The following is a 56,105-nucleotide window of genomic DNA, read 5'->3' on the forward strand; positions in this document are numbered from 1 at the left end:
CTGTGAGGGATAAGCTTTCGCTTTGTCGCTCAGTCCTACCAGCCAGAGCAGCTCTTCCACGCGCGCCTGACGCAGTGCTTTTGGCGTGCCGGCTATCTCCAGCGGCACGGCGACGTTATCTGCCACCGTACGCGCGTGAAGCAGGTTGAAGTGCTGAAAAATCATGCCGGTGCGTAACCGATGTTCGCGCAGTCCGGCTTTGTCGAGCTGCGTAATCTCACTGCCATTAATGATGATGCGGCCCGTGGTGGGCCGCTCCAGCAGATTCAGACAGCGGATCAGGGTGCTTTTCCCCGCGCCACTGCGCCCGAGGATGCCATAAATGGCTCCTTTTGGCACGCTCAGCGACACGTTATTCAGTGCCGGTCGGCCCGTTCCGGCGTAAATCTTACTCAGCCCTTCAACCTCAATCATGACTGTGGCGCAACCGGGATAACGGAGCCGTTGTAGGTTTTACGAATAAATTCGGCCACCTGCGGCGAGGTCAGATCTTTTGCCAGCGCTTTAATACGTGGGTCACTGGCAAGCGCCGGGGTGGTGACCAGGATATTGGCATACGGGTTATGGTCGGCACTCTCCAGACCCAGCGCATCTTTTGCCGGTGAGAGGCCCGCCTCCAGGGCATAGTTACCGTTGATAACCGCCAGCGCTACATCGTCCAGTGAGCGGGGGATCTGCGGTGATTCGACTTCCAGAATCTTCAGGTGTTTCGGGTTCTCAACGATATTTTTCGCAGTGGCCAGCGTACTTGCCGGATCGGTGAATTTCGCATCCAGTTTTATCAGGCCCTGGCTTTGCAACAGGAAGAGCGCGCGGCTCAGGTTGGTGACGTTGTTGGGCACCGCGACGGTTGCGCCATCCGGCACGGATTTAAAATCTTTGTACTGGCGCGAGTAAATACCCAGCGGTTCGATATGCACCGTGGCGGCGACGGCAAAGGTTTTACCCAACGCCTTTTCCTGACTCTTCAGATAGGGCACATGCTGGAAGTAGTTGGCATCCACGTCGCCGCTCGCCAGCAGCTCGTTGGCATTTGCTCCGCTGGTCAGTTCAACAATGTTGATATCCAGCGTCGGGTCAATTTTTTTAACGTAATTTAAGATCTCGGCGTGTGGCACCGGATCGGCGGCGATACGCAGTGCTTCTGCCTGAGCGCTACTCCAGGCGAGAGAAAGAGACAACGACACCCCTGCCAGTTTAAATGCGGCATATTTCATGATGCTCATCCTTATATTGTTATGAGTTATACGATCAGTTGTTCACTGCGTTCGCGCAGCACATCGCGGTAATAGCGCTCGGCAACATCCGGGTGGGAACGCAAGCGGCCCTTCAGGTAGTTCCAGCCAACGTCCCGTAACAGTGGGTTTTGAGGATCGCTTTCCGGCCCCCGGGCTTCACGTGCCAGCGATTCAGGCAGTGCGTATACCGGGACAACGGCGTCCAGTTGCGCGCCCAGAAAGAACGCAATGGAGAGGCGCTCCTGCCCGGCCGGCGGCGACGTCACACGATGCACAGTGGCCCGCAGATAGCCGTTGGTCGCCAGTTCCAGCAGTTCACCAATGTTGACTACGAAGCTGCCGGGCAGTGGGATGGCCTCAATCCAGTTATTGGGGGAAACTTCGACCTCTAACCCTTTTTGCTCGTCCTGCAACAGGAAGCTCAAAAAGCCGGAATCTTTGTGGGCACCAACGCCCTGGCTGCTTCGGGTCCCCTCCTGACCGGGATAGCGAATCAACTTGATGTGTTCGTTGGGTTTCTCGCCATAGAGCGCATCAAAGGCATTGGCAGGGAGCTGTAATGCTTCGGCAAAGGCGCGCAGTAACACAACGGCCATGTCGGTCATCGATTTTTGCCAGGCAAGCAGGGTGCTTTTTAACGCCGGTTGCTCCGCAGGCCAAAGATTCGGCCCCTGTAACCGACCCCAGCGGGGGGCGCTCTCGCTTAACGCCAGTGCGGGACGCTCTGCGCCAATATCAAACTGTTCGCGCCAGTCCGGTTTACCGCGGGTCAGCTCTGAGGCGGCACGGTTGTATCCGCGAAAATGGGGGGAGTTGATCATCGCTACCTGCTGTTTTTGCTCCTCGTTTAGGGCAAAAAAGCGGCGGGCTTCCTGTTGAACGGTGTACTGAAGCGCGTCATTCACACCGTGGTGTGTGAGATAGAAGAAACCAATATCGCGCGCGGCGGTGCGCAATTGCACAAGGAAAGCATCGCGTTCAGCGGGATTGAAGTACCGCGCCAGGCTGAGGATAGGTAAGGTGGTGGCGTTCATTATGTTCTCCGGATAAGGGGTCGCAGGTGTTAATGCTTTTCAGGGGACGGGGTCTGGCACAACAGCAGCGCATCATGATGCTTTCCTCACATGTGGTTTAACGCCAGCTTGCCCTAAGCCCAGCCATTCAACCAATAACGTTCTTTTCTAATTTATGTCGGCGTGGGGTTCGTTGCTTTTGCGAAAAACAGATAAGGCGTGGCAGTTGCGGTGGCCGGATAAATTCGTTATGATTTTTGTTATGTTATAACAAAACATGTGAGAGTAAGATGAAACCCGATATTCACCCGTACTACCGTACCGTGGTGTTTCATGACACCAGCGCGGATCAGTACGTTAAAGTAGGCTCGACCATTAAGACCGATCGTGAGATTGAACTGGAGGGCAAGACCTATCCTTACGTCACGCTGGATGTGTCATCAGCGTCGCATCCGTATTACACGGGCAAGCAGAAGGTGGTGGGAACCGAAGGCAGCGCAGCCCGTTTCCAGCAGCGTTATGGCCGTTTTCTTGGCACCAGGCGGGACTAAACTATGCAGGTACTGAACTCTTTACGCAGTGCAAAACAACGCCACCCTGACTGTCAGATAGTCAGACGCAAGGGGCGTATTTATGTGATCTGCAAATCTAACCCGCGCTTTAAAGCGGTTCAGGGTCGAAAAAAAAGAGGTTAACGACGATACGCTTCGAGAGTGTGTCGTTGCCTGCCGTCGGCCGAGAAGTTGTCGGCGGCAAGCCATTTTCTGAACGCCTGGTCTAACTGCGGCCATTCACCGTCAATAACTGAAAACCAGTCGGTATCCCGGTTGCGGCCCTTCGCAACCAGAGCCTGACGAAAACGCCCTTCATACTGAAAACCTAACCGCAGTGCAGCACGCCTTGAGGGTTCGTTAAGGCTGTTGCATTTCCACTCATAGCGGCGATAGCCCAGCGTTTCCATAACGTAATGCATTAACAGCCACTGTGCTTCCGTCGCAGCGACCGTTCGCGTAAGCAGGGGCGAGAAATGCACGCTTCCTACCTCCACCACGCCATTAGCGGCATCAATGCGCATCAGTGAGAGAGAGCCGACCGGAGACTGCCTTCGCGTATCAATCACGGCAAAATGAAGAGGATCCTGTAATTCGCACACGCTGGCGACCCATGCACTGAAGGATGCCAGATCCTGATCCGGTTCACGCAAAAGCCAGGTCCAGCTGCGCGTATCGCCAGCAAGGCTGTGCGCTGCGAAAAGGGCAGGTGCATGACCGACCTGAAGGGGCTCCAGACGGCAATATTGTCCCTCAAGCGTGACGCGCTGCGGAAAAGGGCGTGGCTGCCAGTCGGGCAGGGCATCCCCCACCGGTTGTCCGTACTGATTGCGTTGATTCATTGTCTCTCCCCTATGTCATCAACCCAGCGTAAAGCGTTGCGGGTTGGATAAAAAGAGCCACAATGAACAATTTTTACGGTGCCATTTTGGGATGCTGTCCCTTCGTCGGTCTTTGCGTTTATGCCCGAATGCGCTGCGGTGAGACACCCAGGTTCTTACTGAGCGGCATCTTGTCTGGAAAGCGTGAAAACATCGTAAAACGAGAGTTCGCCTTTGCGGGCAATCATTTTCTGCAGTTGGGTTTTGCTCTCAACATCCACGCCCGGGGAACTGAGGATGGCGCTGATTAACTCCTGAGGAACAAAACGGGTGTTATACCATTCGCCGTTATAGCAAACGCGAAAGTCCAGAACATCGATATCGTCGTAACGATAACGTGGGGAGACATCGAAGAAGAAGAAGGCGTTGAGCAGGCCAAACAGCACCACCAGCAGCCAGACTGAGTCTTCAAGCGTTTCTGATAGCAGCATAACCGCGAGTGTCGCAAAAAAAGCGAGGTACATGCCGACAAAAAGCCCGGGGTGTTTGCGTATAAAGCTGATGCTAAACCGTGGACGATTGTCACGCTTTTCGCGCTGGTTAATATCGTCAATGGTTTCGCTGAGCAGCCGCTGGATCTCTGTCATCTGGCGCCTTGTATGATCTGATATGCTGGGGAATGCGATATTTTAAGTTGCCATAATGTGTGAAAAAAGTAACAGTTGTGCGGCAAAAAATGATAACAGTTACGCCTTTTGCTCTGGCAAGGTTTTGATCACACGAGCCGGATTGCCGCCCACCACGGTATTGGCAGCAACATCTTTCACGACAACCGCACCGGAGGCAATGACGGCGTTATCGCCGATCGTGACGCCGGGATTGATCACCGCGCGCCCGCCTATCCAGACGTTATTGCCGATGCGTACGGGCTTACCGAATTCGAAACCGCTATTACGCTCAGTGGCATCCAACGGATGCGTTGCGGTGTAAATATGCACCCCTGGCGCCAGCATGCAGTTATCACCAATATGAATAGGGCATACATCGAGCATCACGCAATCAAAATTAGCGTAAAACGCTTCACCTAAATAAATATTGTAGCCGTAGTCGCAACGAAAGCTGGGTTCAATATATGCTCCGCGACTCTGGCCCAATAATTCTTCAAGTATGGCGTTACGCTCGGCTTTGTCGTGCGGGCTGGAGTGATTATAACGGTGAAGTAAGGCTCTGGCATGCAGTCGATCAGCGCGCAGCGTCTCATCGGCAGGCTGATAGGGAAGGCCCGAAATCATTTTTTGTTTTTCTTCATTCATGAAGATAACGCGCACCTGTTAAAGCCTGTTAAAGCCTGTTAATACGAAAGCCATAATAAATGTTGGCAAAGATTAGCGTACAAATTTCCATACGGAGGAAGGAATTTTGTCATAAAGCTTATTCATGGTGAGTTCCGCCAGGCGGTGGTCGGCTGCTGAATAAAACACCGTTAGTTCATCATCCGGCAGTTCGTATTTATTTTTTTCAATAACGCGTTCCAGGGTGTCAATTGACTGACAGCGTCGTAAACGCATCAAATAATCAACTTTGGTTAATGGCTTTTCGGACATAACTTTACCTTTACTGGTTGTAATATTTAACAGGAATGGCTAACAGGGTGAGCCTTGCTCACATTCACAAAACAGCGAAACAGGCGATTGCCTGATTGACGCCATTTCTGCAAGTCTAGTGTGTTGATACCGTAACTACTGAACAGCATAAACGTATCATCAAGGTATTCGTCTATCTGCTCAATCAGCTTATTATCTTCATTATACTTAATTTTATAATTAAGTGCGAAGGTTGCGATATGCTCGATCAACTCATTTAACTGTAAGTTGATTGCAGACGTAGGATCATTAACCCATCCATGATGACTTTCTTCAAGATTGACGAGACAGTCATGGTACAACGTTTCGCAGAGAAATTTAAGCTGTGCGATATCATGCCTTTTTGGCGAGTATTCGTCCATCACGCATCCCCTTCTGAGTCGATTTTTTTACTAATTTAAACACTGCTCGGGATGGAAACTTCTGATCTGACCAGAAGCATAAGCTGCTTTCTGCATTGATTTAACTATAAGCCAGTCTTAAAGAGATTTCATGGCGCTATTACGAAAAATTACAATTAATCCTTACCTTCTCCAGCGAGGCGCTGGAACCCCATTCATAAAGGCAATTTTACGCACTGACTACGTGGAGAAAGCTGAGCAACATCTCTTAAACTTCATCAGGTTAGCAAAAGCAACACGCTATTTGACTAATATAAACGATCGAAAACGAGAATAACCAGGAACATTCTTACTTAAAGAGATTGTACCAGTTCATTAAGAATAATACCTGGATATATAAAATACAGTTTCAATGCCGTATTAATTCTAAGCCTAATTGATGATTCATAAAATAAACAGTCAGACAATAAGAGCATTTAATGATACGTGTAACGGAGATGAAAAAGGCCGCTTACGCGGCCTTTTCTTTTAAGGTTTTCAGTGTTGCTCAACCTTATGGCTGTGCTCCACATCTTCATTTTTACGGCTAAATCGACGGCGTACCACCACGAAGAAGACCGGAACGAAGAAGATGGCCAGTACCGTTGCGGTGATCATACCACCCATTACGCCAGTACCGACTGCGTTCTGTGCGCCGGAACCAGCACCAGAGCTGATAACCAGCGGCAGAACCCCAAGGATAAACGCCAGCGACGTCATCAGAATAGGACGCAGACGCATACGCACCGCTTCCAGGGTGGCTTCAATAAGCCCTTTGCCTTCTTTATCCATAAGGTCTTTGGCGAATTCCACGATAAGAATCGCGTTCTTCGCCGACAGGCCAATGGTTGTCAGCAGACCTACCTGGAAATAGACGTCGTTCGTCAGTCCGCGGAAGGTTGCTGCCAGCAGCGCACCGATGACACCGAGGGGAACAACCAGCATAACGGAGAACGGAATCGACCAGCTTTCATACAAAGCGGCCAGACACAGGAACACCACGATTAACGAGATGGCATACAGGGCAGGGCCCTGGTTGCCGGACAGACGTTCCTGATAGGACATCCCCGTCCAGTCGTAACCAATACCGGTCGGTAATTTACCGGCCAGCTCTTCCATCATCGACATGGCTTCACCCGTACTCTTACCAGGTGCAGCCTGACCGAGGATTTCCATGGACGGTAAGCCGTTGTAACGTTCCAGACGCGGTGAACCGTATTCCCAATGCGACGTCGAGAATGCAGAGAAAGGCACCATCTGTCCGTCAGAACCACGTACATACCACTTGCCGATGTCGTCTGGCAGCATGCGGTATTTTGCCTCTGACATCAGATAGACTTTTTTCACGCGGCCACGGTCGATAAAGTCGTTCACATAGCTACCGCCCCATGCTGCGCCCAGCGTGGTATTGATATCGCTAAGTGAAACGCCCAGCGCCTGTGCTTTTTCCTGATCGATATTGATCTTGAATTGCGGTGTATCTTCCAGACCGTTCGGACGGACGCCAACAAGCAGATCGGGATGTTTTGCAATCTCACCGAATAACTGATTACGCGCCTGCATCAGTTTGTCGTGACCAAGGTTCGCCTGGTCAATCAACTGGAAGTCAAAACCGGTTGCCGTACCCAGCTCCACAATCGCGGGCAGGTTAAAGGCGAAGACCATTGCGTCCTTGATTTGTGAGAAGTGCGCACTTGCACGTCCTGCGATCGCCGGGACTTTATTTTCTTCACCCGGACGTTCATCCCAGTTTTTCAACGAGACGAAGGCAAGACCGGTGTTCTGACCACGTCCCGAGAAGCCGAAGCCGTTAACGGTAAACACCGAGTTTACGTTAGCTTTTTCGTTGTCGAGGTAGTACTTAGACACTTCATCCAGCACTTTCTGCGTACGTTCCTGGGTCGCGCCAGCCGGAAGCTGTGCCATGGTCAGGAATACGCCCTGGTCTTCATCAGGCAGGAACGAACTTGGCAGACGAACAAACAGCAGCGCCATGCCCACCACGATGATAACGTACAGAATCAGGTAGCGACCGGTACTACGCAGGATGTTACCCACGCTATCGGTGTAGTGGTGCGTACTCTTATCAAATACCCGGTTGAACCAGCCAAAGAATCCTTTCTTGTCTTCGCCATGATTACCTTTAGCCACCGGCTTGAGCATAGTCGCACACAGTGCTGGTGTCAGAATCAATGCCACCAGTACCGAGAGTACCATTGCAGAAACGATGGTGATGGAGAACTGACGGTAAATGGCACCGGTTGACCCTCCGAAGAAAGCCATCGGAATAAATACCGCCGACAGTACCATCGCGATACCCACCAGGGCGCCCTGAATCTGGCCCATGGATTTCCGCGTCGCTTCTTTAGGTGACAGCCCCTCTTCGGACATCACACGCTCAACGTTTTCTACCACCACGATGGCATCATCGACGAGCAGGCCGATCGCCAGCACCATACCAAACATGGTCAGGGTGTTTATCGAATAGCCAAAGATAGAGAGGATGGCGAAGGTCCCAAGCAGAACGACAGGTACCGCGATAGTAGGAATCAGGGTCGCACGGAAGTTTTGCAGGAACAGATACATAACCAGGAATACCAGTACGATCGCTTCAACCAGCGTTTTCACCACTTCGTTAATAGAGATCTTAACGAATGGGGTGGTGTCATACGGATACACCGCTTTCAAACCGTGCGGGAAGAACGGCTCCAGCTTGGCAATGGTCGCACGTACTGCACTAGCGGTATCCAGCGCGTTCGCACCAGTGGCAAGTTTAATACCCAGACCGGAAGCGGGTTGGCCGTTATAGCGAGCGATAACGTCATAGTTCTCGCCGCCAAGCTCAATCTTCGCCACATCACGCAGACGTACCTGTGAACCATCCGGGTTCACTTTCAGCATGATTTTCCCAAACTCTTCTGTCGAGGTCAGACGGGTCTGCGCGATGATTGAGGCGTTCAACTGCTGGCCCTTCACCGGTGGAGTACCGCCCAACTGACCGGCCGCCACCTGGGCGTTCTGCGCTTTAATCGCGGTAATAACATCGACAGGAGTGAGATTGAAATTGTTCAGTTTGGTCGGGTCCATCCAGATACGCATCGCATACTGCGCACCGAACAGCTGTACGTCACCCACGCCGGTAGTACGACTGACCGGGTCCTTGACGGTTGCGCCGACATAATCCGCAATATCTTCCTGAGTCATGGAACCGTCGGTACTGATCATACCGAGAACCATCAGGAAGCTACTGGAGGACTTCTCAACGCTAACACCCTGTTGCTGTACTTCCTGCGGTAACAACGGCATCGCCAGCTGCAGTTTATTCTGCACCTGAACCTGCGCGATATCCGCATCCGTACCGGAATCAAAGGTGATAGTGATTTGTACAGTACCTGAAGAATCACTGGTGGAGGACATGTAGAGCAGGCCATCGATACCGTTCATGTTCTGTTCGATAACCTGGGTCACGGTATCCTGCACCGTTTTGGCATCAGCACCTGGGTAGGACGCGCTGATCTGAATTGCCGGTGGCGCAATGGTGGGATATTGCGCAACAGGCAGCTTCAGGATCGCAAGACCCCCAGCCAGCATGATGATGATTGCGATCACCCACGCAAATATGGGGCGATCAATAAAGAAATTTGGCATGTCTTAACGGCTCCTGTTTAAGTTAAGACTTAGAAGGCTGGGACTGATCGCCTGCCTGAGACTGCTCTTTGTTATCTGCCGTCACTTCCTGAGCTTTTACCTGCGCACCGGGTTTCACTTTTTGCAGCCCGGTAATAATGACGCGGTCGCCAGCTTTAAGACCATCGGTTACCAGCCATTTGTCACCAATGGCCTGGGCTGCGGTAAGCTTACGTATTTCCACTTTATCGCCTTCGCCCACCACCATTGCGGTGGCTTCACCACGCGGTGTACGCGTCACGCCCTGTTGCGGCACCAGCAGCGCGTTAGGGTTGGTTCCCTCTTCAAGTTTCGCGCGTACAAACAGGCCCGGCAGCAGCGTCATCTCTTTGTTAGGGAAAATAGCGCGCAGGGTGATAGAGCCGGTTGTCTGGTCAACGGTAACATCAGAAAACTCAAGCGTGCCGGTCTGCGGATACTTCATGCCATCATTAGTAACCAGTTCCACCTTCGCTTTGCCATTCTCTTGTTTCAGCGTGCCGTTCGCCAGTTCCTGCTTCAGACGCAGGTAGTCATTACTGGATTGGGTTACATCAACATAGATAGGATCGAGCTGCTGAACGGTGGCCAGTGCGTTTGTTTGACCGGATTGCACCAGAGCCCCTTCAGTCACGGAAGATTTACCAATGCGACCACTAATAGGCGACGTCACTTTGGTATAAGCGAGGTTAATGCGCGCGGTTTCCATGGCAGCTTTTGCAGCAACGACCGCAGCAGAGGCCTGTTGTGCATCAGCCCGTGCAGTATCAAAGTCCTGTTGGCTGATGTACTTAGTGCCAACCAGTTTCTGATAGCGGTTCAGGGTCATTTGCGCAATATTCGCAGCGGCCTGCGCCTTCGCTAAATCACCTTTAGCGCTTTCGTAGGAGGCCTGATAGGTAGCCGGATCAATCTGATAAAGTGAGACACCCGCTTGAACATCACTACCTTCAGTGAAGTTGCGCTTTAAAATAATACCACTGACCTGCGGACGGACTTCCGCAACACGAAATGCGCTGGTCCTGCCCGGAAGTTCTGTTGTGACCTGCAGAGATTCAGTTTTGAGCGTCACTACGCCCACTTCTGGCATCTGCCCCGCACCTTGTTGTTGTTCTGCGGGTTTTTCGTCACATCCTGTAAGCGCTAAGCTGCCTGAAAGCATCAGAACGACCGCCAGAGGCGTAAACCCTCTGTTTTTGTTCATAAGTAAACCTCGAGTGTCCGATTTCAAATTGATCAATGGATCACGTATCCCAAACCCATTGCTGCGTTTATATTATCGTCATGCTATAGTACAAACATTCATAAATGTATGTAAATCTGACTCCTGTCAATTCACCAACATATGGCACGAAAAACCAAACAGCAGGCTATGGAGACACGTCAACACATCCTTGATGTGGCAATGCGTCTTTTTTCCCAGCAGGGCGTCTCTTCTACCTCCCTTGCAGATATTGCGCAGGCGGCCGGGGTAACACGTGGTGCAATTTACTGGCACTTTAAAAACAAGTCTGAATTGTTTAGCGAAATCTGGGAATTGTCAGAATCCAGTATTAGCGATCTTGAAACTGAGTATCGGGCAAAATTCCCCGGCGATCCACTCTCAGTTTTAAGGGAAATTTTGGTCTATGTCCTTGAAGCTACCGTTGTTGAAGAACGTCGTCGACTAATGATGGAGATCATCTTTCACAAGTGTGAATTTGTTGGCGAAATGGCCATCGTTCAACAGGCACAGCGTAATTTATGCCTCGAAAGTTACGATCGTATTGAACAAACGCTCAAAGAGTGCATGGAGGCGAAATTATTGCCGACCAACTTATTAACACGACGAGCGGCTATCCTGATGCGGGGCTACATTTCCGGTATCATGGAAAACTGGCTATTTGCCCCCCAATCCTTTGACTTAAAAAAAGAAGCCAGAGATTTTGTGGCCATTCTACTCGAGATGTGCCGCTTTTGCCCGACGCTGCATAATAACTCGGAAAACGGAACAGTTTAAAACCCTTCTGTGCGGAAATTATCGCCCCCTTTCTGGGTGACCAGGTTGTCTATTTATCGCGGCATGTTATCCTTCGGCGTTGGCTAGTTTCGGCCCTCTTCCCTGTATACAGATTAATCACGCAAATGATGCCGCAATTCACTCGCTCATGCCGTCCGCTCTCAGCTTTCGCTGTCATGCTCATTATCTTTGTCTGCTTTGTGGGCAATGCCATTGGGGCGACCGCCGCCAATGATTTACCTTCCCGCAGTGATGTCCAGAGCCAGCTTGACGCACTCAATAAACAAAAAGATCACAGCGCGGTGGATAAGCTGGTCATTGAAGACCTGACCGCTACGCTGGAGACGCTTGATAAAATCGAGCGGGTAAAGCAGGAGACCATCCTGCTTAAACAGAAAGTGACCCAGGCACCGGATAAACTGCGTCAGGCCACGGACGCCCTGAACAGCCTCAGCGATAAAGACAACGATGACGAAACGCGTAAAACGCTGGCAACGCTATCGCTGCGCCAGCTTGAGTCGCGCTTAGCCCAGTTGCTTGATGATTTACAGACGGCGCAGAACGATTTATCCAACTACAACAGCCAGCTGGTTTCTCTGCAAACGCAACCGGAGCGTGTGCAGAACCAGATGTATACGTCCTCACAGCAGTTGCAGCAGATTCGTAATCGCCTAAATGGCACGGCAGCGGGAGAAGGGGCATTACGCCCGACGCAACAGGCGTTGCTGCTGGCTGAACAGGCATTACTGAATGCGCAGATTGAGCATCAACGTAAAAGTCTGGAAGGCAATACCACGCTACAGGATACCTTGCAGAAGCAGCGCGATTATGTCACCGCCAACAGCAATCGCCTTGAGCATCAGCTTCAGTTGCTGCAGGAGGCGGTGAACAATAAGCGACTGACGTTGACAGAAAAAACCGCTCAGGAAGCAGTTACACCCGATGAAACCGCGCGGATTCAGGCCGTGCCTTTGGTGAAACAAGAGTTAGACGTTAACCATCAGTTGAGTCAGAAACTCATCACCGCTACGCAAAATGGTAATACGCTGGTTCAGCAAAACATCAAAGTGAAAAACTGGCTCGACCGTGCGTTACAGTCTGAGCGTACCATTAAAGAGCAAATTTCCGTTCTGAAAGGGAGTTTGCTGCTGTCACGCATTCTTTATCAACAACAGCAAACCCTGCCTTCGGCCGATGAGCTGGAAGACATGACCAATCGCATTGCCGATCTGCGTCTTGAACAATTTGAGGTCAATCAGCAGCGTGATGCGCTGTTCCAGAGCGACACCTTCGTAGCCAAACTGGAAGAGGGGCATCAGAGTGACGTAAACGACGAGGTTCACGATGCGCTGCTGCAGGTGGTGGATATGCGTCGCGAGTTGCTGGATCAATTAAATAAGCAGTTAGGCAACCAGCTGATGATGGCCATTAATCTTCAGGTGAATCAGCAGCAGTTAATGAGCGTGTCCAAAAGTCTGCAAGAGATCCTGACGCAGCAAATCTTCTGGGTAAACAGTAATAAACCAATGGACTGGGACTGGATTAAATCTTTCCCCCAGGCGCTCAAAGATCAGATCAGCAAAATGAAAATCACCGTTAACTGGGAAAAAGCCTGGCCTGCGGTGGCGATTGCTTTCCTGACGGGATTACCGCTGCTGCTGATCGCGGGACTTATCCGCTGGCGTCTGAGCTGGTTGCGTAGTTACCAGGCAAAACTGGCCTTACAGGTCGGACAGTTACGTAACGACAGCCAATTGCATACGCCGAAAGCCATACTGATTGACCTGATTCGGGCGCTCCCGGTGTGCCTGATTATTCTGGCGATCGGGCTGATATTACTGACCATGCAGCTCAACATCAGTGAACTGCTGTGGGCGTTCAGTAAAAAACTGGCAGTGTTCTGGCTGGTCTTCGGGCTGTGCTGGAAAGTCCTGGAAAAAGATGGTGTGGCGGTTAACCACTTTGCAATGCCGGCACAACTGACCAGTCACTGGCGTCGACAGATTGTCCGCATCAGCCTCGCGTTGCTGCCTCTGCATTTCTGGTCCGTCGTCTCTGAGCTGTCCCCCTTACATTTAATGGATGACGTGCTGGGGCAGACCGTTATTTTCCTGAACCTGCTGGTGATCACCGCCCTCGTCTGGCCGATGTTCCGTGAAAGCTGGCGTGATAAAGAGTCGCATAGCATCCGGCTGGTAACGATCACGGTGCTGGCCTTTGTGCCGATCGCATTGATGGTGCTGACCGCGACGGGGTACTTCTACACCACGCTGCGCTTGTCCGGGCGCTGGATTGAAACCGTCTATCTGGTGATTGTCTGGAATCTACTCTACCAGACCGTATTACGTGGGCTGAGCGTGGCTGCCAGACGTATTGCCTACCGTCGTGCGCTGGCACGCCGTCAGAATATGGTCAAAGAGGGTGCCGAAGGGGCTGAACCGCAGGAAGAACCCACTATCGCGCTGGAGCAGGTCAACCAACAGACGCTGCGCATTACCATGCTGGTGATGATCTCTCTGTTTGCGGTCCTGTTTTGGGCAATCTGGTCGGATTTGATCACTGTTTTCGCCTATCTCGATAGCGTTGTACTTTGGCACTACAACGGCACTGAAGCGGGTGCAGCGGTGATGAAAAACGTCACTATGGGCAGCATGTTGTTTGCTCTTGTGGCCTTTGTGGTTGCCTGGGCGTTGATACGAAACCTGCCCGGTCTGCTGGAAGTCCTGGTGCTCTCGCGACTCAATATGCGTCAGGGGGCGTCCTACGCCATCACCACTATCCTCAATTACATCATTATTGGGGCCGGTGCGATGACGGTGTTCGGTTCGCTGGGCGTGTCATGGGACAAACTGCAGTGGCTGGCGGCAGCCTTGTCGGTGGGCCTTGGGTTTGGCTTACAGGAAATATTTGGTAACTTCGTCTCAGGGCTTATCATTCTGTTCGAACGTCCGGTGCGTATTGGCGATACGGTGACAATCGGGACCTTCTCTGGTTCGGTCAGTAAGATCCGCATCCGTGCCACGACAATCACCGATTTTGACCGTAAAGAGGTCATCATTCCGAACAAGGCGTTTGTGACCGAACGTCTGATTAACTGGTCACTGTCCGACACCATCACCCGCGTGGTCATCCGGCTTGGCGTCGCCTATGGCTCAGATCTGGATAAAGTGAAAGCAATCTTATTGCAGGCGGCGATGGAGCATCCGAAAGTGATGCATGATCCAGAGCCGTCGGTCTTCTTCACGACCTTTGGCCCCAGTACGCTGGATCACGAACTGCGCCTGTACGTGCGTGAACTGCGCGATCGTAGCTATACCGTTGATGAGCTGAACCGCACCATTGATAGACTATGTCGTGAAAACAACATCAACATTGCCTTTAACCAGCTTGAGGTGCATTTGCGCAATGAGAAAGGTGAAGAGCACCAGGAAGTGAAGCGTGAGCGCAGAGGGGATGACCCAACGCCTGCCCTAAAATAATGTAAAGCCGACCCGCGCTCTCCTTAAGGAGAGAGCGGGGACGAGGGTGAAAGTCCCTCGATCTTCTTCTCAAAATCCCGTCTTACTATCTCCAGCGCTTTCAGTGCCGTATCGGGCGCAACCTGATGCTCTTCCAGCAGCATAATCAGGTCCACCGCCAGCTTGATTTCATCCGGGGCATTTTCCAGTGACATTTCCTCTCCTCGTTTAGCGTGTCAGATGCGCCAGCACGCGTTCAATTTTATCCAGCGCGTGACGGCAGCGACGGAGCCTTTCTTCAAACGCAATAATCTCTTTATGGAGCTGCTGCTGCTCGGCGAAGGTGGCAACCTGGCTGACTTTTTCTTCGCGCTCACGCTTCATCGCAAGCAGACGCTGCTCAAATTGCTGGTGCTGTAAGCGCTTGCGTTGCCATTTAGCGATACCGGGTTTAGCCGCGTCCCAGGACCGCAGTGACCAGACGGCGCTTTCACGCACCAGGGCGGTGAGTTGCGACGCCAGGTGCTCCGCAAGCCAGGCTACCTGAGGAGCGCGCTCTGCATTCACGGCATGGCGCAGCGCTGCGAGATTGTCGCGTGCTTCGTCAAGATAAGCTCGCATCATCGTGCTGCGGGTGCGAAAAAGTTGCCGATCGAAACGGGGACTCACGGTGGCGTGCGAAGACAAGGGAGCCATCTCCCTGGCGAGCGCGGATAATTTTTGTTCCAGCGCCTGTAACAGCAACATGCTTTTCACTTCCCATTCCCCTGAAAATCCTGCGACTATGCTACAGTAGCCGCTCATCTTGATAACGATTCGCATTATGAAACGAACTATTTTAATCATCATTGGCTGGGTGGCGGTAGTGCTCGGTACCCTGGGGGTGGTGTTGCCCCTGCTGCCAACCACGCCGTTTATCTTGCTGGCGGCCTGGTGTTTCGCGCGATCTTCTCCCCGTTTTCATGACTGGCTGCTTTACCGCTCCTGGTTTGGCGGCTATTTGCGCCACTGGCAACAGTACCGGGCAATGCCACCGGGCGCTAAGCCACGGGCCATCGCCGTTATTCTGGTGACCTTCGCCATTTCATTATGGCTGGTAAAGATGATGTGGGTACGGATCCTGCTTCTGGTCATTCTGAGCTGCCTGCTCATTTTTATGTGGCGTCTGCCCGTGATTGACGCAAAGCAACAAAAACCGTAAAGGGCAGTAATGGCAGTTGCAATTGTCGCGCTCAGCCAGTAAATTCTGGCGTTTTCGAGCACAGGTACGACTGGTTAAATGTTAACCGCAGGTTGCATTTAAATTCCCGGCGAGCCGTGAGTAATACCGTTTCTATCAGGCAAAAATCCATGACAGCGACTGCGCAGCAGCTTGAATTTCTAAAAAACAGCATCAAAAGCATTCAGGACTACCCGAAGCCGGGCATCCTGTTCCGTGATGTCACCAGTTTGCTGGAAGACCCCAGGGCTTACGCCCTCAGCATTCAACTGCTGGTTGAGCGTTTCAAAGACGCCGGGGTCACCAAAGTAGTAGGGACCGAAGCGCGTGGCTTCCTTTTCGGTGCGCCCGTCGCACTGGGTCTGGGCGTCGGTTTCGTACCCGTGCGCAAACCGCGTAAACTGCCACGAGAAACCATCGCGGAAAGCTATGAACTGGAGTACGGCACCGATCAGTTAGAAATCCACGTCGATGCCATCCAGGCTGGTGACAAAGTGCTGGTTGTAGACGATCTGCTGGCAACCGGCGGCACCATCGAAGCCACCGTAAAATTGATTCGTCGCCTCGGCGGTGAAGTGAACGACGCGGCATTCATCATTAATCTGTTCGATCTGGGCGGTGAACAGCGTCTGGAAAAACAGGGTATCACCTGTTACAGCTTAGTGCCTTTCCCGGGGCATTAATCCCCCGTCCCACAACCTCGCCCAATGGGTGAGGTTGTGTTAGCATTCCCCCAATCAATTCACCTTCCAGCGTTTCAGAGCCTGCCAATGAGTTATCAGGTCCTTGCCCGTAAATGGCGACCCCAAACTTTCGCGAGCGTTGTCGGCCAGGAGCATGTGCTCACTGCTCTGGCGAACGGCCTCACCTCGGGACGCATCCATCATGCTTACCTGTTTTCCGGTACGCGTGGTGTTGGTAAAACCTCTATCGCCCGACTACTGGCGAAGGGGCTGAACTGCGAAACGGGAATTACTGCCACACCTTGTGGTGTATGTGACAACTGCCGTGAGATAGAGCAGGGGCGTTTCGTTGATCTGATTGAAATCGATGCCGCGTCTCGCACCAAAGTAGAAGATACCCGCGATCTGCTGGATAACGTGCAATATGCGCCAGCCCGGGGGCGGTTCAAAGTCTATCTTATTGATGAAGTGCACATGCTCTCGCGTCACAGCTTCAATGCACTGCTGAAAACGCTTGAAGAGCCGCCCGCGCACGTGAAGTTTTTGCTGGCGACGACCGATCCGCAAAAGCTGCCGGTTACTATTCTGTCACGCTGCCTGCAGTTTCATCTCAAGGCGCTGGATGTCGATCAGATTCGCCAGCAGCTTGAGCACATTCTTGACGAAGAAAAGATCCCCCATGAAACCCGTGCGCTTCAGCTTATTGCACGTGCAGCAGACGGCAGTCTGCGTGACGCGCTGAGCCTCACCGACCAGGCGATTGCCAGCGGTGATGGCAACCTGAGCGCTCAGGTGGTGAGCACTATGCTCGGCACGCTTAATGATGACCAGGCGCTGGCCCTCATTGAAGCTATTGTTGCTGCCGATGGTGAGCGGGCGATGACACTGGTGAACGACGCCGCGTCGCGGGGCGTCGAGTGGGAAGCCTTGCTGGTGGAAATGCAAATGCTGATGCACCGGATTGCTATGGTGCAGCTCACACCTGCCGCCTTAGGCAGCGACATGGCCGCTATTGAGCAACGGATGCGTGAACTGGCGCGGATTATTCCGCCTACTGATGTTCAGCTCTATTACCAGACGCTGCTGATTGGCCGCAAAGAGTTGCCCTATGCACCGGACAGGCGCATGGGAATGGAGATGACTCTGCTGCGGGCGCTGGCGTTTCATCCACGTGAACCGCTTGCGGTGCCTGATGCACCTCAGCATACTTTTGCCCCGGTCGCCCCGACGGCTGTACTGACCCAGCCGCAGATCGCGCCCCGGTCAGAAGCCGTGGCGCCGCAACCACAGCATGATACCGCACTGCCTGAAACCACGAACCAGGTGCTGGCTGCCCGTCGCCAGCTCCAGCGCGCTCAGGGAGCGGACAAAGCAAAAAAGAGTGAACCGGCAGCCGCATCCCGCGTGCGGCCGGTGAATAACAGTGCCCTGGAAAGACTGGCCTCGATAACCGAACGGGTGCAATCCCGGCCGGCAGCCTCCGCGCAGGCCGACGTACCGGTTAAAAAAGAGGCCTATCGCTGGAAAGCGACGACGGTTGTTGACGAGGTCAAAGAAGCGGTCGCGACACCAAAGGCATTGAAGAAAGCGCTTGAGCATGAAAAAACGCCCGAGCTTGCCAAAAAGCTGGCTGAAGAGTCGATTGAGCGCGACCCCTGGGCGGCGGAGGTGAGCAAACTCACCCTGCCTAAGCTGGTTGAACAGGTAGCCCTGAACGCCTGGAAAGAGCAGGAAGAGAACCGAATTTTACTGCATTTGCGATCGGGTCAGCGTCACCTGAATTCAGCATCGGCGCAAAAGACCCTTGCGGATGCGTTGAGCGGCTTTTACGGCATGCCGGTTGAATTGACTATCATTGAAGATGATAATCCGGCGGTGCGAACTCCGCTGGAGTGGCGACAAGCCATCTATGAAGAAAAACTTGCGCAAGCGCGTGAGGCGATTATTGCGGATAACAATATCCAGACGCTGCGCCGATTTTTTGATGCAGATCTGGATGAAGAGAGTATTCGTCCCCTTTGATTGCAGGTCTGACTTGCGGTCATCCTTAACTACGACTTACTGAGAGAAAAGCCTATGTTTGGTGGAAAAGGCGGTCTGGGCAATCTGATGAAACAGGCCCAGCAGATGCAAGAAAAGATGCAGCAGATGCAGGAAGAGATCGCGAAGCTGGAAGTTACCGGTGAGTCCGGCGCGGGCCTGGTGAAGGTGACCATTAATGGCGCGCATAACTGCCGTCGCGTTGAAATCGATCCAAGCCTCCTCGAAGACGACAAAGAGATGCTCGAAGATCTGGTTGCCGCAGCGTTCAACGATGCTGCCCGTCGCATCGAAGAGACGCAGAAAGAAAAAATGGCCTCTGTATCCTCCGGAATGCAGCTGCCGCCAGGCTTTAAGATGCCGTTCTGATGCAAACCAGTCCGCTGTTAACGCAGCTTATGGAAGCGTTGCGCTGTCTGCCGGGCGTTGGTCCGAAGTCAGCGCAACGCATGGCGTTTACGCTTTTGCAGCGCGATCGCAGCGGCGGAATGCGCCTGGCGCAGGCACTGACCCGCGCCATGTCTGAAATTGGTCATTGTGCCGACTGCCGTACCTTCACCGAGCAGGAGATCTGCAACATTTGCAGTAATCCCCGTCGCCAGGAGAATGGGCAGATTTGCGTGGTAGAGAGCCCGGCAGATATTTATGCCATCGAGCAGACCGGGCAGTTTTCCGGTCGCTACTTCGTTTTGATGGGGCATCTCTCGCCACTGGACGGTATCGGACCGGATGATATTGGTCTGGACAGGCTGGAACAGCGTCTGGAGGCGGAAACGCTGAGCGAAGTGATCCTTGCCACCAACCCGACGGTGGAAGGTGAAGCCACGGCAAACTACATTGCCGAACTGTGTGCGCAATATGAAGTAGAAGCCAGCCGTATCGCGCATGGTGTACCGGTCGGCGGCGAACTGGAAATGGTAGACGGCACCACGCTGTCTCACTCTTTGGCCGGTCGTCACAAGATTAAATTCTGACCAAACGGAGGCTGCGCTGTCGGCCTCCGCTTGAAAATACCTTTCGTTAACCCCATCTCCCCTTCAACGCTTTTTTACTCATATGGCATTGTTGAGGTCGACGTAGATGAAAGGACAAGAAACCCGCGGTTTCCAGTCAGAAGTGAAACAACTTCTGCACCTGATGATCCATTCCCTGTATTCCAATAAAGAAATCTTCCTGCGCGAGTTAATCTCTAACGCGTCGGATGCGGCGGATAAACTGCGTTTTCGCGCGCTCTCCAAACCGGAGCTGTACGAAGGGGATGGCGAACTGCGCGTTCGCGTCTCTTTCAATAAAGAGAACCGCACGCTGACCATCGCGGATAACGGCATCGGCATGAATCGCGATGAAGTGATCGAAAACCTGGGCACCATTGCGAAGTCGGGAACCAAATCTTTCCTGGAGTCTATGGGATCTGACCAGGCGAAAGACAGCCAGTTGATTGGTCAGTTTGGTGTGGGCTTCTACTCCGCGTTTATCGTTGCAGACAAGGTCTCCGTTCGCACGCGTGCTGCGGGTGAAAGCGCAGAAAACGGCGTGTTCTGGGAATCCCAGGGCGAAGGTGAGTACACCGTTGCCGATATCACCAAAGAAGAGCGTGGTACAGAAATCACCCTGCACCTGCGTGAAGGCGAAGATGATTTCCTCGACGACTGGCGTGTGCGCTCCGTTATCAGCAAATACTCTGACCACATCGCACTGCCGGTTGAAATTGAAAAACAGGAAGAAGTTGACGGCGAGACCGTGGTTTCCTGGGAAAAGATCAACAAAGCGCAGGCGCTGTGGACCCGCAGCAAGTCTGAGATTAAAGACGAAGAGTACAACGAGTTTTACAAACACATTGCTCACGACTTTACCGACCCGTTGGCTTGGAGCCATAACCGCGTGGAAGGGAAGCAGGAGTACACCAGCCTGCTGTTTATCCCGTCACAGGCACCGTGGGACATGTGGAACCGTGACCATAAGCATGGACTGAAACTGTATGTGCAGCGCGTGTTTATTATGGATGACGCTGAGCAGTTTATGCCGAACTACCTGCGTTTCGTCCGTGGTCTTATCGATTCCAACGATCTGCCGCTGAACGTCTCCCGTGAAATCCTGCAGGACAGCAGCGTCACCCGTAACCTGCGTAATGCGCTGACCAAACGTGCGCTGCAGATGCTGGAAAAACTGGCAAAAGATGACGCGGAAAAATATCAGGGCTTCTGGAAACAGTTTGGTCTGGTGTTAAAAGAAGGCCCGGCGGAAGATAATGCCAACCAGCAGACTATCGCTAAACTGCTGCGCTTTGCTTCCACTCATATTGACTCTTCAGAACAGACCGTGTCGCTGGATGACTATGTCGCGCGCATGAAAGAGGGTCAGGAGAAGATTTACTACATTACCGCCGACAGCTATGCCGCTGCCAAGAGCAGCCCGCATCTGGAACTATTGCGTAAAAAAGGCATTGAAGTTCTGCTGCTCTCCGACCGTATCGACGAGTGGATGATGAGCTATCTGACAGAGTTTGACGGTAAATCTTTCCAGTCCGTCTCCAAAGCGGATGAGTCTCTGGATAAGCTGGCCGATGAAGTAGATGAAAGCGTGAAGGAGGCGGAGAAAGCCCTTGAGCCTTTCGTTGAGCGCGTGAAAACCCTGCTCGGCGAGCGTGTTAAAGAGGTGCGCCTGACGCATCGCCTGACCGATACGCCAGCGATTGTTACCACCGACAATGACGAAATGAGCACCCAGATGGCAAAACTGTTTGCCGCAGCGGGCCAGGCCGTCCCGGAAGTGAAGTATATTTTTGAACTGAACCCGGATCATCCGCTGGTAAAACGCGCGGCGGATACCACGGATGAAGGGCAGTTCAGCGAGTGGGTTGAACTGCTGATGGATCAAGCGTTGTTTGCAGAGCGCGGCACGCTGGAAGACCCGAACCAGTTTATCCGCCGCATGAACCAGCTCCTGCTGGCGTAATATCCTGCTTACCCAGACCTTCTTCCGGCGGGAGAGGGTCCGGGTGCCAGTTTTCCCGCTCTGCCCGTGAAATTGGGCGGAGCGGGCATCAAATCTCATTAATTCCACAATAACTGCGCCACTAACCGTTTCAGCCCTTTCGCCTTCCTTGAGCCATCGCCGTTCTGGTGGTATCGTTTAGCGCTTTTTTGAAAATTTGAACCGACATTTGAGGGGATTTCCGCAATGCGTATTATTCTGCTTGGCGCTCCGGGCGCGGGTAAAGGAACTCAGGCACAGTTCATTATGGAGAAATACGGTATTCCGCAAATCTCCACGGGCGACATGCTCCGTGCTGCTGTGAAATCTGGCAGTGAGCTGGGCAAGCAAGCGAAAGACATCATGGACGCCGGCAAGCTGGTGACGGATGAACTGGTTATCGCGCTGGTCAAAGAGCGCATTACTCAGGAAGATTGCCGCAACGGTTTCCTGCTTGACGGCTTCCCACGTACTATCCCTCAGGCTGATGCCATGAAAGAAGCGGGCATCAAGGTTGATTACGTACTGGAGTTCGACGTACCTGACGAGCTGATCGTTGACCGTATTATCGGTCGTCGCGTACACGCGGCGTCTGGTCGTGTATACCACATCAAATTCAATCCACCGAAAGTGGAAGGTAAAGACGATGTGACCGGCGAAGAGCTGACCACCCGTAAAGATGACCAGGAAGAGACCGTGCGTAAACGTCTGGTCGAGTACCATCAGATGACGGCACCGCTGATTGGTTATTATCAGAACGAAGCGAAATCTGGCAACACCCGTTACGCTAAAGTTGACGGCACCAAAGCCGTGAGCGACGTTCGCGCCGAACTGGAAAAGATCCTCGGCTAAGTTCTCTCCTCCCCGGCGCCCGCCGGGGATGCTTTATCAATCGCTGCAATTGGTTTCGTTTCCGCGCTTTTCAGTTACAATCATTAACCAGTTCAATGGTTAAGAGGCGCGAATGAGTCAGGCGAAAACAGGTATTCTGCTGGCCAATCTTGGTACCCCAGAAGCACCCACTCCCGATGCGGTAAAACGCTATCTCCGGCAATTTTTAAGCGACCGTCGTGTCGTCGATACCTCTCGTCTGCTGTGGTGGCCGCTGCTGCGCGGTGTGATTTTGCCCATTCGCTCCCCGCGTGTTGCCAAACTCTACCAGTCCGTCTGGATGGAAGAGGGCTCACCACTCATGGTCTTCAGCCGCAGGCAGCAGCAGGCGCTGGCCGCGCGTCTTGCGCAGGTGCCCGTAGCGCTTGGAATGAGCTATGGTAAGCCGTCGCTGGAAAGTGCCGTTGATGAGTTGCTGGCGCAGGATGTTGAACACATTATCGTTCTGCCGCTCTACCCGCAGTTTTCCTGCTCAACCGTGGGGGCCGTGTGGGATGAACTGGGGCGGATTCTGGGCAGGAAGCGTTCCATTCCGGGGATCTCCTTCATCCGTGATTATGCCGACGATCAGGCCTATATTACGGCGCTGGCTAACAGCGTACGTGCTTCTTTTGCCCGCCACGGTGAACCGGACCTGCTACTGCTCTCATACCACGGTATTCCTCAGCGTTACGCCGATGAAGGGGACGATTACCCCCAGCGCTGCCGTGATACGACCCGGGAACTGGTTTCTGCCCTGGCCCTGCCGCCGGAAAAAGTGATGATGACCTTCCAGTCGCGTTTTGGCCGCGAACCCTGGCTGACACCTTACACTGACGAAACCATGAAAATGTTAGGTGAGAAAGGGGTGAAGCATATCCAGGTCATGAGTCCGGGTTTTGCAGCGGATTGCCTGGAGACACTGGAAGAAATTGCGGTGCAGAACCGGGAGTTCTTCCTTGAGGCGGGCGGTGAAAAATACGAGTACATTCCCGCGCTTAATGACTCGCCGGATCATATCGAAATGATGGTCAGTCTTACGGAGAAATATCGCTGATCGCCTGCCGGACCGGGAATGTGCTACCATTCCCGGCCCACTTCTCACCCCGTAATGAAGACCATGAAATTTCCCGGTAAGCGTAAATCCAAACACTACTTTCCCGTTAATGCCCGCGATCCGCTGCTGCAACAAATCCAGCCTGAAAATGAGACCAGCGCCACCTGGGTGGTGGGTATCGACCAGACGCTGGTAGATATTGAAGCAAAAGTGGATGATGCCTTTATTGCCCGATACGGGCTGAGTGCCGGCCATTCTTTGGTGATAAGCGATGACGTGGCGGAAGCGCTGTATCAGGAGCTGGTGCGCGACAACCTGATTACGCACCAGTTTGCGGGCGGCACTATCGGCAACACCATGCACAACTACTCCGTGCTGGCGGATGACCGTTCCGTTTTGCTGGGGGTGATGTGCAATAACATTGAAATTGGCAGCTATGCCTATCGCTACCTGTGCAATACCTCCAGCCGCACCGATCTTAACTATCTGCAGGGTGTTGATGGCGCCATTGGGCGCTGCTTTACGCTTATCAGCGACTCCGGCGAGCGGACGTTTGCCATCAGTCCCGGACAGATGAATCAACTGCGCGCAGACAGCATCCCGGAATCGGTTATTGCCGGTGCCTCTGCGCTGGTACTGACTTCCTACCTGGTGCGCTGCAACCCCGGAGAACCCATGCCGGAAGCGACCATGCAGGCCGTGGCCTACGCTAAAAAACATAACGTACCGGTAGTCCTGACCCTGGGGACGAAATACGTGATTGCCGACAATCCGCAGTGGTGGCGCGACTTTTTGAAGGCGCATGTCTCCATTCTGGCCATGAACGAAGAAGAAGCCTACGCGCTGACCGGCGAAAGTGACCCGCTGGTGGCATCTGACAAAGCGCTGGACTGGGTGGATCTGGTGCTGTGTACCGCAGGCCCGATTGGTCTTTACATGGCGGGCTTTACCGAAGATGAAGCGAAACGTAAAACCCAGCATCCGTTGTTGCCAGGGGCAATTGCCGAGTTTAACCAGTATGAGTTCAGCCGCGCGATGCGCCATCAAGACTGCGTCAATCCGCTGAGGATCTTCTCGCACATCGCGCCCTATATGGGCGGGCCGGAAAAAATCATGAACACCAACGGAGCGGGTGATGGCGCGCTGGCCGCCCTGCTGCATGACATTACGGCGAATAACTATCACCGCCTTAATGTACCCAATTCCAGTAAACACAATTTCACCTGGCTGACCTACTCATCGCTGGCGCAGGTGTGCAAATACGCTAATCGCGTCAGCTATCAGGTGCTGAACCAGCATGCGCCACGTTTATCGCGCGGCCTGCCAGAGCGGGAAGACAGTCTGGAAGAGTCCTACTGGGCACGATAATCTCCCCTCACCCCGGCCCTCTCCCCAAAGGGGCGAGGGTGAAAATCAGCCAGGGCTGGATTGCGAAAGATGTGCACCGGTCAGTTCCCTCTCCCTATGGGGAGAGGGTGAGGGGCAAAGACAGAAGCGCTACCCCGTTACTGCCTCTTCAGTCGGCGGCTTTGCCAGCAGTGTCAGCATGGTATTGGCAATCTCACGCTCGCCCATTACCACCTGACTGGCCCCACGCTCCATGATGTAATCCACCTCATCATCGTAATGTGCGCGGGCGATGATCTCGATACCCGGGCATTTCTCACGTGCGGTGGTCACAATTTCACCGGCCTCATAGCCGTTTGGAATGGTCAAAAGCAGCCAGCGCGCGCAATCCAGGTGCGCCAGATTCATGATCTCTTCATTGGCCGCATTCCCTAATACTGCGCGGATCCCGCGTGCCCGAAGTTCATCCACCCGGGTGCGAGAGGTTTCAATCACCACCAGTGGAATCCCCTGTTCCATTAACTTCTCGCCGAGCAGGCTGCCGACGCGGCCAAAGCCCACCAGCAGCGCATGGTTGCAGATGTCCACCGGGATCTGCTTCTCTTCTTCGGTCGCCTCTTCCAGCGTCTGCTCTTCAAGGGTTTCGGTTTTATCGAGGTATTTTTCCAGCACGGTGAACAGCACCGGATTCAGCATAATCGAGAGAATAGCACCCGCCAGCACAAGGTTCTGGCCTGCCTGAGGCAGGAGATCCAGCGCCATCCCGAGGCCTGCCAGAATAAAGGCGAATTCACCGATTTGCGCAAGGCTGGCAGCGATGGTCAGGGCGGTGCGCGGTGAGTGCCCAAACATACGTACCAGGAAAAATGCCGCCACTGATTTACCAAAGATGATAATAGCCAGCGTGCCCAGCACCGCCAGCGGCTGATTAATCAATACCAGTGGGTCAAACAGCATACCGACCGAGACGAAGAAGAGTACCGCAAACGCATCCCGCAGCGGCAGGGTATCGTGCGCCGCCCGGTGGCTGAGTTCTGACTCGTTCAGTACCATCCCGGCGAAGAACGCACCCAGCGCAAAGGAGACGTCAAAGAGTTCGACGGCGCCAAACGCGATGCCCAGGGCCAGGGCCAGTACCGATAGCGTAAAGAGTTCACGCGAACCGGTGGCGGCGCTTCGCGCCATGATCCACGGCACCAGACGGCGACCCACCAGCATCATAATGGCGATGAAGGCGACCACTTTGCCGATGGTAATCCCCATATCAACGGCGAGTGTGGCTAACCCAACGTTCCCTTTCTCGACCATCCCGGCGACAGCGGGGAGCAGTACCAGGGTCAGCACCATCACCAGATCTTCAACAATCAACCAGCCGATGGCGATTTGTCCACGCTGGCTGTCAATCAGTTGTCGGCCTTCAAGCGCGCGTAACAGCACCACGGTGCTGGCGGTTGAAAGACAAAGTCCAAACACGATGCCGGTCATCAGTGACCAGCCCAGTGCAGCGGAGAGCGCCATACCCAGGAGTGTGGCAACAGCGATCTGCGCTATGGCTCCGGGGATGGCGATGGACTTTACCGCCATCAAATCCTTTAATGAAAAATGCAGACCCACGCCAAACATCAATAAAATAACGCCCAGTTCCGCCAGCTCAGATGCGAGCTTAGTGTCCGCCACAAAGCCTGGGGTGAACGGTCCGGCCAGTACGCCCGCAAGCAGATAACCCACCAGCGGTGAAATTCGTAGTTTATTGGCAAGCATACCGAGGATAAAAGCGAGAACAAGCCCGCCCACAATGGTGGTGATTAGCGGTGTGGCGTGATGCATTCCGTCTCCTTTCGTTGATGCGTGGATCCATTTTGGTTGATTAACCAAAACCCAGGTTACAGTTTATGACAATTTTAACCATTGTGTTTGTGAATAATTGTTGAATGTTGAAGAAAATGACACGTTGGGCGAAAAAAGAGGGGGTGATGGCCTGGAAAAACAGAGTTCGTTGGGTAAGGGCTTGCCCGCAAGCGAACTGCGGAGGCAAAGCAAGACTTTGCCCCCGGAGAAACTACCCTTTATGACGGTTATCGGGCAGGAATATGGTCAGAATTCCCAGTAATGGCAGGTAAGCACATATTTTATAGACCAAATCGATGCTGGTATGGTCAGCAATAACGCCCAGTACCGCAGCACCAAGGCCTCCCATACCGAAAGCAAAACCGAAAAAGAGTCCAGAAACCATACCTATACGCCCCGGTAACAGCTCCTGGGCATAGACCAGAATGGCAGAAAAGGCCGAAGCCAGGACAAAACCAATAATGACCGTTAAAACACCGGTCCAGAAGAGGGTTGCATAGGGTAAAAGAAGGGTGAAAGGAGCAACGCCAAGGATAGAGCCCCAAATTACATATTTTCTTCCAATCTTATCACCGACAGGCCCGCCAATTACCGTGCCCGCAGCCACCGCAAATAAGAAGATAAACAGATGCATCTGCGCGCTCTGCACCGTTAAATCGAACTTATTCATCAGATAAAAAGTGAAATAGCTGCTGATGCTCGCCATATAGAAGTATTTCGAGAAAATCAGCACGAGCAGTACGCAAACGGCCAGAATGACTTTGTTACGAGGCAAGGGATTTATTACCGGGGATGATTTTTTACCCGAATTCACCCGGTGCTGAGCGGCGTACCACCGGCTCACCTGCGCCAGGACTACGATGGCCAGCAGTGCGGCAAGTACAAACCATGCCACATTCCCCTTGCCATAGGGGGCAATCACGATAGCAGCCAGCAGTGGCCCTAACGAGCTACCAAAATTCCCCCCCACCTGAAAGATGGACTGCGCCAGACCATGACGCCCACCGGACGCCATACGAGCCACGCGCGAAGACTCCGGATGAAAGACCGAAGAGCCGGTTCCCACCAGCGCCGCAGCAACCAGCACGGCACTAAAGCTTCCCGCCAGTGCCAGCAGGACCAGGCCGCAAAGGGTAAAGCACATGCCAATCGGCAGGGACCAGGGCATCGGATGTTTATCCGTCCAGTAACCCACCACCGGCTGTAGCAAAGATGAAGAGAGCTGGAAGGTAAGCGTAATCATCCCAATCTGCATAAACGAGAGCGAAAACTCCCCCTGCAGGATGGGATAAATCGCCAGGATCAGCGACTGAATCATATCATTTAACAGATGTGAGACGCTGATGGCCCCAAGAATGCCAAAAGAGGTGCGCGTTTTTACAGCCGACCCGGACGGCGCGGTCAGCGGTTGAGGGTTTTCACTGATTGCCATAAAGACTCTGTCTTAGTTTGCGATGTAAAAAGTATCGGAACTGTAATAATTATCTGGCTAACATACCCGCCCTTAAGGTTTGAAGGAAGTCGCAATTCTGAAAACTTATTTGTCTATTCTTGCAATGGACAGTACTTTTGCGGTTGTTAATGAATCAGGGAGAGAAACGTGAAATTGTTAAAAAAAAGCAGGGTGCTGGCGATTCTGGCAGCACTGAGTCTGGCAAGCACTCAGGTACAGGCTTACGAGCAGGATAAAACCAATAAGGTCACTATTCTGCATACCAACGACCATCATGGTCATTTCTGGCGCAGCGACTACGGCGAGTATGGCCTGTCGGCACAAAAAACGCTGGTGGACAGTATTCGCAAAGAGGTCGCAGCCGATGGCGGTAGCGTATTACTGCTCTCCGGTGGCGACATCAATACCGGCGTACCGGAGTCCGATCTCCAGGATGCCGAACCCGATTTTCGTGGCATGAACCTGATTGGGTATGACGCGATGGCGGTGGGTAACCATGAGTTCGATAACCCTATGAGCGTTCTGCGTCAGCAGGAAAAATGGGCAAAGTTCCCGTTCCTCTCTGCCAATATCTATCAAAAAAGCACCAACGAGCGCCTCTTCAAACCCTGGATGATTTTTGACCGGCAGGGACTGAAAATTGCGGTGATCGGGCTAACCACTGACGACACGGCAAAAATCGGGAACCCTGAATTCTTCACCGACATTGAATTTCGCAAACCGGCTGAAGAAGCGAAGCTGGTTATCGATGAGCTCAATCAGACGCAGAAACCGGATGTGATCATCGCCGCCACGCATATGGGGCACTACGACAACGGCGAGCATGGTTCTAACGCGCCAGGCGACGTGGAGATGGCCCGCAGCCTGCCAAAAGGTGCACTGGCAATGATTGTCGGTGGGCACTCGCAGGACCCGGTCTGCATGGCCTCTGAGAATAAAAAACAGGTGGATTATGTGCCCGGCACACCGTGTGCACCGGATCAACAAAACGGCATCTGGATAGTTCAGGCGCATGAGTGGGGCAAATATGTAGGGCGCGCTGATTTTGAGTTCCGTAATGGCGAAATGAAAATGGTGCATTATCAGCTCATTCCGGTGAACCTGAAAAAGAAAATCACCTACGACAACGGCAAAAGTGAGCGCGTACTCTTTACCCCTGAAATTCAGGAAAATCCGCAGATGCTCTCGCTGTTAACGCCTTTTCAGAACAAAGGTAAAGCGCAGCTTGAGGTCAAGGTTGGCAGTGTGAATGGCCACCTTGAAGGTGACCGCAGTAAAGTTCGCTTCGTACAAACGAACCTGGCGCGCGTGATTCTGGCCGCACAGATGGCGCGTACCAGTGCCGATCTGGCGGTGATGAGCGGGGGCGGGGTGCGTGACTCCATTGAGGCGGGCGACATCACCTACAAAGATGTGCTGAAAGTGCAGCCCTTTGGTAACACCCTGGTCTATGCGGACATGGACGGTAAAGCGCTGAGCGACTACCTGACCGCCGTGGCGAAAATGAAGCCAGACTCCGGTGCGTACCCGCAGTTTGCCAACGTCAGTTTTGTCGCAAAAGACGGTGTGCTCAATGATCTCAAAATCAAAGGTGAACCGATTGATCCGGCAAAAACCTACCGTCTGGCAACGTTGAGCTTTAACGCCACCGGCGGTGACGGCTACCCGCATATCGACGATAAACCGGGCTATGTGAATACCGGCTTTATTGATGCTGAGGTGCTCAAAGAGTTTATTCAGAAAAACTCGCCGCTGGATGTAAATGCATACGAGCCGAAAGGCGAAGTGAGCTGGCAGTAACAGGACGGTGTGAGGGATCCCGACAAAAAAATGCGGGCATGGACGCTTCCCTCGCCCCACCGGGGTGAGGGAAACATGCGGCTCTGAGGGGTATTCCGTTCACCCTATGTTTATTGCTTCTCTGTCGCTCCAGAACCCGTGAACGTGCCAGGCCGATTCATCGCCACCGCCCTGGTGACCCGGGCTCCCGGCCAGGAAAATCGCCGCTGGCGCGGTCAACTTAGCTTCTTCTTCAGGCTTATCGGGGACGGGCGAAGGTAACGTCCGTGTAACGTCGCCCTCGCCGCGCATGCCTGTGCGGCGCCCCGGCCTTACGGATACGCGTCGTCGATTTTCAGCCGGACCCAGTCATCGCGGTGACGGTTTTATTCCCATTACGCAGTGTCATCCCTGCAAAACATAATATTACTGAGGTTCCCTCAGCCTTCGGATGAGGGAATAAAGCTGTACGAAATCTTACTCACGACGCGCGATATCGGCAAATTTTGCATCAAGGATGCTCGCCAGATCGCTTGCCGCCAGTTCAATATCTAACCCGCGTTTGCCACCGGAAACATAGACGGTGGCAAATTCCTGCGCCGGGGCGTCAATCACCGTGGGAAGCCGTTTTTTCTGCCCCAGTGGACTGATACCGCCCACCAGATATCCCGTAATACGTTGAGCCACCCCGGGATCGGCCATATCCACCTTCTTGGCTCCTAAGGCTTTCGCCACTTTTTTCAGATCCAGAAGCCCGGCGACGGGGGTAACGGCGACGGCAAGATGCTTCATATCGCCGTTGATCGCCACCAGCAGGGTTTTATAGACCTGATCGGGGTTGAGGCCCAGTTTGCGCACCACCTCATCACCAAAATTGGTTTCATTCGGGTCATGGTCGTAAGCGTGGATCTGAAACGGGATCTTATTTTTTTCGAGTAACTTAACGGCGGGGGTCATAGCAATCCTTTAAATCACGTTATTTCATCAGAACAGCATACGCCCGCCGGTGAGGGCAAAAATAGTACTATCTTGCGCAAGAGTATTGGCAGTGGCAAAAGTTTGAGCGACAATCTTGCCACCCGGAGCGTAAGCCCCGGCATAATAATAAAAGTGAAATTCCTCTTTGACGGGCCAATACACTTATTGGCCATTTTTTTGCCGCAACAGCGCCGGCAAATTCCCTTCACCATAAAGATGTAACGCCCCCGCAGCCACCACATAATGACCCGGCGGTAAGGCATCCAATCGCTCGCACCAGGCCCGGTTGCGCTGATGCATCAGGACATCATGCAGCGACGCGCTAAAGGTCGTTGGCAGGGTTAAAGGCGATTCGTGCGGAGGGGATTCCAGCCACCAGCTCAACATTACCTGCAGCAGGCGTGCATTTTCATGCCAGTGGGTAAGGGTATCCTGTAACAGTTCATTGCCGCCGTCCGCAAGACCAAGCAGGATGCCTACCTGATTCTCGGTACCCTCCAGTTCGATGACCGGTATCGCGTAAGCTTGCGCGGACTGCAGGAGCTGATAATCAATCCCAAATTCCGGGCGAAGTCCCAGCCGCTGCGCCTGTGTCGCCTGCAATACCAGCGCAATGTGCCATGCCGGGCGGGTATCAAACTCCTCTCGCGGCAGGCCTAACGAGCCCAGTGTTTCATCGAACGCCGTAAGCTGTTCAGCGGACAGTCGCTCCACCAGCGGCGGGCAGACGGGAAGATCTAAAAAAGGGGAGCCACTGCCTGCAACGTCAGCTTCAACGAGCAGGGCGTCAGCGTCACGTAACTTTTGCAGGAGGCCAGCGGGCAGGGGAGACATGCCCTGCGTGCCCATATGAATGCTGCCCACCAGATGAAGGTGGCGGTTACCGCGCAGGGTAATGTCAATGGCAGGCCAGGCATAATGGCGCGCACGAAAGAAATGTTTTATTCGCTGAAACAGCCTCATACGCGCTTCCCGAAGAGAAAACGCCATGCTAGCGCGTAGGGGAGAAAGGTGCAAACCCCGCCAGCACGGCGGGGAGGCTTACTCTTTTGGCGTGAAGCGCAGCAGCCGGTTGGCGTTACTGACAACCGTAATGGATGAGAGCGCCATCGCCGCCCCTGCAACCACGGGGTTCAGTAAGGTGCCGGTGAGCGGCCATAAAATCCCGGCGGCGATGGGGATCCCCAGCGCGTTGTAGACAAAGGCACCAAGCAGGTTCTGCTTCATGTTGCGCAGGGTCGCTCTGGAAATCGCCAGCGCATCGGCCACACCCGTCAGGCTGTGACGCATCAGGGTAATCGAGGCGGTTTCAATGGCCACATCGCTGCCACCCCCCATCGCAATGCCCACTTCCGCCTGCGCCAGGGCGGGCGCATCGTTGATCCCGTCTCCTGTCATCGCCACCCGGCAACCTTCCGCCTGCAGTTTCTTAATGGCTTCGGCTTTGCCATCCGGCAGTACCCCGGCAATCACATCATCAATACCCACCTCCCTGGCAATGGCGTTGGCCGTGATGGGATTGTCTCCGGTGAGCATGACCAGGCGATAGCCCGCACGGTGCAGACGCTGCAAGGCGCTCACGCTGTCATCACGCAGTGGATCACGAATAGCAAACAGTGCGGCAGCCCTGCCATCGACCGCCAGTAGCACCGGCGTCGCGCCCTGAGACGCCTGCGCATCGATCTCACCGAACAGTGCATCCAGACCCACGTTCTGCCCGGCCAACAACGCTTGATTGCCCAGCAGCAAGGTGCTCCCCTGTGCCTCGCCGCTGACGCCAAGCCCGCGCAGAGTGCGGAAGTTCTTTACCTCCGGCAGCACGCTGTCGCCCGCTTTTTCAATAATCGCTTTTCCCAGCGGGTGGCTGGAGCCTTGTTCCAGCGCAGCGGCAAAGGCAATGACCTGCTCTTCGCTGAATCCGTTGACGGTTTTAACCGCCACCACCTGCGGCATGCCGCGCGTCAGGGTGCCGGTTTTATCAAACACCAGCGTGTCCAGCGTGCTGGCACGTTGCAGGGCATCGGCGTCGCGTACCAGCACGCCAAACTCTGCCGCCCGACCCACGCCGGAAATGATAGACATGGGGGTCGCCAGCCCAAGTGCGCACGGGCAGGCGATGATCAACACCGTGGTCGTAATCACCAGGGTATAAACGATTTGAGGCGCAGGGCCAAAGAGATACCAGAGTGCGCCGCTCAATAGCGCAATGGCGACGACCACCGGTACGAAGATGGCCGAGATTCTGTCCGCAAGCTGGCCGATTTCCGGCTTACTGCTTTGTGCCTGGCGCACCATACGAATAATGCGCGACAACGTGGTGTGGCTGCCAACGGCGCTGGCGGTGAACAACACGCTCCCATCCTGCACTACTGTCCCGGCGTGGATGCCATCGCCGGCGCTTTTTTCCTGCGGCACCGGCTCCCCGGTCAGCATGGCTTCATCGAACCAGGCCTCGCCCTGTGTGATAGTGCCATCAACCGGTACACGATCGCCGGTAGTCAGGCGCAGCGTCATCCCCGGTTGCACTTGCGCGAGGGGCACACTGGTTTCGCCCTGTTCCGTGACGACACGTGCGGTGGGCGGCGTTAAATCCAGCAGCTTTTCCAGTGCTTTTGATGACCGCTGGCGGGCGCGGGCTTCGAGCATATGGCCAAGATTAATCAGACCGATGATCATCGCGCTCGCTTCATAATAGAGATGGCGGGCTTCCATCGGGAACCACTGCGGCCAGAGGTTGACGCTCATCGAATAAAGCCATGCCGCGCCAGTGCCGAGCGCGACCAGGGTATCCATGGTGGCGGTGCCATTGGTCAGGCTTTTCCAGGCGCTGCGGTAGAAATGGCCGCCAGCCACCACCATCACCGCCAGCGTAAGTACGCCGATGCACAGCCACAGGGTGCGGTTTTCAGCCGTGACCATCATGTTATCGCCGAGCATACCCCAGACCATTACCGGCACGCCCAGCAGCAGGGCGACAATGGCCTGCCAGCGGAAACGTCGCATGGTGGCGACCGCCGTTTCCTGCTGGCGCGCCCGGCGTTTCATATCATCCTCAATGGCTTCCGCACCGTATCCTGCGTTTTCAACGGCGTGGACTAAATCAGCGGCGGAGGCACTGCCCATGATTAGCGCAGAGCGCTCCGCGAGGTTAACCCGTGCCTGCGTGACCCCCGGTACTGCCTGCAAGGCTTTCTGTACCCGGGAGACACAACTGGCGCAGCTCATGCCGTTGATTAAAAGTTGTTGGCTGTCATCAAGGTCATCAACTACCGGAAGCTCAGGAGTGGCCGCTGTCAGTGCTTCCGACGGGAGTGATGACTCTGCCAGCGGTTTAGCCTTTGGGTGGCTGACGCTCGCGTCGTACCCGGCCTGCTTGATGGTGTCGATCAGCGCAGACGCCTCTGCACTGCCGGTGATTTGCGCATGCGTAATGGTGACTTCAGCCTGCTCGACATCGTCACGTTGCTCCAGGCTCTCTTTCACCCGTTTGACGCAGTGCCCGCAGGACAGCCCGTCCAGATCCAGCTCTATAATGTGAGACATAATTTATTTCCTGTATGATTGGTCGTGTATACCCTAACGCATTCACGTTGCAGCCAACGCACATGCGACGTGAAGTATGACGGGTATAAACATTGACCTGGTTAATCACGTGTACTGATTGAAGAACAGGTTAAACCTTCCATCAAGGGGAAGGTCAAGGGGGGAAAGGTGAATATCAGTATTGTGGCCAAAAAAACCGGGCTGACCAGTAAAGCGATCCGCTTTTATGAAGATAAAGGTCTGGTGACACCGCCGATTCGCGGCGAAAATGGTTATCGCAGTTACACCCAGCAGCAGGTCAACGAATTGACGCTGTTACGCCAGGCGCGACAGGTGGGGTTTAACCTCGAAGAGTGCGGCGAACTGGTAAATCTGTTTAACGATCCGGCCCGCCATAGCGCTGACGTAAAAGCGCGCACGTTGCAAAAGGTCGCTGAAATTGAGCGTCACATTGTGGAGCTGGAAGCGATGCGTAAGCAACTGCTCTCGCTGGCAGATGCCTGCCCCGGCGATGAGGGCGCGGAGTGCCCCATTATCGAAAATCTTTCGGGTTGCTGCCGGCACAACGCTAACGCCTGACGGGATTCACCATAAAAACCACAGTACCCCGGTAGTGTTCTGAGAAGTGGGGTACTCGCGTCGTATCCCACTCGCCACCCTGCACCAGCCCCAGCTTAAAAGGGATACGCAGCCCGCTGAGGGCAGGGAGATATTCGCTGTAATTGGGCACGGTTTTCCGGCCCTGGTAACTCTGAATCACCAGTTCATCTACAGGCAATGTGTTCAGCACATCGATGTTGCCGGTTTTCGCCCAGTCGAGTAAGCCGGTGACCCCAAGTGCATACTGCGAGGGGAGCTGGGTTCGTACCCGCCTGAGGAAAACCGCGTAGTTATCCAGTCTGTGCGAGGCGGCATCAAAGTCTATCTGTAACCCGACCACGTGATTTCCCGCGCTCTGCCAGTTATCGAGTAACCTGGTCATGCGCTGCAAAAACGCATCCGGCACGTCGAGCGTTTCGATGCGTACCGTCAGCCAGAGCTGAGGGAAGATAAGCTGGCTGACCGGAAGGCCAACTTTCTGAAATACCACCCCGGAGGGGCGCTGCACAATTTCTGCCTGATGCAGATAGAGGGTCTGCGCACCTTTCAGCGCGGTGCTCGGTTTCACCCCCGACCACAGCCAGAATGCACGGTGCGCTTCGGCGTTCACTGCCGCACGGGTTGCGTGCGGCAGTAGCAGCGCAGTAATTACCAGTAATATTTGAGCTGTTGTGCCCACGGGCTGCCTGGATAGCGTTGTTTGAGCTGAGTGAACCACGCTTTGCGCTGCGCCTTGTCCACCTCTTTGCCGCCACAGTCGTTATACCCGGATGGGGCATAGCACATTACTGCGCGGTAGAGGGCAAAGCTTTTATCTTCCGGTTCGGCTTTGCTGTTTGCGATGATCTGCATGTAAAAGCCCTGGCGATCGGGCTCTCCGCTCTCCCGCGCTTTATCCACCGCGCTATCCAGCATGTCGTTGCCATGCGAATCACTCATGTCATCCACGCGGGCCTGGGTGGCGCGGAAAAACTCACCGAGGCAGTTTAATGCATGTGGGTCCTGCGGATTTTGCGCCAGTACGCCCACGGTTTTTTCCAGCGAAGCACAATGATAATCGCGCTCTGCCTGCTCCCCGTTCCAGCCGAAAACCGTCAGGTCGACATCGGCAAACGCTTTATCAATCACCGGCTGAGTAATATGGCTGTTGAGCTTTTTATCGTCCAGCCAGCGTTTATACTCCCCGTGGAGGAGGCCTTTAATAAGCAGCGTATGCAGGGCGATGGTGCGTTCTTCATTGTTCGGGCCGTTGACAACCTGTTCACGCAGACGCTCCGGCGTTGCGAGGGTTTTCAGCACCAGTGCACGGTAGCGCAGGTTTTTCACTTCGCTGTCGGCGGCAAAGATGGCATCGACATTGCCGCTCAGCGCTTCCGTGGCTGCCACTTTAGCCTGCAGGTACTGCTGCTGTTCAACGTCTTTGCTCAGTTTAAGCAAATGCAGCCAGTGGGCGCGGGCCTGGGGCCACTGCTTTTGCGCCATCAGCGCTTCGCCGTAAAGCACCTGTTCACTGAACAGCAGGATGTTGTTTTCGGGCAATGTCTCTGCCGGTTTTATTGCCGCGACGATCCCGGCATACTTCTCCTGCTGATAATCGCGTTTCAGGGTCAAGTAGCGCCACAGACCGAGGGAATTGTGTTTCTCAAAGATGGGCTTGATGTGCTGCAGATAGGCGTCGTCCACGCAGGGCGCGCGGTCACTGCAGGTTGTGGCACGCATCAGGCGCAGGGCCTGCGTAAAAGTAATGAGCGGGGCATCCGGCGCGCTGGCGAAGTAGCTGTCGTACTGCGTCAGGTCTTTACTTTGCATTTTGCTGTCATTTTCGGCAACCAGCGCCACCAGTGCGTCGCCGTCCTCCGCCTGCAATAACGCCGTTTCATACAGAGCGGCCAGCGTGTCCCACTCCTCAAGATACCAGTTTATGCGGCGCAACAGCCCCCGGGTGGATGCGGCATAGTCGCCGTCTGGCCAGTGTTCCAGATAGGCACTGGCAAAGCTTCGGGCCTCTCCGGCGGCAGTTTTATCGATTTTTTTGACATCAAAATCGCCATATTCACCGTTGGCATTAACGGTGCTTTGGTTAAGCGCGGTACGCATCAGCATGTACGCTGCCGTTTCAGCCAGCCACGGCTGTTGTACCGCTTTCAGTCGGGTAAAGGCCGCGTTTGCCTCGGCATACTCGCCTGAATAGAAATCATTGGCCGCGAGCAGGTAATCTCGAAAATGGGCGGCAGCAGAGTCCTCGCTGGCGTTCAGTGTTGGCAGCGCGGTAAGCTCAGTAACCTCGCCGGGTATCTGAAGGCGGGCTCTGGCAAGTGCTGTACGCTGCTCCGGGGTAAGCGACGGCTCCGCCAGCAGCGCCGCATAAAAGTGTGAAACGGAATCGCGGTTATTAGAAACAAAGCGTCCTTCAGCCTCATTGCCATTCAGGGTGGTCTCTTTTATCAGCTCCGGCGGCAACGCGAGCTGCCTGAGCTGGTCGCCAAGCGTTGTGTCTTCGGCGGGGGCGCTTTGAGTGGAGGCCGGAGCGTTGTACCACTCCTCGGTATGATCACCAAAATAGTAATGACGGCTGCGGGTCACATCATCGGGCAGTGGCTGGCGCAGCGGTGTGAGCGCTCGCTTTTCACCCACCAGACGCAGCAGATTATCACGGGTATCATTGTCAATAGTCAGCACCGGTGGGCTGGAGAGATAGCAGCCTTCAGCCCCCCACGGGCAACTGTCCATATCTGAAGAGGCAAATGCGTTTGCGCTGGCAAGCGCGGTGGCGAGAAAAATCCCGATTCCTGTTTTTAATGTCTGCATTGTTATTGGTTTTCTGAGTAGAGTCTGATGCGAAGCGTAATGCCTTCCACGGCAACAACTTCAACGTTTGCGCCGGCGGGTAAATCGTTGCTGGCACTAACGGGCCAGGAGCTGTCGCCGACGCGCATGTGTCCACGCCCGTTGACCAGCGCATTATCAAGGGTAAATCGGCGGCCAACCAGTTGCTGCCCTCGTTGATTGAGGGCCGCATCTGCCGGTTTTTGGTCGCGCACGCGCTTTGAGAGCCAAAGCCACCAGAGCCAGGCGGCGGCAAGCGTCAGCAGGGCAAAGAGCACCCCCTGCCACTCCCAGCCCAAAGGCACGACCCACACCAGCAGGCCAGTGATGACCGCCGCCACGCCGCTCCAGAGCAGATAGCCATTGCCTCCGAGCATCTCGGCGGCCAGCAGCAGACCACCAAGACTTAGCCAGAAAATCCAGGCATGTTCAAACAGCAGGGCAATCATGGTTTATTCCGCTCACGGCTGTTCTCTTTGACCAGTTCGGCAATACCCGCAATTGACCCCATCAGACTGCTGGCATCAAGCGGCATCATGACCACTTTACTGTTATTGGCCGAGCCAATCTGTTGCAGGGCTTCAGTGTATTTCTGGGCCACAAAGTAGTTAATAGCCTGAACATCACCCGCGGCAATCGCTTCGGAGACCATTTTGGTCGCCCGTGCCTCTGCCTCTGCGGAACGCTCACGGGCCTCCGCTTCGAGGAAAGCAGACTGACGCTCGCCTTCCGCCTTCAGGATTTTTGCCTGCTTTTCACCTTCGGCTTTGACGATTTCTGCCTGACGAATCCCTTCTGCTTCAAGGATATACGCACGCTTGGTACGTTCCGCTTTCATCTGCGCGTTCATGGATGACACCAGCTCAGCTGGCGGGCGCACATCGCGGATCTCAATACGTGTGACTTTGATTCCCCAGGGGTTGGTGGCTTCATCCACAATATGCAGCAGACGGGTATTGATGCTGTCGCGCTGAGAGAGCATCTCGTCGAGCTCCATTGAACCCAGCACGGTACGGATGTTGGTCATCGTCAGGTTGATAATAGCCAGTTCCAGATTACTCACCTCATAGGCGGCTTTCGGGGCATCGATAACCTGTATAAAACAGACCGCATCAATGGTGACGTTGGCGTTATCTTTAGAGATGATTTCCTGGGACGGGATATCGAGAACCTGCTCCATCATATTGATCTTGCGACCAATCCTGTCCATAAAAGGTACAACAAGACTCAAGCCAGGTTGAAGGGAGCGGGTATAACGACCGAAGCGTTCTACGGTCCACTGATATCCCTGTGGCACAATTTTGACACCCGCACCCACAATAACCAGTGCGACGAAGATGAGAATGGGAATAACGAATAGCATCAAAAAAACCTCCTGTTTAATTTGATGCCATTCTAAACAAATTTGCGGATCATAACAGCGCGATCCCCAAATTTAGCAGGCGGGATCAGTAAAGCAGGGAGTAAAGCTGGCGGCGATACTTAGAGGCCAGCGCATCGCCGGTGCCGAGGGCTGCCAGGATTTCCTGCAACATTTTGCGCGCCTGGCCGTCAGCGGCACCGAGATCCTTACGCAGATGGCTGAACAACAGCTCCAGCGCCTCTTCGTTACGACCCACCTGGTGGAGCTGCAACGCCAGCTGCGTGGCGAGCTGCGCGTCGGCCGGGTTTTGCTCAACCTGCTGTTGCAGGAGCTGAATTTCAGGCGTATCGGCTGCCTGTTTGAGCAAGTCGATTTGCGCGACCAGCCCCTGATAGCGGGTATCCTGATCCTGTAAGGGGATCGTTTTCAGCACCGCTTCGGCCTCTTCTGAACGGTTGAGCGCAATCTGTGTTTCCGCCAGCAGCAGACCGATTTCGCTGTTTTGATTCGATAACTGCCAGGCCTCTTTCAGCAGCGGCAGCGCGTCGGCATAGTTGCCTTCCTGAATCAACTGCATTGCCTGCTGGGCTTTCAGCTCTTCTTCACGCGGCAGAACTTTATCGAGCAGGGCGCGAATCACCTCTTCCGGCTGCGGCCCCTGGAAACCATCGACCGGCTGACCATTCTGGAACAGGTAAACGGTGGGGATCGCACGCAGGCCAAACTGGGAGGCCAGCAGCTGCTCTGCGTCGCAATCCACCTTCGCCAGGATAAATTGCCCGTTATACTGCGCGGCCAGGCTTTCCAGTACCGGAGTCAGTTGCAGGCAGTGCTGACTGCGTTCAGACCAGAAGTAGAACAGCACCGGCACCGTGGCGGACTGCTCAAGAGTCTGGTGCAGATTTGCTTCGTTAATGTTGACGATGTTCTGTGCAGACATGGGCTTTCTCTGTTTAAGTGTTTAAGCATACATGGGGACAGGCGCTGCGCCTTCAACTCACCCGTGTAAAATTTTATCCATCATACGTGCCGGTAACAGGCGTTTAAGCAGGCTGACTACGTAGGTGACGACGGTTACCGGGTAGCGTAATTTCGGCGCTGGACTCTCAAAAGCATGGCGCACTTTAGCGACAACGGCCTCAGGGCCGAGGGTAAAGCGTGCGGCAATCCCTGGGTTTTCTACCGCTTTGTCGCTGGTCTGGTTGACGTTTTGTGTAAAGCGGGTACGAATGGGGCCAGGCTCAATCAGGCTCACTTTAATGCCGGAATGACGCAGCTCCATACGTAGGGCATCAGACCAGGCCTCCAGCGCGTATTTACTTGCCGCATAAGCGCCACGGCCTGGCGTTGAGATCAACCCCATCACGGAGGAGGTCATCACAATTCGCCCTTCGCCGTGGGGCAGCATGGCGGGCAACAGGCGCATGGTGAGCTGATGGGCGCCGAAAAAGTTGGCAGAAAATTGCTGTTCCATCTGTTCGCGGCTGATGCTTGTCAACGGGCCATAGACGCCATAACCCGCGTTGTTAAAAATACCATACAGCCGGTTGTCCGTCAGGGCGATCACCTCGCTGGCGGCGCGTTCCACGCTTTGCGGCGAGTCGAGATCCAACAGGACGCCGGTAAACCCGGCCTGATTCATCCGTTCCACATCATCGCTTTTGCGGCAGGCGGCCAGCACACGAAAGCCCTGACGCTTAAGCTCGTGGGCGCTCTCCAGACCAATTCCGCTGGAACATCCTGTTATTAAGACCGTTTTTTGCATAACTTTACCTGAAAGCATCCCTGATAAATCAGGAGTCGTGATTAACTAATGGAGCCAACCGGGTTGCCATCCAGTCAGCAATAAAGGGCTGTGCATCGCGGTTTGGATGAATACCGTCATCCTGCATCCACTGAGGTTTCAGATAGACCTCTTCCATAAAAAAGGGCACAAGAGGAATATCAAACTCTTTGGCGAGTTTAGGGTAGATAGCGCTGAAGGACTCAGTATAACGGCGGCCATAGTTAGCGGGCAGCCGGATTTGCATCAGCAACGGCTGGGCATTCGCCGCTTTCACCGCCTCTATAATGGTGCGCAGTGTCTGTTCCGTTTGCTGAGGTGCAAAACCGCGCAGGCCATCATTACCGCCAAGCTCCACCAACACCCAACGCGGCTGATGCGCTTTGAGCAGCGCCGGCAAACGTGCCAGCCCCTGTTGTGAGGTATCGCCACTGATACTGGCGTTGACCACCGGGGGCTTTTGTTGCCATTTGTCATTGAGCAACGCAGGCCAGGCGGTGTTGGCAGCCATACGATAGCCCGCGCTCAGGCTGTCTCCCAGAACCAGTAACCTGTCCGCCGCAGCGGCGCGCAGGCTAAACAGAAGCAAGAACAGGAAGGGCAAATGCCAGCGGAAAACAGTGTTGAAGTTCATCATCTTAAGAAGTCCGTCGGTCAGGGGGAGCATGAACTTTCCATCCTTACCGGAGTTGAGCTTGTTGTCAAACGGGCACAGACGATTGCCCTCATCGGTGAATCCGGATCGGGTAAGTCCACGTTACTGGCTATCCTCGCCGGGCTTGATGATGGTAGCAGCGGTGAGATCAACCTGCTTGGCAAGCCGCTGCATAAAATGGATGAAGAAGCGCGGGCGCAACTGCGTGCCGAGAGCATTGGCTTTGTCTTTCAGTCGTTTATGCTGATACCCACGCTCAATGCGCTGGAGAACGTTGAGCTTCCGGCCCTGCTGCGGGGTAAGAACAGCGCTGAGAGCCGGGCGAGCGCGAAAACCCTGCTGGAAACACTGGGGCTGGGCAAACGTCTTGACCATCTTCCGGCACAACTTTCTGGCGGCGAGCAGCAGCGTGTGGCGCTGGCCCGTGCCTTTAATGGTCAGCCTGAACTGCTCTTTGCTGACGAGCCTACCGGGAACCTTGACCGCCAGACGGGCGATAAAATTGCCGATCTGCTTTTTTCCATGAACCAGCAACATGGCACAACCTTAATCCTTGTTACGCATGATCCTCAGCTTGCGGCACGCTGCGACCGCCGCCTGCGTCTGGTGAACGGTGTACTGCAGGAGGAAGCATGATAGCCCGCTGGTTCTGGCGCGAGTGGCGATCGCCCTCGCTCCTCATCGTCTGGCTGGCACTGAGCCTGGCGGTCGCCTGCGTGCTGGCGCTCGGCAGCATCAGCGACCGGATGGAAAAGGGCTTAAGCCAGCAGAGCCGTGATTTTCTGGCCGGCGATCGGATGCTGCGTAGCTCGCGGGACATTCCGCAGGCCTGGCTTGAGGAGGCGCGAAAAGAGGGGCTTAAGGTCAGTGAACAACTCTCTTTTGCTACCATGACTTTCGCGGGTGATACACCACAACTCGCCAACGTTAAAGCTGTCGACAATCTTTATCCGCTGTATGGTGAGCTGAAAACGGCCCCATCTGGGATGAGGCCCGAGCCCGGCACGGTACTGCTGGCCGCCCGCCTGATGGCACTGCTTAACCTGAAAACCGGCGACAACATTGATGTCGGTGATGCCACCCTGCGCATTGCCGGGGAGGTGACCCAGGAGCCGGATGCCGGGTTTAATCCGTTTGAGATGGCACCACGTTTACTGATGAATACCGCCGATGTGGCCAAAACCGGTGCGGTGCAACCGGGCAGCCGCGTAAGCTGGCGGGTAAAATTTGCCGGTACGCCAGCGCAACTTGAAAGCTATGAAAAGTGGCTTCTGCCACAGCTTAAACCGGAACATCGCTGGACGGGGCTTGAGCAGGACAACGGGGCGCTGGGGAAGTCATTGCAACGTTCGCAGCAGTTCCTGCTACTTTGCGCCTTATTAACGCTCCTGCTGGCGGTAGCTGCCGTGGCGGTGGCGATGAACCATTACTGCCGCAGCCGCTACGATCTGGTTGCCATTCTTAAAACGCTGGGTGCCGGCAGGGCGCAACTACGCAAACTGATTGTGGGTCAGTGGCTGATGGTGCTGGTGCTCTCAGCGGCGACCGGGGGGATTATTGGCCTCACCTTTGAAAAAATCCTCATGGTGCTGTTAAAACCGGTGTTACCGGCATCACTGCCCGCCGCGAGCGGCTGGCCGTGGCTGTGGTCGATTGGGGCAATGGTGGTGATTTCGCTGCTGGTTGGCCTGCGCCCTTATCGCCTGTTGCTGGCAACACAGCCACTGCGGGTGCTGCGCCGCGATGTGGTTGCCCGCGTCTGGCCCCTGAAGGTTTACCTCCCCGTTATCTGCGCTGTCACCGTGCTGCTGCTGGCCTGGCTGATGGGGGCGAGTATGCTGTTGTGGTCAGTTCTGGCTGGCGCGGTGGTTCTGGCGCTGGTCTGCGGCGTGGTGGGCTGGCTGCTGCTGCGGGTCATGAAAAAACTGACATTAAAGACCCTGGCGCTGCGCCTTGCGGTGAACCGACTGTTGCGTCAGCCGTGGTCGACGTTCAGCCAGCTGTCTGCATTTTCACTCTCCTTTATGTTACTGGCGATGTTGCTGGTACTGCGCGGAGATCTGCTGGACCGCTGGCAGCAGCAGTTGCCGCCGGAAAGCCCCAATTACTTTCTGATCAACATTGCTCCTGAACAGGTGGCGCCGGTGAAAACCTTCCTCGCCGGGCATCATGTGCTCCCGCAGCCATTCTGGCCGATTGTGCGGGCGCGGTTAACGCAAATTAACGGTGAACCCACCGACAGCCATAGCGATGAGTCTCTTAATCGTGAATTAAATCTGACCTGGCAGGGGGCAGATGCCCGCCCGAATCCGGTCACTGCCGGAACCTGGCCGCCAGAGGTTGGTGGGGTCTCCATCGAACAGGAACTGGCAAAACGCCTGAAACTTAAGCTCGGTGATACGGTGACCTTTACCGGCGATACTCAGTCGTTCAGCGCCAGAGTGACCAGTCTGCGCAAGGTGGACTGGGAGAGCCTGCGGCCAAACTTCTTCTTTATCTTCCCGCAGGGGGCGCTGGACGGGCAACCCCAGAGCTGGCTGACCAGTTTCCGCTGGCAGAACGGCAACGCCATGCTGACCCAGCTTAATCGTGAATTCCCGACCATCAGCCTGCTGGATATTGGCGCTATTTTGAAACAGGTCGGTCAGGTGCTGGAGCAGGTCAGCCGCGCGCTGGAGGTGATGGTAGTACTGGTCACGATATGCGGTGTGCTGTTGCTGTTGGCGCAGGTGCAGGTTGGGATGCGTCAGCGCCATCAGGAGCTGGTGGTCTGGCGCACACTGGGGGCGGGCAAACGGCTGTTGCGCACCACCCTGTGGTGTGAGTTTGCGCTGCTTGGCTTTGTCTCCGGACTGGTGGCGGCCATCGGCGCCGAGACGGCGCTTGCCGTGTTGCAAACCAGGGTCTTTGACTTCCCGTGGGAGCCTGACTGGCGGTTGTGGCTGACGTTGCCCCTGTGCGGCGCGCTGCTGCTTTCACTGTGCGGTGGCTGGCTGGGAACACGCTTGCTCAGGGGCAAAGCCCTTTTCCGGCAGTTCAACCTTTCCTGATCGGAGCCGCCTGAGCAAATGGCCTGTCGCAACACGGGTGACAGGCCCGAAGCCGGGCCCTGCCCCCCCGGCGGTTAGCAAATATCTGCCACGGTTTAGCTAAAAAAAGCATAAAGACAGGGGCATGGGGTCACTTTTCTTTATGCTTCATCGCGTTACCATGCCAAATCCTCCGATCATTCAGTGACATAGTTCACAACAACATGAATTTTTTTCAATTACCGCTGCGCACGCTTTATGCCATCTTATTGCGTGAAATGAACAGCGAGCGCGCCGCCTGGAACGGTGCGCCACACGCAACACACTTTGTTAGGGAGAATATATGGGACGTCGTTTCGGTTTTCGTGCCGCCTTTGGGGCACTGCTTCTGGCCTGCGGATTAAGCTCCGCGCTGGCAAACAGCGATCCGCACACCATCGTCTTCGGCGTGGCGCCGGGGCCTTACGGTGACATGGTCAAACAGGCGATTGCGCCGTCACTGAAAGAGAAAGGGTATAAGGTCGTGGTGCGCGAGTTTAGCGATTACGTGCAGCCAAATATGGCGCTCTCTAACGGCAGCATCGACGCGAACCTTTTCCAGCACTCGCTCTATTTCGACAAATTCACCGCTGATAAAGGGCTGAAGCTGACCAAACTTATCAGCGTACCGACCGCCGGTATGGGCTTTTACTCGCACAAAATTAAGACCCTTGATGAGCTGAAAAAAGGCGACATTGTGACGCTCTCCAACGATCCGACTAACCTGGCGCGTGGCCTGCGTTTCCTGGCGTCCTTAGATCTGATAACCATCAAAGAGAATATCGATCCTACGAAAGCGTCCGAGCGGGATATCGCCAGCAACCCAAAAGGCCTGGTATTTAAGCCGCTGGAAGCCGCACAGCTGCCACGCACGCTGGACAGCGCCACCGCCGCGCTGGTGAATGGTAATTTCGCCATTGCTGCAGGACTGGATCTCTCTACCGCCATCAAACAAGAACATCTGGACGAGAACCTCAAAAACATCATTGCGGTGCGTAGTGAGGATGCTGACAAACCCTTCGCTAAAGACATTGTTGAGGTGGTGAAATCGCCGGCCTACCGTGCGGTGATTGACTCGCCGGAGCACGTGTATGGTGCTTTCCAGAAACCAGACTGGATGACCGCCGCGGACAAGAAGTAAGGGGCGGGTTGTGAGTTAACAGGCAGGCCGCGGCCTGCCTTTTGCTGTTTGAGGGAAACATGATTGAGCTAGATAAGGTCTGCGTAGACTTTCCGGCCGTGCGCGGGGCCATGCCAACCCGTGCGGTGGATGGTGTCAGTCTGCGTATCGCCGCCGGGGAAATTTTCGGTATCGTCGGCACCAGTGGTGCCGGAAAAAGCACGCTGCTGCGCACCCTGAATGCGCTGCAACGCCCGAGTGAGGGCAGCGTGAAAGTCAACGGCGTGGCCATTTCACAGATGGAAGGGCTGACCCTGCGTCAGGCGCGCCAGCGCATCGGGATGATCTTCCAGCACTTCAACTTAATGCACACCCGTACCGTGGCGCAGAACGTGGCCTTCAGTCTGAAAGCAGCGGGCTGGGAACGGGCGAAAATCGCTCCGCGTGTGGCAGAAATACTGGAGCTTGTGGGGCTGAGCGACAAAGCCAGTCGTTACCCGGTACAACTCAGTGGCGGGCAGAAGCAGCGTGTCGGTATTGCCCGCGCCATCGCCAACCACCCGGATGTGCTGCTGTGTGATGAACCCACCTCAGCGCTGGATCTGGAAACCTCTGCCACCATCCTGGAACTGCTAAAACAGATCAACGCGCAGATGGGGATCACGATCGTGCTGATCACCCATGAGATGAATGTGATCAAATCCATCTGCGATCGGGTGGCGGTGATGTCCGGCGGCAGGGTTGTGGAGAGTGGGGCGGTGTTTGATATTTTCGCCCATCCGCAGCATGCCTTCACTCAGCAACTGGTTTCGCGCACCCTCAATCTGACGCTGCCGGAGCGGTTACGCGAGCACCTGCCGGGTCAGCTACTGAAGATTTTGTTCATCGGCGATTCCGCCGAGCAGCCCGTTCTTTCTGACGCGGCCATTAACTTTGGCGTGGCGGTGAACATTCTGCACGGCAAAATCGAATACATTGGTGAGCGTGCGCTGGGCATTCTGGTGGTGCAACTGACCGCCGACGATCCCGCCGTGGTAGGGCAGGCGGTGGATTATATTCGTAACCGGACCGCACAGGTGGAGGTGATCCGTGGATGATTTACTGGCGGACCTGAGTCTCGCTTTTGGCGAAACCTTCCAGATGCTGAGCATTTCGACGGTACTGGCAGTGATCGGTGGCCTGCCGTTGGGCTTTTTGATTTTTGTTACCGACCGCAACCTCTTCTGGCAAAACCGCGCCGTATACCTCATAAGCTCCGTGCTGGTGAACATCATCCGTTCGGTCCCCTTCGTGATCCTGCTGGTGCTGCTGCTACCCTTAACCCAGTTTTTACTTGGCAACACCATTGGCCCGATTGCAGCATCAGTGCCCCTCTCCGTGGCGGCGATTGCGTTTTACGCCCGTCTGGTGGATGGCGCGCTGCGTGAAGTGGATAAGGGCATTATTGAAGCGGCGGAAGCCTTTGGTGCCAGCCCGATGCGCATCATCGGTACGGTGCTGCTGCCGGAAGCCAGCGCAGGCCTGTTGAGGGGCCTGACCATTACGCTGGTGAGTTTGATTGGTTACTCAGCGATGGCGGGCATCGTCGGTGGCGGCGGCGTGGGAGATCTGGCGATTCGCTATGGTTACTACCGCTACGAAACCCAGATTATGGTGGTGACGGTTATTGCGCTGATCGTGCTGGTGCAGGTCGTGCAGATGCTCGGCGACTGGCTGGCACAGCGCGCGGACAAACGCGACCGGCACTGAGTGCCGCCCCCTCTCCCTGAGGGCTGAGGGAGCCCCAGTAATATGACGTTTTGCAGGGATATCACGGCGCAATGAGAATAAAACCGTCACCGCGATGACAGGGTCCGGCTGAAAATCGATGAGGCGTTGACGGCTGACCGGGTCCGCCCGCAGGGAAGCGGGCGGAGGGGATAGCCTGCAGGGATGCAGGCTGGTCTCCGACCCGATAGTCAGACGACATAAGCATCATGGACCGCGAAGCGGCGATTTTCCTTGCCGGGAGCCCGGGTCGCCAGGGTGGTGGCGGTGAACCACCCTGGCACGTTCACGGGCTCTGGCGTGACAGAAAAGCAAGGAACATAAGGTGAACGGAATGACCACAAGCGCCGCAGGTTTCCCCTCACCCTGACGCTCTCCCCAGTGGGGCGAGGGGACCGATCGAGCGGTCTGAGGCCAGTATGCCTCTCCTGAAGAGATGTTGGAACCAATCCAGGGTGAGCTGAGTGGTGGTTTCCCCTCACCCTGACSCTCTCCCCAACGGGGCGAAGGGATTTTCCGTGCTCGTATTATTTTGTGGGGATCCCTCAACTCTCAGGGAGCAAATCCTACGGCGTTAAATCCCATCATCTCCGCCATCGGCCGTGCGGTGGTTAACCTCTCGCATTACCCTGACGACTCACCGTCGCAAATCAACCTGACGCGTTTCTCACGGCGCATACTGGCTGGCCCGGGCTGTGAACCTGCCCGCCAGTAGGCGTTATTCAGCAAAACACCTTCTGGTTTGCGCTTCGGGCGGCGGGAAGTGGTTTACGCCCTGTAGGCGGCAGAGACGTCCTTTAGTTGGATCTGGCAGGTAAATAAAAAGATCGCTTAACGGTGGATGTCCGGGCAGAAGTCTGGTGGTAATGTTCGTGACAACGCGTTGGGACGCAAGAAAGCCGCAAACCTGTTCAAAAATAACACCGGAGGAGAGATGAAATACAGAACCGCCACGCCACAGGAAATAAACGCACTGGCCCGGCAGAACATAGGGGTGCTGGATATCAGGAGTCGCGAAGAGTGGGCGCGTGAACACCTGGCGGGCTCGGTGTCGGTACCACTGGGTGAAAATGGTTTTGATGAACGTCCTGATCTCAGAATCAACGCATCCGACGTCGTGGTATTTCATTGCCAGAGTGGCATGAGAACGGCCCGCCATGCGGATACGCTGGCCGCTCTGGTCGCTCCTGCCAGCGTGTTGATTATGGAAGGTGGGATCAACGCCTGGAAAAAAGCAGGTTATCCGACGCAGGTTAATCGCAAACAGCCGCTACCGCTGATGAGGCAGGTGCAGATAATCGCCGGAACGCTGACGCTGTCAGGAACCCTTGCTGGCACCCTTTTGTCACCCTGGTTTTACCTTATCCCCGGTTTTGTAGGAACCGGGCTTATCTTCGCTGGCATATCTGGATGGTGCGGTATGGCAAAATTACTCTCTGTCATGCCCTGGAATAAATAACATCAGGTCGTTATGAGCGCATTCCCGACGGGCCATCGACGGTGGGCCACGGGATATGGCTCAATTCCATCGAATAATGACCTGCGAGCAACTCACTGCCTGTCTGCGACTTTTTTATACTGCACGCTCAATGAACAGACCGCATCGCTGCGGTTAATCTGATGGAGTAAAGTATGCAACTGACGCAAATACGTAACGCCACACTGAAACTCGATTATGCCGGCGTTCGTTTCCTGATCGACCCGATGCTGGCGGATAAAGAGGCCTGGCCCGGATTTTCCGGTACCGCGCGCGCTCATCTGCGTAATCCTCTGGTGGCGTTGCCGGTTTCAGTAGACGCGCTGCTGGCGGTGGACGTGATTATTGTGACGCACACCCATCAGGACCACTGGGACGAAGCGGCACAGCAGTTAATCCCCAAAGACAAAGTTATCTACACCCAGAATGAAAGCGACGCATCACTCATCCGCTCTCAGGGCTTTACGTCGGTGAAAGTGCTGGCTGACAGCAACGTCATTTCCGGCATTAAGATCGTTAAAACAGATGGCCAGCACGGTAGCGATGAAGCCTATGCGATTCCAGAGGTTGCTGAGCGCCTGGGCGATGCGTGCGGGCTGATCTTTTCTGCAGAAGGTGAAAAAACGCTGTATGTGGCCGGGGATACCATCTGGGTGCCACCCTACATTGAGAGCCTGAAAAAATACGCCCCGGACGTTGTGGTACTCAATATTGGATGTGCCACTGTCGACGGCATCGGCCCTATTATCATGGGCAAAGAGGACGCACTGCGTACCCTGGAGGTGCTCCCTTCGGCGACTATAGTGGCGTCACATATGGAAGCGGTAAACCATTGCCTGCTGAGCCGCGCTGAACTGCGTGCATACACGGCAGATAAAGGTGTGCAGCAAAATGTGCGGGTCCCCGAAGACGGCGACACGCTAAGTCTCTGACGCACAGCCACGCTTCTGCCATATCCGGTTCAATCACCAGAAGGTGTCAATCATGTCTGCTCTGCACGTTGTTGTTATTGCCACGCCGGGCTTCAGCCCGTTTCACTTTTCCGTTCCGTCCATGGTGTTTGACAAGGCCATGCCAGCGCCGGGGCGGTTTTGTGTGACCATTTGTGCAGAGCAGCCCGGAACAGTGGCATCAGATATCGGTATTTCCATCAATGTGGAGCACGGGCTTGAGCTGCTTGATACGGCGGACATTATCATTGTTCCGTTCTGGGAGCATCCTGAGACGCGCCCGGCGCCTCTTCTGCTTGATGCGCTACGCAATGCCTGGCAACGCGGGGCTGAGGTAGTGGGGCTGTGTCTTGGTGCTTATGTCCTCGCCTATGCCGGACTGCTGGACAACCGTCGGGCCTCGACCCACTGGGAATTTGAGCAGGATTTTGCCGGTCGCTTTCCTCAGGTCAGACTGGACAGTAATGCACTCTATACCAGCGATGAGCGGCTTATCACCTCAGCGGGGACGGCGGCTGGAATCGACTGCTGTCTGAACATCGTGCGTGACCATTACGGTAGTGCGCTGGCAAACCGCGTTGCCCGACGAATGGTCATTCCTCCTTACCGGGAGGGCGGGCAGGCACAGTTTATCGAACATGCGGTGCCGGAGACGACCCGTGATGAGCAGATAAATGACCTGATTGACTATTTGCGGCGCAATCTGGACAAGCGTCATGATATTGACGCCATCGCCGGTTTTTCCGGTATGAGTCGGCGCACCCTGACACGCCACTTCAGCAAGGCAACGGGAATGTCGGTTGGAGACTGGCTCAGCGCCCAGCGGCTGCAGCGCAGCCAGGAATTGCTGGAAACCACCGATCACAGCATTGAAGTCGTATCATCTCTTGCCGGGTATCAGTCCCCGGTCTCTTTCCGCCAGCGTTTTAAGGCGCACTTTAACATCAGCCCGAGCGAATGGCGGCGCGCCTTCAGAGGACCGGGCCTGATGTAATGCGCAGGCGGTGCACGTTGCGGTATGCCTGGCCTCATAGCCCGTCAGGGATGCCCTCTCCTCGCTGAGAAGAGGGTATGGCCCGAGCCCGCATCGTTGCGTGAGGCGCCCGCAGAGAACCCCTACACCAGCTTCGCCTGGGCCCAGGTAATGCCGCTGGCGTATTCCGGCCCTAGCAGGGGCACCAGCGCTTCCAGCGTGGCGCTCAGGCGACCGTTATCGTCGTCATTCAGATTCAGGTGTCCCACCTTACGACCCGGACGTACCTCTTTGTCGTACCAGTGCAGATGCACCAGCGGCAGTTTCAGCCAGTCATAATTCAGTTCAGTGCCGATGAGGTTAATCATCACCGATGGACTGTTTACCACCGGCTGTGGCAGGGGCAAATCCACAACGGCACGCAGGTGCAGCTCAAACTGGCTGATGGACGCGCCGTTTTGCGTCCAGTGACCGCTGTTGTGCACGCGCGGGGCGAGTTCGTTAATCAGCAGGCCAGCCGGCGTCACAAAGCATTCCATCGCCATCACACCCACATAGTTAAGCTCGTTCATGATGGCCGTCAGCATGCTTTCTGCTTGCTTTTGCTGCTCTGTATTCGGTTTCGGGAAAGCCACGCTGGTACGCAGGATGCCATCCTGATGCAGGTTGTGTGTCAGCGGGTAAAACACCGTCGCCCCGTCGTGCCCGCGCGCGCCCACCAGGGAAACTTCACCTGAGAAGTTAATCCCCTGTTCAACGATGCACTCGCCATAGCACTCGTCCGGAAGCTCGTCTGTATCACCGGCGCGCAGACGCCACTGGCCGCGACCGTCATAGCCGCCGACGCGACGTTTTACGATTGCCAGATCGCCAAGACGGTTGAAAACAGAGGGCCACTCGTTTTTCTGAGCCAGCAACTGCCAGGGGGCGGTAGCGAGGCCAAGCTTATCGAATAGCTGCTTTTGGGTCAGGCGGTCAGCAATGATGGGAAAGACGTCGCGGTTAACAAACGCCGGATGACGCGCCAGCTCCCGCGTCAGGGCGGTTTCCGGCCAGCGTTCAATCTCTGCGGTGATGACGCTCTGGGCAAAAGGTACGGCCTGCGGATCGGCATCCAGCCCGACCGGCCAGACGGCAATGCTGAGCGGCTCGCCAGCCTGGCGCAGCATACGGCCCAGTTGACCGTTACCTAAGATGCAAACCTGTTTCATGCTGCACCCCGTGGGTCCGGATTCTCCAGTACCTCGTCGGTCTGTGCACGGCGAAATTCAGTCAGACGCTGATGCAGTTCGGCGTCATGCTGCGCGAGGATTTGTGCGGCCAGCAGGGCGGCGTTGGCGGCACCTGCTTTGCCAATCGCCAGCGTGCCAACGGGAATACCACGCGGCATCTGGACGATGGAGTAGAGGCTGTCGAGGCCGCTCAGTGCAGCGCTTTGCACCGGCACACCCAGCACCGGCACCAGGGTTTTCGCTGCAATCATGCCCGGCAGATGCGCCGCGCCGCCAGCACCAGCGATGATCACCTGAAAACCGTTCTCTTCGGCGCTTTCGGCGAAGGTAAACAGCTTGTCGGGAGTGCGGTGCGCGGAGACGACTTCAACGTGGTGCGGGACATTCAGGGTATCGAGGATTTCGGTGGCGAACTGCATGGTCGCCCAATCGCTTTTCGATCCCATAACAATGGCGATACGCGCCGGCTGGTTAGCAGAAGACATGCGTTAAGAAAACTCCTGTGGGTGTGACGACGAACAGCTTTTGAGGGCACAGAGAATAGCACGGAAAACCGGCAAGGAAAACGGTTGCGTCACGATGAATACGGGAATCTGACAGCGTAAAGACGGAGATTCTCCCCGTTATGCCAGCAACAAAATGACCCGTTATCAGAAGGGAAAATGGTGCAGTTCGACGTCATCGGGCGTCACGCGAACCAGTGACCCCTGGGTGTGCCAGGCACCGAGCACGACACGGATCGCAGGTTGATCGTTAATAATCAGTTCGTGAATAGCCGGGCGGTGGGTGTGACCGTGAATCAGGCACTGCACCTGGTGTCTGGTCATGGTGGCAACGACCGCGTTGGCGTTCACATCCATGATCGACAGGGATTTATGGCTGTTGGCCGCTTTGCTGCTGGCGCGCATTTTGCCGGCGATGCGCTGACGCACAAACAGCGGCAGGGCTAAAAAAAGCGTTTGAAGCCAGGGTTTATGCACTTTGGCGCGAAATGCCTGATAGCCTGCGTCGTCGGTGCAGAGCGTGTCGCCGTGCATGATGAGCACCTTGCGGCCATACAGCTCGAGCACTTTTTCTTCCGGCAGCAACTGCATGCCGCTTTCACGGGCAAAGCGTTTGCCGAGCAGGAAGTCACGATTTCCGTGAATGAAATAGCAGGGGACGCCGCTGTCGACCACGGCTTTGATGGCGGCGGCAATCTCCCGGTGCAACGGCGTGGGATCGTCATCGCCAATCCAGGCTTCAAACAGGTCGCCCAAAATGTAGAGCGCGTCAGCCGTGCGGGCAGTGCCGTGCAGAAAATGCAGAAAACCGGCGGTGATCGCCGGTTCTTCTGTTTGCAGATGAAGATCTGCGATAAAGAGTGTCGCCACGATTACTCGCTAACGGTCACGCTTTCAATCACAACGTCTTCTTTCGGTACGTCCTGGTGCTGACCGCTACGGCCGGTGGCAACCGCTTTGATTTTATCGACCACATCCATGCCTTCAACCACTTCTGCAAAGACACAGTAGCCCCAACCCTGGAGGCTTTCGCCGGAGAAGTTCAGGAAGTCGTTATCTGCTACGTTGATGAAGAACTGCGCGGTAGCGGAGTGCGGAGCCTGGGTACGGGCCATTGCCAGCGTACCACGGGTGTTTTTCAGGCCGTTGTTGGCTTCGTTTTTGATCTGATCTTTGGTCTCTTTCTGACGCATGCCCGGCTCGAAGCCGCCGCCCTGAATCATAAAGCCGTTAATAACACGGTGGAAAATGGTGTTGTTGTAAAAACCTTCGCTGCAGTAGTCCAGGAAGTTTTTGACTGTTTCAGGCGCTTTGTCATCAAAGGTTTTGATTACGATATCGCCGTGATTAGTGTGGAAAGTAACCATTTTTGCATCCTGTTCCGATAGTATGGTGCGCAAACCCCATCAGGGGTCAGAGATAGTCGCCTGTTATAGCATAACCGGGAGGTGGGATCACCTTGCAATCGGTGCTGCTTCCGCTACGAATTATGGGTATCATACGGATCGAACTGTTCACACACGTCTACATGGAATCTTCGATGTTAAAAATTTTTAATACACTGACGCGCCAAAAAGAGGAATTCAAACCTATCCATGCCGGGGAAGTCGGCATGTACGTGTGTGGTATTACGGTTTACGATCTCTGTCATATCGGTCATGGTCGTACTTTCGTTGCCTTTGACGTGGTTGCACGCTATCTGCGCTTTATCGGCTATAAGCTTAAGTACGTGCGCAATATCACCGATATCGATGACAAAATCATTAAACGTGCTAATGAAAACGACGAGAACTTTGTGCACCTTGTCGATCGCATGATTGCTGAAATGCATAAAGATTTTGATGCCCTTAACATCCAGCGCCCGGATCTTGAACCGCGTGCGACCCACCACATTCATGAAATTATCGAGATTACCGAGCAGCTGATTGCCCGCGGGCATGCGTATGTTGCGGATAACGGTGATGTGATGTTCTCCGTGCCGACGGATCCGAACTATGGTCAGTTGTCTCGCCAGGATCTCGATCAGTTGCAGGCGGGTGCCCGCGTTGACGTGGTGGATGTCAAACGTAACCCGATGGACTTTGTGCTGTGGAAGATGTCCAAAGCCGGCGAGCCGAGCTGGCCGTCGCCGTGGGGCGAAGGTCGTCCAGGCTGGCACATTGAATGTTCCGCGATGAACTGCAAACAGTTGGGCAACCATTTTGATATTCATGGCGGCGGTTCGGATCTGATGTTCCCGCACCATGAAAACGAAATCGCCCAGTCAACCTGCGCGCACGACGGCGAGTACGTGAACTACTGGATGCACTCCGGCATGGTGATGATTGACCGTGAGAAAATGTCCAAATCGCTGGGCAACTTCTTTACCGTGCGCGATGTTCTGCAGTATTACGATGCCGAAACCATTCGTTACTTCCTGATGTCTGGCCACTATCGCAGTCAGCTGAATTACAGCGAAGAGAACTTAAAGCAGGCACGTTCTGCCCTGGAACGCCTCTATACCGCGCTGCGTGGGACTGACACCTCGGTCGCCGCGGCTGGTGGCGAAGCCTTTGAAGCGCGTTTCATCGAAGCGATGGACGATGATTTCAACACCCCGGAAGCCTACTCCGTGCTGTTTGATATGGCACGTGAAGTGAACCGCCTGAAATCCGACGATGCGCAGGCGGCGAACGCGATGGCGGCACACCTGCGTAAACTCTCTGGCGTGCTGGGCTTGCTGGAGCAGGAGCCAGAACTGTTCCTGCAAAGCGGTGCGCAGGCGGATGATGGCGAAGTCGCGGAGATTGAGGCGCTGATTCAGCAGCGTCTGGACGCGCGTAAAGCGAAAGACTGGGCAGCGGCAGATGCGGCGCGCGATCGCCTGAATGAGATGGGCATTGTGCTGGAAGACGGGGCACAGGGTACGACCTGGCGTCGTAAGTAGTTTTCCCCTCTCCCTTGCGGCTGAGGGATCCCCACAAAAAAATGCCAGCCGGTCTGGTCCCCTCGCCCCACCGGGGAGAGGGCCAGGGTGAGGGGGAACATGCGGCTCTGAGGGTCGTTCCGTTCACCTTATGTTCCTTGCTTTTCTGTCACGCCAGAACCCGTGAACGTGCCAGGGTGGTTCACCGCCACCACCCTGGCGACCCGGGCTCCCGGCAAGGAAAATCGCCGCTTCGCGGCATTATTCGCCCCATCCCTGGGGCTCACCCTTTCAGGGCTAGCGCAGGCGCTATTCAAAATCGCT

General features: G+C 54.9%; 52 protein-coding genes and 1 other annotated feature (1 of these 53 only partly in view). Of the genes, 24 read left to right on the forward strand and 28 right to left on the reverse strand.

Features of this window, described 5'->3' with window-relative positions; translation table 11 throughout:
- The 3 genes in view from KXR87_RS12175 to KXR87_RS12185 are tightly spaced (at most 26 nt apart) and all read right to left on the reverse strand, a layout consistent with a single transcriptional unit that may run on beyond the window.
- Positions 1 to 414: the 5' portion of a methionine ABC transporter ATP-binding protein gene (locus KXR87_RS12175; RefSeq protein WP_437432506.1), read on the reverse strand. It extends 378 nt beyond the left edge of the window; only the first 414 of its 792 coding nucleotides appear in the window; its start codon is at positions 412 to 414; its stop codon lies off the left edge, out of view.
- On the reverse strand, positions 411 to 1,217 hold the full coding sequence (locus KXR87_RS12180) for a MetQ/NlpA family ABC transporter substrate-binding protein (RefSeq protein ID WP_437432507.1): 807 nt from the start codon (positions 1,215 to 1,217) through the stop codon (positions 411 to 413). Before KXR87_RS12180 ends, KXR87_RS12175 begins: the two co-directional genes overlap by 4 nt.
- A gap of 26 nt (positions 1,218 to 1,243) precedes the next feature.
- Positions 1,244 to 2,272, reverse strand: a complete 1,029-nt coding sequence (locus KXR87_RS12185; protein ID WP_437432508.1) for an isopenicillin N synthase family dioxygenase — start codon at positions 2,270 to 2,272, stop codon at positions 1,244 to 1,246.
- A gap of 269 nt (positions 2,273 to 2,541) precedes the next feature.
- Between KXR87_RS12185 and KXR87_RS12190 the strand changes: the two genes are divergently transcribed.
- On the forward strand, positions 2,542 to 2,802 hold the full coding sequence (locus tag KXR87_RS12190) for a type B 50S ribosomal protein L31 (protein WP_437432509.1): 261 nt from the start codon (positions 2,542 to 2,544) through the stop codon (positions 2,800 to 2,802).
- Positions 2,803 to 2,805: 3 nt separating this feature from the next.
- On the forward strand, positions 2,806 to 2,946 hold the full coding sequence (gene ykgO / locus KXR87_RS12195; RefSeq protein WP_437432510.1) for a type B 50S ribosomal protein L36: 141 nt from the start codon (positions 2,806 to 2,808) through the stop codon (positions 2,944 to 2,946).
- Here the strand turns inward: ykgO and KXR87_RS12200 are convergent.
- From KXR87_RS12200 to acrA, 7 genes are all read right to left on the reverse strand, one after another.
- Positions 2,943 to 3,644, reverse strand: a complete 702-nt coding sequence (locus KXR87_RS12200) for a GNAT family N-acetyltransferase (protein WP_437432511.1) — start codon at positions 3,642 to 3,644, stop codon at positions 2,943 to 2,945. The two genes, ykgO and KXR87_RS12200, sit on opposite strands and share 4 nt — an antisense overlap.
- A 155-nt stretch (positions 3,645 to 3,799) precedes the next feature.
- The gene (locus tag KXR87_RS12205; RefSeq protein ID WP_437432512.1) at positions 3,800 to 4,270 is read right to left on the reverse strand and encodes a YlaC family protein; all 471 of its coding nucleotides are present in this window, start codon (positions 4,268 to 4,270) and stop codon (positions 3,800 to 3,802) included.
- 99 nt (positions 4,271 to 4,369) lie between these two features.
- Entirely contained in the window at positions 4,370 to 4,936 is a 567-nt protein-coding gene (gene maa, locus KXR87_RS12210; protein ID WP_437432513.1) for a maltose O-acetyltransferase, read from the reverse strand.
- Between the two features lie 72 nt (positions 4,937 to 5,008).
- Positions 5,009 to 5,227, reverse strand: a complete 219-nt coding sequence (locus tag KXR87_RS12215) for an HHA domain-containing protein (RefSeq protein WP_437432514.1) — start codon at positions 5,225 to 5,227, stop codon at positions 5,009 to 5,011.
- A 26-nt stretch (positions 5,228 to 5,253) separates the two neighbouring features.
- Complete coding sequence (tomB, locus tag KXR87_RS12220; protein WP_437432515.1) at positions 5,254 to 5,628, reverse strand: Hha toxicity modulator TomB; 375 nt, start codon at positions 5,626 to 5,628, stop codon at positions 5,254 to 5,256.
- 516 nt (positions 5,629 to 6,144) lie between these two features.
- Complete coding sequence (gene acrB / locus KXR87_RS12225) at positions 6,145 to 9,294, reverse strand: multidrug efflux RND transporter permease subunit AcrB (RefSeq protein WP_437432516.1); 3,150 nt, start codon at positions 9,292 to 9,294, stop codon at positions 6,145 to 6,147.
- A gap of 22 nt (positions 9,295 to 9,316) precedes the next feature.
- A complete protein-coding gene (gene acrA / locus KXR87_RS12230; RefSeq protein ID WP_437432517.1) occupies positions 9,317 to 10,516 on the reverse strand; it encodes a multidrug efflux RND transporter periplasmic adaptor subunit AcrA in 1,200 nt (399 codons plus the stop codon).
- 141 nt (positions 10,517 to 10,657) lie between these two features.
- Here acrA and acrR point away from each other — a divergent pair, with 141 nt between their 5' ends.
- Together acrR and mscK are read left to right on the forward strand one after the other, a co-directional pair.
- Positions 10,658 to 11,311 (forward strand): multidrug efflux transporter transcriptional repressor AcrR, encoded by a 654-nt coding sequence (gene acrR / locus KXR87_RS12235; RefSeq protein ID WP_437432518.1) that lies wholly within the window; start codon positions 10,658 to 10,660, stop codon positions 11,309 to 11,311.
- Between the two features lie 125 nt (positions 11,312 to 11,436).
- Positions 11,437 to 14,790 carry a mechanosensitive channel MscK gene (gene mscK / locus KXR87_RS12240; RefSeq protein ID WP_437432519.1) on the forward strand — a complete coding sequence of 1,118 codons (3,354 nt, stop codon included), beginning with the start codon at positions 11,437 to 11,439 and terminating at the stop codon, positions 14,788 to 14,790.
- Positions 14,791 to 14,813: 23 nt separating this feature from the next.
- On the opposite strand, the gene rsmS is transcribed toward mscK, so the two are convergent.
- Together rsmS and priC are read right to left on the reverse strand one after the other, a co-directional pair.
- Positions 14,814 to 14,984 carry a pleiotropic regulatory protein RsmS gene (rsmS, locus tag KXR87_RS12245; protein ID WP_437432520.1) on the reverse strand — a complete coding sequence of 57 codons (171 nt, stop codon included), beginning with the start codon at positions 14,982 to 14,984 and terminating at the stop codon, positions 14,814 to 14,816.
- Positions 14,985 to 14,997: 13 nt separating this feature from the next.
- Entirely contained in the window at positions 14,998 to 15,525 is a 528-nt protein-coding gene (gene priC / locus KXR87_RS12250) for a primosomal replication protein N'' (protein ID WP_437432521.1), read from the reverse strand.
- 67 nt (positions 15,526 to 15,592) lie between these two features.
- Between priC and KXR87_RS12255 the strand changes: the two genes are divergently transcribed.
- The 9 genes from KXR87_RS12255 to KXR87_RS12295 all read left to right on the forward strand — a co-directional run bounded on the left by KXR87_RS12255 (position 15,593) and on the right by KXR87_RS12295 (position 24,979).
- Positions 15,593 to 15,970: a DUF454 family protein gene (locus tag KXR87_RS12255; RefSeq protein WP_437432522.1), complete on the forward strand. Its 378-nt coding sequence runs from the start codon at positions 15,593 to 15,595 to the stop codon at positions 15,968 to 15,970.
- 149 nt (positions 15,971 to 16,119) lie between these two features.
- The gene (apt, locus tag KXR87_RS12260) at positions 16,120 to 16,671 is read left to right on the forward strand and encodes an adenine phosphoribosyltransferase (RefSeq protein ID WP_437432523.1); all 552 of its coding nucleotides are present in this window, start codon (positions 16,120 to 16,122) and stop codon (positions 16,669 to 16,671) included.
- Between the two features lie 87 nt (positions 16,672 to 16,758).
- Positions 16,759 to 18,693, forward strand: a complete 1,935-nt coding sequence (gene dnaX, locus KXR87_RS12265; protein WP_437432524.1) for a DNA polymerase III subunit gamma/tau — start codon at positions 16,759 to 16,761, stop codon at positions 18,691 to 18,693.
- Positions 18,026 to 18,090, forward strand: a sequence feature (DnaX frameshifting element). Its footprint overlaps the gene before it by 65 nt.
- Before the next feature lie 54 nt (positions 18,694 to 18,747).
- Complete coding sequence (locus tag KXR87_RS12270) at positions 18,748 to 19,080, forward strand: YbaB/EbfC family nucleoid-associated protein (RefSeq protein ID WP_044184788.1); 333 nt, start codon at positions 18,748 to 18,750, stop codon at positions 19,078 to 19,080.
- A complete protein-coding gene (gene recR / locus KXR87_RS12275) occupies positions 19,080 to 19,685 on the forward strand; it encodes a recombination mediator RecR (protein ID WP_437432525.1) in 606 nt (201 codons plus the stop codon). The genes KXR87_RS12270 and recR overlap by 1 nt, the downstream gene beginning before the upstream one ends.
- Positions 19,686 to 19,791: 106 nt before the next feature.
- Complete coding sequence (gene htpG / locus KXR87_RS12280) at positions 19,792 to 21,666, forward strand: molecular chaperone HtpG (RefSeq protein WP_437432526.1); 1,875 nt, start codon at positions 19,792 to 19,794, stop codon at positions 21,664 to 21,666.
- Positions 21,667 to 21,891: 225 nt separating this feature from the next.
- On the forward strand, positions 21,892 to 22,536 hold the full coding sequence (gene adk / locus KXR87_RS12285) for an adenylate kinase (protein WP_437432527.1): 645 nt from the start codon (positions 21,892 to 21,894) through the stop codon (positions 22,534 to 22,536).
- A 112-nt stretch (positions 22,537 to 22,648) separates the two neighbouring features.
- Positions 22,649 to 23,611, forward strand: coding sequence for a ferrochelatase (gene hemH, locus KXR87_RS12290; protein WP_437432528.1), 963 nt, complete (start codon positions 22,649 to 22,651; stop codon positions 23,609 to 23,611).
- Between the two features lie 63 nt (positions 23,612 to 23,674).
- Complete coding sequence (locus KXR87_RS12295) at positions 23,675 to 24,979, forward strand: inosine/guanosine kinase (RefSeq protein WP_437432529.1); 1,305 nt, start codon at positions 23,675 to 23,677, stop codon at positions 24,977 to 24,979.
- Between the two features lie 129 nt (positions 24,980 to 25,108).
- Here the strand turns inward: KXR87_RS12295 and ybaL are convergent, their stop codons facing one another.
- Together ybaL and KXR87_RS12305 are read right to left on the reverse strand one after the other, a co-directional pair.
- On the reverse strand, positions 25,109 to 26,785 hold the full coding sequence (gene ybaL, locus KXR87_RS12300; protein ID WP_437432530.1) for a YbaL family putative K(+) efflux transporter: 1,677 nt from the start codon (positions 26,783 to 26,785) through the stop codon (positions 25,109 to 25,111).
- A 232-nt stretch (positions 26,786 to 27,017) separates the two neighbouring features.
- Entirely contained in the window at positions 27,018 to 28,238 is a 1,221-nt protein-coding gene (locus tag KXR87_RS12305) for an MFS transporter (protein WP_437432531.1), read from the reverse strand.
- Positions 28,239 to 28,406: 168 nt separating this feature from the next.
- Between KXR87_RS12305 and ushA the strand changes: the two genes are divergently transcribed.
- Entirely contained in the window at positions 28,407 to 30,059 is a 1,653-nt protein-coding gene (gene ushA / locus KXR87_RS12310) for a bifunctional UDP-sugar hydrolase/5'-nucleotidase UshA (RefSeq protein WP_437432532.1), read from the forward strand.
- Positions 30,060 to 30,515: 456 nt separating this feature from the next.
- On the opposite strand, the gene ybaK is transcribed toward ushA, so the two are convergent.
- The 3 genes from ybaK to copA all read right to left on the reverse strand — a co-directional run bounded on the left by ybaK (position 30,516) and on the right by copA (position 34,559).
- Complete coding sequence (gene ybaK, locus KXR87_RS12315) at positions 30,516 to 30,995, reverse strand: Cys-tRNA(Pro)/Cys-tRNA(Cys) deacylase YbaK (RefSeq protein WP_437432533.1); 480 nt, start codon at positions 30,993 to 30,995, stop codon at positions 30,516 to 30,518.
- Between the two features lie 183 nt (positions 30,996 to 31,178).
- The gene (locus tag KXR87_RS12320; RefSeq protein WP_437432534.1) at positions 31,179 to 31,979 is read right to left on the reverse strand and encodes a TraB/GumN family protein; all 801 of its coding nucleotides are present in this window, start codon (positions 31,977 to 31,979) and stop codon (positions 31,179 to 31,181) included.
- Positions 31,980 to 32,057: 78 nt separating this feature from the next.
- Positions 32,058 to 34,559: a copper-exporting P-type ATPase CopA gene (gene copA / locus KXR87_RS12325; protein ID WP_437432535.1), complete on the reverse strand. Its 2,502-nt coding sequence runs from the start codon at positions 34,557 to 34,559 to the stop codon at positions 32,058 to 32,060.
- Between the two features lie 168 nt (positions 34,560 to 34,727).
- On the opposite strand from copA, the gene cueR reads away from it, so the two are divergent.
- Positions 34,728 to 35,138: a Cu(I)-responsive transcriptional regulator gene (gene cueR / locus KXR87_RS12330; RefSeq protein ID WP_437432536.1), complete on the forward strand. Its 411-nt coding sequence runs from the start codon at positions 34,728 to 34,730 to the stop codon at positions 35,136 to 35,138.
- On the opposite strand, the gene KXR87_RS12335 is transcribed toward cueR, so the two are convergent.
- From KXR87_RS12335 to tesA, 7 genes are all read right to left on the reverse strand, one after another.
- Positions 35,128 to 35,838, reverse strand: coding sequence for a DUF3142 domain-containing protein (locus tag KXR87_RS12335; RefSeq protein ID WP_437432537.1), 711 nt, complete (start codon positions 35,836 to 35,838; stop codon positions 35,128 to 35,130). The two genes, cueR and KXR87_RS12335, sit on opposite strands and share 11 nt — an antisense overlap.
- Complete coding sequence (locus tag KXR87_RS12340; RefSeq protein ID WP_437432538.1) at positions 35,808 to 37,967, reverse strand: hypothetical protein; 2,160 nt, start codon at positions 37,965 to 37,967, stop codon at positions 35,808 to 35,810. Before KXR87_RS12340 ends, KXR87_RS12335 begins: the two co-directional genes overlap by 31 nt.
- Before the next feature lie 2 nt (positions 37,968 to 37,969).
- Positions 37,970 to 38,434 carry an NfeD family protein gene (locus KXR87_RS12345; RefSeq protein ID WP_437432539.1) on the reverse strand — a complete coding sequence of 155 codons (465 nt, stop codon included), beginning with the start codon at positions 38,432 to 38,434 and terminating at the stop codon, positions 37,970 to 37,972.
- Positions 38,431 to 39,348: an SPFH domain-containing protein gene (locus KXR87_RS12350; protein WP_437432540.1), complete on the reverse strand. Its 918-nt coding sequence runs from the start codon at positions 39,346 to 39,348 to the stop codon at positions 38,431 to 38,433. Before KXR87_RS12350 ends, KXR87_RS12345 begins: the two co-directional genes overlap by 4 nt.
- An 85-nt stretch (positions 39,349 to 39,433) precedes the next feature.
- Positions 39,434 to 40,288: a tetratricopeptide repeat protein gene (locus KXR87_RS12355; RefSeq protein ID WP_437432541.1), complete on the reverse strand. Its 855-nt coding sequence runs from the start codon at positions 40,286 to 40,288 to the stop codon at positions 39,434 to 39,436.
- Positions 40,289 to 40,345: 57 nt separating this feature from the next.
- Positions 40,346 to 41,113: an SDR family oxidoreductase gene (locus KXR87_RS12360; protein WP_437432542.1), complete on the reverse strand. Its 768-nt coding sequence runs from the start codon at positions 41,111 to 41,113 to the stop codon at positions 40,346 to 40,348.
- A gap of 28 nt (positions 41,114 to 41,141) precedes the next feature.
- Positions 41,142 to 41,768 (reverse strand): multifunctional acyl-CoA thioesterase I/protease I/lysophospholipase L1, encoded by a 627-nt coding sequence (gene tesA / locus KXR87_RS12365; RefSeq protein ID WP_437432543.1) that lies wholly within the window; start codon positions 41,766 to 41,768, stop codon positions 41,142 to 41,144.
- On the opposite strand from tesA, the gene ybbA reads away from it, so the two are divergent.
- From ybbA to KXR87_RS12405, 8 genes are all read left to right on the forward strand, one after another.
- A complete protein-coding gene (ybbA, locus tag KXR87_RS12370; protein ID WP_437432544.1) occupies positions 41,736 to 42,422 on the forward strand; it encodes a putative ABC transporter ATP-binding protein YbbA in 687 nt (228 codons plus the stop codon). The genes tesA and ybbA overlap by 33 nt on opposite strands.
- Positions 42,419 to 44,836 (forward strand): putative ABC transporter permease subunit YbbP, encoded by a 2,418-nt coding sequence (gene ybbP / locus KXR87_RS12375; RefSeq protein WP_437432545.1) that lies wholly within the window; start codon positions 42,419 to 42,421, stop codon positions 44,834 to 44,836. Before ybbA ends, ybbP begins: the two co-directional genes overlap by 4 nt.
- Positions 44,837 to 45,158: 322 nt before the next feature.
- Positions 45,159 to 45,995 carry a MetQ/NlpA family ABC transporter substrate-binding protein gene (locus tag KXR87_RS12380; RefSeq protein WP_437432546.1) on the forward strand — a complete coding sequence of 279 codons (837 nt, stop codon included), beginning with the start codon at positions 45,159 to 45,161 and terminating at the stop codon, positions 45,993 to 45,995.
- 59 nt (positions 45,996 to 46,054) lie between these two features.
- A complete protein-coding gene (gene sfbB, locus KXR87_RS12385; RefSeq protein WP_437432547.1) occupies positions 46,055 to 47,071 on the forward strand; it encodes a virulence-associated ABC transporter ATP-binding protein SfbB in 1,017 nt (338 codons plus the stop codon).
- Positions 47,064 to 47,723 carry a methionine ABC transporter permease gene (locus KXR87_RS12390; RefSeq protein WP_437432548.1) on the forward strand — a complete coding sequence of 220 codons (660 nt, stop codon included), beginning with the start codon at positions 47,064 to 47,066 and terminating at the stop codon, positions 47,721 to 47,723. Before sfbB ends, KXR87_RS12390 begins: the two co-directional genes overlap by 8 nt.
- Positions 47,724 to 48,675: 952 nt before the next feature.
- Entirely contained in the window at positions 48,676 to 49,200 is a 525-nt protein-coding gene (locus KXR87_RS12395) for a rhodanese-like domain-containing protein (RefSeq protein ID WP_437432549.1), read from the forward strand.
- 173 nt (positions 49,201 to 49,373) lie between these two features.
- The gene (locus KXR87_RS12400; RefSeq protein WP_437432550.1) at positions 49,374 to 50,150 is read left to right on the forward strand and encodes an MBL fold metallo-hydrolase; all 777 of its coding nucleotides are present in this window, start codon (positions 49,374 to 49,376) and stop codon (positions 50,148 to 50,150) included.
- A 52-nt stretch (positions 50,151 to 50,202) separates the two neighbouring features.
- On the forward strand, positions 50,203 to 51,162 hold the full coding sequence (locus tag KXR87_RS12405) for a GlxA family transcriptional regulator (RefSeq protein WP_437432551.1): 960 nt from the start codon (positions 50,203 to 50,205) through the stop codon (positions 51,160 to 51,162).
- Between the two features lie 122 nt (positions 51,163 to 51,284).
- Here the strand turns inward: KXR87_RS12405 and purK are convergent, their stop codons facing one another.
- The 4 genes from purK to ppiB all read right to left on the reverse strand — a co-directional run bounded on the left by purK (position 51,285) and on the right by ppiB (position 54,243).
- Positions 51,285 to 52,352 carry a 5-(carboxyamino)imidazole ribonucleotide synthase gene (gene purK, locus KXR87_RS12410; protein WP_437432552.1) on the reverse strand — a complete coding sequence of 356 codons (1,068 nt, stop codon included), beginning with the start codon at positions 52,350 to 52,352 and terminating at the stop codon, positions 51,285 to 51,287.
- Positions 52,349 to 52,858, reverse strand: coding sequence for a 5-(carboxyamino)imidazole ribonucleotide mutase (gene purE / locus KXR87_RS12415; protein ID WP_437432553.1), 510 nt, complete (start codon positions 52,856 to 52,858; stop codon positions 52,349 to 52,351). Before purE ends, purK begins: the two co-directional genes overlap by 4 nt.
- 165 nt (positions 52,859 to 53,023) lie before the next feature.
- On the reverse strand, positions 53,024 to 53,746 hold the full coding sequence (gene lpxH / locus KXR87_RS12420) for a UDP-2,3-diacylglucosamine diphosphatase (protein ID WP_437432554.1): 723 nt from the start codon (positions 53,744 to 53,746) through the stop codon (positions 53,024 to 53,026).
- Between the two features lie 2 nt (positions 53,747 to 53,748).
- Positions 53,749 to 54,243, reverse strand: coding sequence for a peptidylprolyl isomerase B (gene ppiB / locus KXR87_RS12425; protein WP_437432555.1), 495 nt, complete (start codon positions 54,241 to 54,243; stop codon positions 53,749 to 53,751).
- A gap of 173 nt (positions 54,244 to 54,416) precedes the next feature.
- Between ppiB and cysS the strand changes: the two genes are divergently transcribed.
- Complete coding sequence (gene cysS, locus KXR87_RS12430; RefSeq protein ID WP_437432556.1) at positions 54,417 to 55,802, forward strand: cysteine--tRNA ligase; 1,386 nt, start codon at positions 54,417 to 54,419, stop codon at positions 55,800 to 55,802.
- Positions 55,803 to 56,105: the final 303 nt, after the last annotated feature.

Origin of the sequence: Yokenella regensburgei, from assembly GCF_051486985.1 — a bacterium.
Classification (GTDB): domain Bacteria; phylum Pseudomonadota; class Gammaproteobacteria; order Enterobacterales; family Enterobacteriaceae; genus CBFFRJ01.

Bases quoted from the DNA above. Each gene is read 5' to 3' on its own strand.
- KXR87_RS12180 (WP_437432507.1), bottom strand. From the start codon at position 1,217: ATGAAATATGCCGCATTTAAACTGGCAGGGGTGTCGTTGTCTCTTTCT.
- KXR87_RS12185 (WP_437432508.1), bottom strand. From the start codon at position 2,272: ATGAACGCCACCACCTTACCTATCCTCAGCCTGGCGCGGTACTTCAAT.
- KXR87_RS12190 (WP_437432509.1), top strand. From the start codon at position 2,542: ATGAAACCCGATATTCACCCGTACTACCGTACCGTGGTGTTTCATGAC.
- ykgO (WP_437432510.1), top strand. From the start codon at position 2,806: ATGCAGGTACTGAACTCTTTACGCAGTGCAAAACAACGCCACCCTGAC.
- KXR87_RS12200 (WP_437432511.1), bottom strand. From the start codon at position 3,644: ATGAATCAACGCAATCAGTACGGACAACCGGTGGGGGATGCCCTGCCC.
- KXR87_RS12205 (WP_437432512.1), bottom strand. From the start codon at position 4,270: ATGACAGAGATCCAGCGGCTGCTCAGCGAAACCATTGACGATATTAAC.
- maa (WP_437432513.1), bottom strand. From the start codon at position 4,936: ATGAATGAAGAAAAACAAAAAATGATTTCGGGCCTTCCCTATCAGCCT.
- KXR87_RS12215 (WP_437432514.1), bottom strand. From the start codon at position 5,227: ATGTCCGAAAAGCCATTAACCAAAGTTGATTATTTGATGCGTTTACGA.
- tomB (WP_437432515.1), bottom strand. From the start codon at position 5,628: ATGGACGAATACTCGCCAAAAAGGCATGATATCGCACAGCTTAAATTT.
- acrB (WP_437432516.1), bottom strand. From the start codon at position 9,294: ATGCCAAATTTCTTTATTGATCGCCCCATATTTGCGTGGGTGATCGCA.
- acrA (WP_437432517.1), bottom strand. From the start codon at position 10,516: ATGAACAAAAACAGAGGGTTTACGCCTCTGGCGGTCGTTCTGATGCTT.
- acrR (WP_437432518.1), top strand. From the start codon at position 10,658: ATGGCACGAAAAACCAAACAGCAGGCTATGGAGACACGTCAACACATC.
- mscK (WP_437432519.1), top strand. From the start codon at position 11,437: ATGATGCCGCAATTCACTCGCTCATGCCGTCCGCTCTCAGCTTTCGCT.
- rsmS (WP_437432520.1), bottom strand. From the start codon at position 14,984: ATGTCACTGGAAAATGCCCCGGATGAAATCAAGCTGGCGGTGGACCTG.
- KXR87_RS12255 (WP_437432522.1), top strand. From the start codon at position 15,593: ATGAAACGAACTATTTTAATCATCATTGGCTGGGTGGCGGTAGTGCTC.
- apt (WP_437432523.1), top strand. From the start codon at position 16,120: ATGACAGCGACTGCGCAGCAGCTTGAATTTCTAAAAAACAGCATCAAA.
- dnaX (WP_437432524.1), top strand. From the start codon at position 16,759: ATGAGTTATCAGGTCCTTGCCCGTAAATGGCGACCCCAAACTTTCGCG.
- KXR87_RS12270 (WP_044184788.1), top strand. From the start codon at position 18,748: ATGTTTGGTGGAAAAGGCGGTCTGGGCAATCTGATGAAACAGGCCCAG.
- recR (WP_437432525.1), top strand. From the start codon at position 19,080: ATGCAAACCAGTCCGCTGTTAACGCAGCTTATGGAAGCGTTGCGCTGT.
- htpG (WP_437432526.1), top strand. From the start codon at position 19,792: ATGAAAGGACAAGAAACCCGCGGTTTCCAGTCAGAAGTGAAACAACTT.
- adk (WP_437432527.1), top strand. From the start codon at position 21,892: ATGCGTATTATTCTGCTTGGCGCTCCGGGCGCGGGTAAAGGAACTCAG.
- hemH (WP_437432528.1), top strand. From the start codon at position 22,649: ATGAGTCAGGCGAAAACAGGTATTCTGCTGGCCAATCTTGGTACCCCA.
- KXR87_RS12295 (WP_437432529.1), top strand. From the start codon at position 23,675: ATGAAATTTCCCGGTAAGCGTAAATCCAAACACTACTTTCCCGTTAAT.
- ybaL (WP_437432530.1), bottom strand. From the start codon at position 26,785: ATGCATCACGCCACACCGCTAATCACCACCATTGTGGGCGGGCTTGTT.
- KXR87_RS12305 (WP_437432531.1), bottom strand. From the start codon at position 28,238: ATGGCAATCAGTGAAAACCCTCAACCGCTGACCGCGCCGTCCGGGTCG.
- ybaK (WP_437432533.1), bottom strand. From the start codon at position 30,995: ATGACCCCCGCCGTTAAGTTACTCGAAAAAAATAAGATCCCGTTTCAG.
- KXR87_RS12320 (WP_437432534.1), bottom strand. From the start codon at position 31,979: ATGAGGCTGTTTCAGCGAATAAAACATTTCTTTCGTGCGCGCCATTAT.
- copA (WP_437432535.1), bottom strand. From the start codon at position 34,559: ATGTCTCACATTATAGAGCTGGATCTGGACGGGCTGTCCTGCGGGCAC.
- KXR87_RS12340 (WP_437432538.1), bottom strand. From the start codon at position 37,967: ATGCAGACATTAAAAACAGGAATCGGGATTTTTCTCGCCACCGCGCTT.
- KXR87_RS12345 (WP_437432539.1), bottom strand. From the start codon at position 38,434: ATGATTGCCCTGCTGTTTGAACATGCCTGGATTTTCTGGCTAAGTCTT.
- KXR87_RS12350 (WP_437432540.1), bottom strand. From the start codon at position 39,348: ATGCTATTCGTTATTCCCATTCTCATCTTCGTCGCACTGGTTATTGTG.
- KXR87_RS12355 (WP_437432541.1), bottom strand. From the start codon at position 40,288: ATGTCTGCACAGAACATCGTCAACATTAACGAAGCAAATCTGCACCAG.
- KXR87_RS12360 (WP_437432542.1), bottom strand. From the start codon at position 41,113: ATGCAAAAAACGGTCTTAATAACAGGATGTTCCAGCGGAATTGGTCTG.
- ybbA (WP_437432544.1), top strand. From the start codon at position 41,736: ATGCCAGCGGAAAACAGTGTTGAAGTTCATCATCTTAAGAAGTCCGTC.
- tesA (WP_437432543.1), bottom strand. From the start codon at position 41,768: ATGATGAACTTCAACACTGTTTTCCGCTGGCATTTGCCCTTCCTGTTC.
- ybbP (WP_437432545.1), top strand. From the start codon at position 42,419: ATGATAGCCCGCTGGTTCTGGCGCGAGTGGCGATCGCCCTCGCTCCTC.
- KXR87_RS12380 (WP_437432546.1), top strand. From the start codon at position 45,159: ATGGGACGTCGTTTCGGTTTTCGTGCCGCCTTTGGGGCACTGCTTCTG.
- sfbB (WP_437432547.1), top strand. From the start codon at position 46,055: ATGATTGAGCTAGATAAGGTCTGCGTAGACTTTCCGGCCGTGCGCGGG.
- KXR87_RS12395 (WP_437432549.1), top strand. From the start codon at position 48,676: ATGAAATACAGAACCGCCACGCCACAGGAAATAAACGCACTGGCCCGG.
- KXR87_RS12400 (WP_437432550.1), top strand. From the start codon at position 49,374: ATGCAACTGACGCAAATACGTAACGCCACACTGAAACTCGATTATGCC.
- KXR87_RS12405 (WP_437432551.1), top strand. From the start codon at position 50,203: ATGTCTGCTCTGCACGTTGTTGTTATTGCCACGCCGGGCTTCAGCCCG.
- purK (WP_437432552.1), bottom strand. From the start codon at position 52,352: ATGAAACAGGTTTGCATCTTAGGTAACGGTCAACTGGGCCGTATGCTG.
- purE (WP_437432553.1), bottom strand. From the start codon at position 52,858: ATGTCTTCTGCTAACCAGCCGGCGCGTATCGCCATTGTTATGGGATCG.
- ppiB (WP_437432555.1), bottom strand. From the start codon at position 54,243: ATGGTTACTTTCCACACTAATCACGGCGATATCGTAATCAAAACCTTT.
- cysS (WP_437432556.1), top strand. From the start codon at position 54,417: ATGTTAAAAATTTTTAATACACTGACGCGCCAAAAAGAGGAATTCAAA.